The following is a 45,833-nucleotide window of genomic DNA, read 5'->3' as shown; positions in this document are numbered from 1 at the left end:
AACGTTTGCATTCGAACCGCCTGTCAGGTCTGACAGGCGGTTCTTCTGTTGCTGGGTTGTCGTTGAGATGCTGGCGTCTGAGCTGTGCCGTTAGGTTTTGACAGGTTGTGGCAGGTCCGGATCGGCCCGGTTGCGAGGCGCAGATCGTCCCCAACGACTGGGCAGTCGGCAACCGCACCCATTCCGGTCCGCTCTCCGCCATCGAAGACGGTCGACGTTGTGCTATCACTCAGGCGAGGGACTCCGAGAGCCATCGTCTGGTGCGACCCTGTCGGGAGAGTCTTAGGGCAGGAGTTGGCGGAGATGGCGAACCGGCGGCGCGTGGCGGCCAATATCAAAGTCCGGCCGCCCGAGGTCGTCCCGATCAGTCCTGAGGATCACCAGCAGGCCGTCGCCGCGCTGACCGAGATGATCGAGCAGTGCTCGGTGAGCCGTACAGCAAGCATCTGCAGGGCGCGGTCCGCGAGCTGCGCTTCCACCTGGGGAGGGCCGCATGGCGGATCACCTACTGGCTTGCTCCGCAACGGCGGATCGTGCTGCTGACGGTGTTTCGCAAGACCCGTGACAGGGAGACAAGCGAGGTCGAGCGCGCCGTCGCCGCCCAGAAATTGTGCGAAGCCGAGCACCGGCCGGCGACCCACCTCTACGACCGTGAAGGGGAATAAAGCCTATCAAGGCACACTCATCGTCCGTGGTAGGCATTCTCACTCGTATAGCTCAGGAAGACGGCCACCGAGGTACCAGCGCTCGTTGGCGGCGCGGCGAGGAACTCCGCGGCCCGGTGGACTCGACGCCGGGGAACAGACCGGGGCCTGGGTTGGCCGTCATGATCCACGAGTTGGAGCCCCGGCCCGTCAGAACCGCAGCGCTGGTGCTGATGGTGATCGGATCAGCCCCTGGCGGCGCTATGGCGGCTGGGTGGTGAGCCGGTCAGGCTGTGCGTCGGCGTACCGCCGGAAACATCACAACCGGCCCCTGAACTGCGGGAACGCGGTTCGGATTCTGCCACGTATGGTCCACCAAAGTCTTAGCAGGTCAGCGGCCCGTCACCGAAATATCGGTGACGGGCCGCTGCTGTTTTGCTGCTCACTGTGGGAGCAGAATGGGAGCGCTGCGGCGGGCGAGGATCGCGCGCCCTCAACGCGACGGGCAGCAGCCACGCGACCTGTGCTGCCTGCGCAAGTCCCCGGTACCCCGCCGTGAGCGCACCCGATCCGGACCGGCGGCCATCGGTACGACCTCGTCGACCTGGAGATCCTCGAACAGCGCGACCGGGGACGTCTACGCCACCTCAGCCCGCGCGGCACTTCGCGGTCGCTCCCGGTGGTCGCCGCCGTGACCGAGCACAGCCTCAGTCGAGTGGTCCGCCGGCGACGTACATGACCTGGCCGGACACGAATCCGGCGGCCTCGCTGGTGAAGAAGGCGATGGCGTTGGCGATGTCATCGGGCGTCCCGACGCGCCGGACCGGGATCTGGGCGGCGTACTCGGCCTGGTAGGCCTGGAAGCTCATGCCGACACGGCCGGCGGTTGCCTTGGTCATGTCGGTGACGATGAAGCCGGGGGCGACGGTGTTGGCGGTGACGCCGAACGGGCCGAGTTCTATGGCGAGAGTCTTGGTGAATCCTTGCAGGCCGGCTTTGGCCGCGGCGTAGTTGGCCTGGCCGCGGTTGCCGAGGGCGGAGGATGACGACAGGTTCACGATCCGGCCGAACCCGGCGTCCACCATGTGCTTCTGGACCGCTCGGGTCATCAGGAACGCGCCGCGCAGGTGCACGCTCATGACGGTGTCCCAGTCGAGGGCGCTCATCTTGAACACCAGGTTGTCGCGGATCACCCCGGCGTTGTTGACCAGGATGGTGGGGGAGCCGAGCACCTCAGCCGTGCGTGCGACGGCGGTGTTCACCTGCGCTTCGTCGCCGACGTCGCAGCTCACGGCGATGGCTGTGCCGCCGCTGGCGGTGATCTTCTCGACGGTGCCGGCGCAGGCGGACTCGTCCAGGTCGATGACCGCGACGGCGTGGCCTTGCCCGGACAACCGGATCGCGGTGGCGGCGCCGATGCCGCGGGCGGCCCCGGTGACGATGGCCACGCGCTGTTCGGTGGTTGATGTGCTCATGTCTCCTCCGTCCCGGGGCGTCGCCCGGTGTCGTCGTGCTGGTTGTGCCCGTGTCCCTGTCGCCGGGACGCGGCGGCCGGCGTTCCCGTGGGCGCGGCGCCGGTGTCCTGTCGGGTGTCAGCTGAGCCGTTCGATGATCATGGCCATGCCCTGGCCGCCGCCTACGCACATGGTTTCCAGGCCGAATTGCTTGTCGTGGTACTGCAGGCTGTTGATGAGGGTGGCGGTGAGGCGTGCTCCGGTCATGCCGTAGGGGTGGCCTACGGCGATGGCGCCACCGTTGATGTTCAGCTTGTCCAGGTCGATGCCCAGGTCCCGGTATGAGGGGATGACCTGCGCGGCGAACGCCTCGTTGATCTCGACCAGGTCGATGTCGCCGATGGTCAGCCCGGCGCGGGACAGCGCCTGCCGGGACGCCTCGACCGGCCCGAGGCCCATGATCTCGGGGGAGAGGCCGGTGACGCCGGTGGAGACGATGCGCGCCAGCGGGGTCAGGCCGAGTTGGCGCGCCTTGGTGTCGCTCATGATCACGAGGGCGGCCGCGCCGTCATTCAGGGGGCAGCAGTTCCCGGCCGTGATCATGCCGTCGGGGCGGAAGGCCGGCTTCAGGCCGGCGACGTCATCGAGGGTGACGCCGCTGCGCGGGCCGTCGTCGTGTGTCACCACCGTGCCGTCGGGCAGCGTGACCGGGGTGATTTCGCGCTGCCAGAAGCCCTTGGCGAGGGCTTGCTCGGCGAGGTTCTGCGAGCGTACGCCGAACTCGTCCATGTCGCGGCGGGTCACGCCTTTGAACCGGGCCAGGTTCTCGGCGGTCTGCCCCATCGCGATGTAGGCGTCCGGGATCAGGCCGTCCGCACGCGGGTCGTGCCAGCCCGCGCCGTCGGCGGCGGCGGTTTTCCGGGTACGCGCCTGCGCTGGCGCGAACAGCGGGTTGTGGGTGCCGGGCAGGTCGTCGGAGGAACCTTTGCCGAAGCGGGAAACCGTCTCGACGCCGGCGGAGACGAACACCTCGCCCTCGCCGGCCTTGATGGCGTGCAGGGCCATGCGGGACGTCTGCAGGGACGAGGAACAGTAGCGAGTGATCGTGCAGCCGGGCAGGTGGTCCATGCCCATCTGCACGGCCACGATCCTGGCCAGGTTGTGGCCCTGTTCGCCGCCGGGCAGGCCGCAACCGAGCATGAGGTCGTCGATGTCCCTCGGGTCCAGCTCGGGAATCTTGGCCAGGGCCGCCTGGATGATCGTGGCGGTCAGGTCGTCCGGGCGCAGGTCTTTCAGCGATCCCTTGACGGCGCGGCCGATCGGTGAGCGGGCAGTGGAGACGATCACGGCGTCGGGCATGAGAGCTCCTGGGGAGTGGACGGGGTCGAACGAGGACGGCGACGCTGCTGCGGGAGTAGGGGCGCGGCGCGGCTTCATGCCGTGTGCAGCGACTCCCGCAGGGTCTGCTTGGACAGCTTGCCCGTCCCGGTCAGGGGAAGGGTGTCGAGCAGGATGAAGTCGTCCGGCATCCACCAGGAGGCGATCCGGCGGGACAGGTGCTCACGCAGCTCATCGACCGCCGTGTCCGAGCCGGCGCGCAGGACGACGAACGCGACCGGGCGCTCTACCCAGGTGGGATGGTCCCGGGCCACGACGGCGACCTGTTCGACGTCCGGGTGGGTGGCGATGGCCGCCTCCAGCTCGACCGAGGAGATCCACTCGCCGCCCGACTTGATCAGGTCCTTGATCCGGTCGACAAGCCGCAGGTAGCCTTGCTCGTCGATGCTGGCCAGGTCGCCGGTGCGCAGCCAGCCGTCAGCGGTGAAGCTGTCGGCCCCCGCGTCTTTGAAGTAGCCGGCCGCCACCCACGGTCCGGCGACCTGCAACTCACCGACCGCCCGCCCGTCGTGCGGCCGGGGCTCGCCGGTGTCGACGTCGATGATGCGTACGCTCACCAGCGGTGCAGGCTGGCCCTGCGCCGACGCGACAAGCTTGCGCGCGTCGGGGTCGAGGTCGTCGTGCTGACTGCGCAGACCGCCGATCGCGCCCACGGGGCTGACCTCTGTCATTCCCCACGAGTGGGTGATGGGAACTCCGACGGCCGCCTCGTAGGCCGCCGACAGTTGCGGGGTGACCACCGACCCGCCGCCGAGCAGGAGGCGCAGCGAGGAGCAGTCCCGGTTTTCCAGCGCGGGCAGCAGGCCGGTCCAGACGGTGGGAACGGCGGCCGCCACGGTGACCCGGTGCGCCTGGATCAGGCCGGCCAGGTGCGCGGGGTCGGCCGAGGGGCCGGGCAGCACGAGATCCGCGCCTGCCATGAGCGCGCCGTAGGGCAGCCCCCACGCGTTCGCGTGGAACATGGGTACGACCGGCAGGACCACATCGCGTTCGCTGATGCCGATCAGCCCTGCCGCCAGAGTGCCCAGGCAGTGCAGGACCGTCGACCGGTGGCTGTACAGCACGCCCTTGGGACGCCCGGTCGTTCCGGAGGTGTAGCACAGCCCCGCCGCCAGGTTCTCCTCCGCGCCGCTGAAGGCGGCCTCGAACGAGCCCTCGACGGGTGGGGCCGCGGCAAGCAGATCGTCGTAGTGGTGGAAGCGCGCGTCGCCGGGCAGCGCGTGGTCGGTGCCGTCGGGAAAGATCACCCAGTGCCGTACGCCGGGCAACCGGTCCAGGCACGCCTCGATCAGCGGCAGGTGCCGCCGGTCGAGGAAGACCACGTCGTCACCGGCGTGCTCGATGATGTAGACGAGGTGCTCGGCCGGCAGCCGGATGTTGAGCGTGTGCAGGACGCGTTTGCTGATCGGGACCGCGGCGTACACCTCCAGGTGCCGCCGGTGGTTGGCCGCCAGCGTGGCGACCCGGGCTCCCGGCGCGACCTGCAGCGCGGTGAGCGCGGAGGTCAGGCGGCGTACCCGGCGAGCCCACGCGCGGTAGGGGGTCCGGGTCCCATCGGCGTCGACGACGTGCTTGTGCCCGAACAACGTCTCGGCCCGCTCGAACAGGTGCGCGATCGTCAACGGTCGCGGCTGCATGAGCCCGTCCATGTCCAGCTCTCCTCCCCATCGCCGCGGGAGCGCGGGCGACATCCCGGCCACGGACCGGCCAGCAAGTGGTCGGCCAACCGTAAGAGCGCGGATCGGCACACAGGGAGGTACGCTCCGCCCCCATCTACGGCGTCGCAGGTGGATGAATCATCCACCGGCCCGCCGGTAGCATCGGCCGTCCGAGCCGCCCCTCGACGAAACGATGCCGATCATGAGCGAACGACCAGACGCCGGATCCCGGCCCAGCCGCGAGCGGGAGCTGGCCTCGCTGTACGCCACGGCGAGGTCCCTGACCGCGCTGGGCGACGTCGAGGACGTGCTGGAATCGATCGTCCGGCACGCCCACGACCTGATCGGCACGGACTTCACCTACCTGTCGCTGCTCGGCGACGACGGCACGCTGAGCATCACGGCCAGCGAGGGCACCATCTCGGCGGCCTTCCGGTCGGCGCGCATCCCGCCGCACACCGGGCTGGGCAGCAAGGTGGTCGACACACGCGCCGCTCACTGGGTCGAGCACTACTTCGAGGGCGGGCACCTGCGGCACGATCCCGGCTTCGACGCGGTGGTCGACAGCGAAGGGCTGGTGGCGCTGCTCGGCGTACCCCTGCTGGCACGAGACCGGGTGATCGGTGCCCTGTTCGCCGCCCACCGCAGCCGGCGCCGGTTCCGCACCGACGAGATCGCCCTGCTCAGCGCCTTCGCCGACCACGCCGCGATCGCCCTGGACAACGCGCGGCTGTACGAGCAGAGCCGCGGCGCGCTGGCTGAGCTGCGATCCGCCTACCGGACCATCGAGGAACAGATGGCGGTGATGCAGCGGGCCCAGGCCGTGCACGAGGCGCTGACCGGCGTTGTCCTGGCAGGCGGCGGCCCGCTCGTGGTGGCCAGCGAACTCGCCGGGCAGATGGGCGGCCAGGTCGAGATTCTGGACCGCGACGGCGCCCTGCTGGCCCGCGGCGGCGCCGAAGACCCCGCGAGCCGCGAGCCGGGCAGCGACGAGGTGATCGCCGGCGTCATCGAGCAGGCCCGCCGTACCGGGCGTGCGGCCACCGTGCCCGGACCGGACGGCCGGCGCCACAGCGCGGCGACGGTTCGGGCCGGGGACAGCCTGCTGGGCACGGTGGTGTGGAGCCACAGCCAGCAACCGTCGGCCGTGGACGCCCGCAGCCTGGAACTGGCGACCCACGTCGTCGGGTTGCTGATCCTCAAGGACAACGCGGTGGCCGACGCGGCCGAACGGCTCAGCGGCGAGTTGCTCACCGAACTCATCGTTGCCGGCCCCCAGGTCAGCGCCACGCAGCGTACGCGCGCCCGCTCCCGCGGGGTCGACCTCGACGCTCTGAATGTGGTGGTCATCGCCAGTGCCGACGGTGCCTCCGCCGCCAGCCTGGTACGCCACCTGCACCCCATCGCCCGGCAGGAGGCGGGCCTCGCCGGCGAGCACCTCGGCCGAGCGGTGCTGATCGCCGCGGCCGGGCCGGCCGAAGCGTTCGCCCGGGCCGTCCACCAGCGGCTGCGCGCCGCATCAGGCCAGCCCGTCACGGTCGTCTGCGAACGTGTCACCGGGCACGACTGGGCGCGGGCGGTCTCGCGCGCGGCCGGGTGCACGGCCGTGGTCCGGCATCTGGGGGCGCGGGATCTGGGAACCACCACTGACCGGTTCGCGCTCTACGCGCTGGCTTTCGACGCCGACCGCCGCGACGAGCTCGACCGTTTTCTCGCCGACGCGATCGGCCCGCTGCTGGACTACGACACCAAGCGATCCACCGATCTCGTGGTCACGCTGGACGCCTACTTCGGCAACGACGGCAACCTGCGCCGAACCGCCCAGGCCCTGCAGGTCCATCTCAACACTCTGCTCAAACGGCTCGACCGGGCCGCCGACGTCCTGGGCCACGACTGGCGGGCCGCTGACGACCTTCCGCTGCGCCTGGCCATCCGGCTGGAATGCCTGCGGCGCGCCGTCCTGCGGTAGTTCTTCTTTCCACCACTCCGCTGACAACTGTGGATGGATTTCACCTCTGACGCGGATGGGCCGCTCCTTACAGTGATGGCGACCACATGGGGGATGCGGAGAACCGCTTGACAGAGGAGATCATGTGAGGAATAGAGGAGCCCTCCGCCGCATGCGGTGCGGCAGCCTTCGGGCCGGCAGCACCGGAGACGCGTCGTGACCCGGCCGCAGGCCTCGCCCGACGACCCTGACCAGCTCCACGCCAGCGCCAGCCGCAAGGCGGCGTTGCGCCTGCTGCCAATCCTGTGCCTGGTCTACTTCATGGCCTTCGTCGACCGCACCAACGTCGGCCTCTCCAAGACCGCCCTCGGCGCCGACGTGGGGATCAGCGTCGCCGCCTTCGGCGCCGGCGCCGGCATCTTCTTCCTGAGCTACGCGCTGCTGGAGGTGCCCAGCAACCTGATCATGTACCGGGTCGGGCCGCGCCGCTGGATCACCCGCATCGCGCTCACCTGGGGCACGATCTGCGCTTGCATGATGTTCGTGCAGGGCGAGATGTCGTTCTACATCCTGCGGTTCCTCCTGGGAGCGGCCGAGGCCGGTCTGTACCCCGCCCTGATGTACGTCGTCACCCTCTGGTTCTCCCAGAAGCAGCGGGTGAGCGTGGTCGGGATCCTGTACCTGGCCGTGTGCGCCGGCCTCGGGCTCGGAGCCCCGCTGGGCGGGGCCATCATGGAACTGCACGGCGCCGGCGGGATGTACGGCTGGCAGTGGATGTTCCTCATCGAGGGCCTGATCACCCTCGTGGTCGCCGGCATCTTCTGGCGCATGGTGCCCGACCGGCCTTCGGACGCGAAATGGCTGTCAGCGCGGGAAGCCGCGGTACTCGACGAGCGGGCCGCGGCGGTCGGCGCGTCGGCGCACACCACCTTGAGGGGCAACCTCATGGTGGCGTTCGGACGGCCCTTCATCCTCGCGCTTGCGGTGATCTACTTCGCCAACCAGATCAACAGCGTGGCGATCCAGTACAACTTCCCCTCTATCGTGCAGAGCCTCGGTGTCCGGGGCTCGTTCAACATCGGCGTGGTCAGCGGCAGCATCGGCATCGGCGCTCTCATCGGCGTGCTGGTGATTCCCTGGCTGCACCGCCGGGCCACCGGCGAGCTCACCGTCCTCACCGGCGTCACCGTGGCCACCGCCGTCGTGGCCGCCATCTACACCGTCACCGACGGTGCCGTCGCCCGCATCCTGCTGATCGACGTCGCGATGATGCTGCTCATCGGGGTCCTGCCGCTGTACTGGTCGGTGGCCATGGCACGGATGTCCGGGCTCATGGCAGCCGCGGGACTGGCGTTCATCAACACCGTCGGCCTGCTCGGCGGCTTCACCGGCCCCTACCTGTACGGCTACGCCGAGGGCCTGGGCAGCGAGGCGGGCGGCCACGCCGTACTCCTGGGCGCCGCCGGGCTCGGCATGCTGCTGCTTCCGCTGCTGGCGCTCGCGATCCGCGCCGAGGGCCGCAAGCTCACCGCCACCCCCCTGATGGAGGACGCACGATGATGATCAGACGTGTCCTCACCGGATTCGTCGGCCTGACCCTCGCGGCCGTGTCGATCGCCCCGGCAGCGGCCGCAAGCCGCGACAGCGCCGTGCTGCGGCACACCGACCTCGGCACGATCAAGGGCAACGACCAGAGCCGGTCGACCGGAACCTACACGTGGCTGGGCATTCCCTACGCGGAACCACCCGTCGGCCCGCTGCGTTGGCACGCACCGCTCACGCACCAGCCGTGGAGCGGCGTGCGCCACACCACCGCCTACGGCAACGGCTGTATCCAGCAGGGCCGGCTTTTCAGCCCGGCACCCAGCGGCCCCCATTACGGGCTCGACATCCGCGACGGTCTGGGCCAGCCCGTCGGCGCCGAGGACTGCCTCACCCTCAACGTCTACCGCCCCGCCACCAGGCAGAAGAAGCTCCCGGTCATCGTGTTCGTCCACGGCGGCAGCAACGTGGTGGGCTACTCCGCCGACCCGATGTACGACGGCAATGCCCTCGCGCGCACCGCCAACGCCGTGGTCGTCACCATCAACTACCGGCTCGGCTCCTTCGGATGGCTCGACCTGCCCCAGCTCAAGACCGGCGACCCGGCCAACGACTCGGGCAACTTCGCAACACTGGACCAGATCGAGGCCCTGCGCTTCGTGCACCGCAACATCGCGGCCTTCGGCGGCGACGCCGCCAACGTGACCGCCATGGGCGAGTCGGCCGGTGCCGTCAACGTCTGGGCGCTGCTGGTGTCGCCGCTGGCCAAGGGCCTGATCGACAAGGTGATCCCGCTCAGCGGTGGCCTGCTGTTCGCCACCCCCGCCCAGGCCCGCACCTACGCCGACGCTCTGGTTACCGCGGCGGTCGGAAGCTCCGGGAACCGTGACGAGGACGTTCGCCGCCTACGGCAGCTGCCCGCCGCCGACGTCATCCGCGCCCAGATCGCCCGCGGCGCCGTCGTCGGCGACCCGCCGGCGGTGATCGCCGACGGCACGGTCCTGCCAACCGACTACCACGCCGCCATCACGACGGGAGCCTTCGCCGGCATCCCCGTCCTGGCCGGCAACACCCTCGAGGAAGGCAAGCTGTTCGGAGCCGTCCTGGGCGCCTACCGGCCGAGCGACTACGAACGCTTCACCCGCCAATACTTCTTCAACCCCAACAAACCCTCACCGTACGCGGTGCGCGACTTCATCAACGACCGCTACCTTCCGGTCGACGCCCCCGACGGCTGGAACGCGGCGTCGAAACAGCTGGGCGATGCCATCTTCGCCGGTATCGTCCGCGACTCGATGAACGCCATGCAGGCCGCCGGGAACAAGAACCTGTACTACTACCAGTTCGGCTGGAACCAGCAGCCGGCGCCGTTCGACGCCGTCTACGGCGCCAGCCACGCCATCGACCTGCCGTTCGTCTTCGGCACCTTCGACCGGGGCGTGTTCGCGTTCGCGTTCAGCCGTCGCAACGCCCCCGGCCGGCTGCAGCTGTCCGGGCTGATGATGGACAGCATCGCCGCGTTCGTGCGCACCGGACGACCACACCAGAACGTCCTCGGCACACGGTGGGAACAGTGGCCGCGCAGCCTCGTCCTCGACGCCGGAGACCGGGCCGCGACCGCCGCACCGGGATCGGTCGGCTGACTCGTTCGGGCCGGCCGCCGTGCCGTGCCGGCGTCTCGACCGCGGGTGGCGCCGCAGCCGAGACGCCGGCCACGCGAGGTCGACGGTTTCGAGCATTCGGTCGATGCCGTCACGTACCGAGATGACCTGCCCAGCGCTGCTTTGTTTGGGCAGGTAGAAGGGACACCGGGCGCAGGTCGGGCAGCCTCGGTCGGCGGGCCCCGATCGCGACGGAGCGCAGGTCTGCCGCATCGGCGCGGTCTGGCAACATGGGCTGCATGATCGACTCCCTGAGACTGATCAAGTCCGTACCGGAAGCGTCGTGGCTTCCCTCGGGGAGCACCGCTGAGGTCTGGGTCGGTGCCGACATCGAGGTTCCCGAGCCCGCCGTGATCGTGCGTCTTCTTGTGCAGCGCAAAACCGGAGCCGGGCGGGAGTTGTTCTGCATCCGAACGCCCAAGGGCTTCGACATCCCCACGGTGTTTCTCGGCGGTGAGGACGGCTGGCGTCCGGCGTCGAAGGGGGTCGCCGAACTGACATCGCAATACCTGGTCGGCGGCGCTTCTACTCAGTGTGTCGGTTTTGTTCGGAATGTCGTGCCGGTCCCGGATGAGACGTATCGTTTGCCGGCACCGTTCGCGCACGTGCCCGTCTTCGCGCCACGGGATTCGACAGTGGTCCCGCCGGAGGGTGCCGGAACGTGGATCGGCGCTCCCGACGCTCCCTCCTTTCTGGCAGAACGCCATTGGTGGCCCATCGCATGCGAGGTGTTGGGCTGGTCGCAACGGTAGGGAGCGCTGATCGGGCGAGTTTCGTGTGCTCCCACGGCTTGTCGACTGCGGCGCCGGCCGGCGGCATCGTGCGAGCTGGACCGTGACCTCGATGGCTTTATCCCCCGTTGAGGTGGAACGGCAGGAACGCTGCGGTCGTGACCGCAAAGCGACTGGCGAACAGCGCCGGTGTAACCACGTATACAAACGTGTCCTTGTTAAAGCGATCGTTTGTGTTAAGGTGGGCGTCATGCCTGCCGCCACCACGACTCCAGTCGTGGACCTCGACGCCGCCTTCGCCGCGCTCGGCGACCCGGTCCGCCGCGCTCTGGTCAGTCGACTCGCTCACGGTGATGCGACCGTCGGGGAACTCGCTGAACCCTTCGACCTGACCCAGCAGGCGATCTCGCACCACATCGGTGTCCTCCGGCGGTGCGGCCTGGTAGAGCAACGACGAGAGGGCACCAGGCGGCCCTGCCGGCTGAGAACCGCCCAACTCGCACAGCTGAGCACGTGGATCGACGAGCAACGCCGAGCCTGGCACGACCGGCTCGACGCCCTGGAGCAACATCTGTCCGACGAGGCGGCCCGATGATGCGGGCGCAACTCACCGGCGACGAACTGATCGCCCGACGCCGTCTCGCCACCGAACCCGAACGGATCTGGACCGCTTTCACCACACCGGCAAGCATCGCCGCCTTCTGGGGCGGGTCACATGCGCGGGTACCGCCCGAATCCGTAACAGTTGATCTGCGACCCGGCGGCGAGTTCGCCCTCGACACCTGTGCACCCACCGGCGCCACCCGACGACTTCGATTCGTATACGTGAGCATCACCGCTCCACGTGAACTGGTGTTCGACGAGCCTGTCACCGGACTCCGCACAACCGTGACCATCACTCGCGCCGCCGAGGGCACGGACCTGACGATTCACCAGCGCCGGCTTCCCCCGGAACTGCGGACGGCACAAGCAGCCGACGGGCTCACCTCGATCCTCGACGCGCTGGCCGCGTACCTGCGGCACTGACACACCAGAATGGAGACCGCCATGGCAGCAACCACCCAGCGCGAACTCGTCGAGGAATACTTCGCCGGGTTCCGCGACAGCGATCACTCACGGATCCTGGCGACCCTCACCGACGACGTGGAATGGATCATCCACGGCCACCGAAGCACTCGAGGCAAAGCCGAGTTCGACGGCGAGATCGAGAACCCGGCCTTCGTCGGCAGCCCCGAACTCGAGGTACAGCGGGTCTTCGAGGACGGCCCGGTCGTCGTCACGACCGGCGAGGGCCGCGGTGCCAGCGTTGAGCACGGCCCCTTCCGCTTCGCCTTCAACGACCTGTTCACCTTCCGCAACGGGCTCATCACCCGCGTTGACTCCTACGTCGTCCCGCTGTCCTGAGCTTCACCCGTGAAACCACGGCGTCTCGGATCGCCGTCGACGTGTGAACCGCGCCCACCCGCCGAGCGCCCCCGCACCCCGGACCGCCGGCCGAAACCCGCCGGACGGCCGCCAGGGGTGTCTCGGGCGCGTTGAGGAACCTCTGGCTGGCAGCCAGGGGTGTCTCGGGGGCCGGCGGCGGGGTGCCGGATGTCGTGGGTCAGCGGTAGGCGGCGTGGCCGGTCAGGGCCTGGCCGATCACCAGGGTGTGGATCTCCGAGGTGCCCTCGTAGGTGAGGACCGACTCCAGGTTGTTGGCGTGCCGCAGCGGCGGGTACTCCAGCGTGATCCCGCTGCCGCCCAGGACGGTCCGGCACTCCCGGGCGATGGCCAGCGCCTTGCGGACGTTGTTCAGCTTGCCGACGCTGACCTGGTGCGGCTTGATCGTGCCGGCGTCCTTCAACCGGCCCAGGTGGACGGCGAGCAGCGCGGCCGTGTTCAGATCGACAGCCATGTTCGCCAGCTTCTCCTGGGTGAGCTGGAAGGCGGCGATCGGCCGGTCGAACTGCACTCGGGTGTTCGCGTAGTCCAGCGCCGTCCGCAGGCAGTCCCGGGCCGCGCCGGCGGCGCCGAAGATGATCCCGAACCGGGCCTCGTTCAGGCAGCTCAGCGGGGCGCCGAGACCGTGCGCGCCGGGCAGCCGGGCGGAGTCGGGCAGCCGCACCTCGTCCAGGACCAGCTCGCCGGTGATCGAGGCGCGCAGGGAGAGCTTCTGCTTGATGGTGCGCGTGGTGAATCCGGGCGTCCCGCGCGGGACCAGGAAGCCGCGGATGCCGTCCTCGGTCTGCGCCCAGACGGTGGCGACGTCCGCGATGCTGCCGTTGGTGATCCACATCTTGGTGCCGGTGAGGATCCAGTCGGATCCGTCCCGGACGGCCCGGGTGCGCATGTTGGCCGGGTCGCTGCCGAAGTCCGGCTCGGTCAGGCCGAAGCAGCCGATCGCCTCGCCCGCCGCCATCCGGGGCAGCCACTCCTGCTTCTGCTCCTCCGAGCCGTACCTCCGGATGGAGAACATCGCGAGGGATCCCTGCACGGACACGAAGCTGCGCAGGCCGGAGTCGCCGGCCTCCAGCTCCAGACACGCCAGGCCGTAGGCGACCGCGCTGGTCCCGGCACAGCCGTAACCCTCCAGATGCATCCCGAGCACGCCGAGTTTGCCCAGTTCCGGAGCCAGCTCGCGGGGGAACGTGCCGGCCTCGAACCACTGGGCCACGTGGGGCCGGACGTGCTCGGCGACGAACCGCGCCACGGTCTCCTGGATCTGCCGCTCCTCGTCGCTCAACAGGCCGGCGATGTCGAGCAGCTCGAGCGGGTCGGTGAGGGCCATGCGTCCTCCAGAGGTATGCGGCGCACCGGATTCAGCGATGGTACGGGCGTGCCGGCGTCGCTACGGCGAGGCCCGGCAAACCCGCAGCACCCGGGCGACACGATGGCCGACAGCAGCGTGCTCGACCGGCTGGCCCCGGGTGGTCACGCCGCCGGCCGGCCTCTCGGACCGGCAGGCGTTGCGCGCGATGGTGGAGGAGACCGGGCCGGGTCCGGCGCCGCTCACCCCGGACGTCAACGAGCTGCGCTTCGCCGACTCGGGGCGGCCCCGGATCCCGCCGGCCCCCGCCGCGGACGGGCGGCGGAGGCCGGAGGCGATCGGGGCTGCAGGTTGCGCCGGCCGCTGTCGTTGCGCTGGACGGGTCCGCCGGGCCGCCTGCGCCTGGACCGACCGGCTACTTCTCGGTCAGGTTCGTCAGCGGCGTCGGCTGGCTGATGTTCGGCGGCGCGTTCCACTTCTGCAGCTCGGACGTGTTGCACACGGCCACCTTGACCTTGCTGGTGCCGTCGCCGTGGAAGTCGCTCGCGACGCCGCTGCCCTGGGCGGTCGGCGTCAGGCAGTAGCCCTTGTAGTCCAGGATCCGGTAGCTCGTGCCGTAGTCGCCGGTGTCGTGATAGACGGTCCACTGCAACTCGGGCGCGGCCTGGGCGGCGGTGGTCTTGCAGGACACCACTGTCACATAGATGGTCGCCGAGGTGCTGCCGGGCGACTTCAGGCAGTAGTTGTTGTCCGGGTTGCCGTTGACGCTGTTGCTGCTGCCGTTCGTGTTGTTGACGATGATCGGGCCGGTCGCCGTGACCGCGGGCAGCACCGGTGTCGGGTGCACCCACTGCTGGTTGAAGTCGACGACGCCGTTCGGCGCCTGCTTGCAGAACCAGGCGATCATGTACGTCGAGCCGGTCGACTTGTTGGTCACGTCGAGGCACCGGCTGAACTGCGCGTAGTTGACCAGCTGGTTGGTCCTGTCCCCGGCCATGCCCGCACCCACCCCGGTGGCCGAGCGCCAGATGGTCTTGTTGGCGGTCGCCGAGCAGCTGCCCAGGGTGACACCCTTCTTGATCGAGTCGCCCGGGTAGGTGACGCTCATGCAGAGCGACTCGACGGCCTTCGACGAGTTGGTGGAGTGGAACAGGCTGCTGCCGTCCAGGCTCCACTGGAACGCTGTCTGGATCGGCGACGACGTCGGGCAGGGCCGGAAGACCACCGGGTTGCCACTGGCGTGCGTGGCCCCCGAGTGCAGGCACATGCCCGAGGTCGCGCTGGAGGTCTCCGAGTTGATCAGCTTGAGGTAGAGCTCGGGGGTGTAGCCGAACTGCTGGCGGCTGCTGCCGTCGCACTTGGCCATGACGACGGTGGCGCCGGCCGGCGGCGTCTTGCTCGACCCCGAGTCCAGGCACTGGTTGCCCAGAGTGGACGTGTCGATCTTGATCTGGCCGCCCGGGATGTTGGTGTTGCTGGTGGAGAACACGTACGTCGCGGTCAGGGTGCGGGTGATGCCGTCGCTGACGCCGGTCGCGGTGACGCTCGCGGTGGTGGGCACGTCGTTGGTGGGACAGTCGAGCGCCTTGCCGTCCTCGTCGAAGTACTCGACCTTCACGGTGTACGGCAGGCCCCCGCCGGTCGAGCTCACCCCGGCGTCACCAGTGAGGGCGGTGCAGGGCGGCAGGCTCTCCAGGAAGCCGCTCAGGCTGTCGGGGTCCGCCGCGGCGCGGACCCGGGCCATCATCTGGTCCATGCCCGCCTGGGCGGCGTCGAGCGCGACGTTGCGCGCGCTGTAGTTCTGGGTGGCCTTGATCTGGCGCAGTGTGATCGGCACCAGGAGGGCCGACAACGACATCACCACCGTGATGACGAGCATCGCCATCGGCAGCGAGCCCTCGTCGTCGGAGTTGCGAAGCCGCGTCATCATCCTCATCAGGACGGCCTTCCCTTACTGCACTCGTTGTCGACCAGGATGCCTTTGGCGCTGTCCGCGAACACGGTGTTGCGGTTGGTGTTCTGCGCCGTGAAGAGCACGTCCAGGGGCAGGCTCGTGGTGCCCACCCGGCCGGTGAACCGGAGCCGGATCTGGGTGCGCTCCACCACGTAGCTCTTGCCGACGCCGCTCGTGTTCGGGCTGGCCGTGGCGTACGGGGTGGCGCCGGGCAGGTAGATCGTGAACGGCGGAACGGTTCCGGTCCGGACCAGGTCGGTGGCGATCGTGGTGGGTGTCCCGGGCGAGCCGGGAGTCGTCCAGACCGCCCGGGTCAGCATGCCGTCCTTGAAGGCGAGCTGCCGGCAGTCGGTGCCGGTGGCGTACTCCAGGTACCAGGCGTCGTCCACCTGTCCCACAGGCGATACCCAGGTGGCGTAGCGCAGTTCCTTGTCCAGCCGCCGGAAGCTGTTCCCGATCTGGTCACGGGTGGTGACCAGGCCGTCGGAGCGGTTCACTGTGGAGTAGATCTGCATGAGCGCACCCAGGGTGACGACCATGACCACGGACATCAGCCCCATGCCGACCAGCAGCTCGATCAGGGTGAAGCCGCGATCGTCGGAGGAGTCGTCGAGTTCGTCGCGGTGGCTCATGTGATCTTCCAGACGAAGGTCAGGACACTGCTGCGCGGTGGCGTGGCAGCGGTCGCCGTGGCGGTCACCGTGTAGGCGCCAGCGGTGGTGGGCGTTCCGGAGATCACGCCGGTCACCGCGTTCAGGCTCAGGCCGGGCGGCAGGCCGGTGACCGTCAGCACGGGGGACAGCTTGAGCAGCGACCCGTTCGTGCGCAGGGTCAGCGACGTCGCGGTGCCCTTGACCGTCGTCTGGTCGGGTGAGGTCAGCGTGGGCGCTGTGAAGACCAGTGACGTGTCGGTGTTGACGATCACCACGATCTGCTGGCCGGCGGTCCCGCCGCTGCCGTCGGTGACGGTGATCGTGGGCAGGAACCGGCCGGAGGCGGTCGGCTTGCCGGAGATGGCGCCGCTGCCCTTGTTGATCGTGACACCCGGCGGCAGGCCTGTCGCGCTGTAGGAGTACTTGCCGTCGCCGCCCGAACCGGCCGCGGTGAGGTCGAGCCTCGAGCCCAGGTCGATCGTCTGGCCGGGCAGCGGAGCCAGGGTGAGGGCCGGGCTCACGACGTGCGTGTAGGTGCCCGTGCCGGCGACGTTGTTGGCGTCGGTCACGGTGATCGTCACGGGGTAGGTGCCGGGCGTGGTCGGACTGCCGGTGATCACGCCGGTGTCCGGGTCGATCGACAGGCCGGGTGGCAGGGTCGCCGACGAGGCGCTGACGGTCAGCTTGTCGGTGAAGGAGTACGGAGCCTTCCCGCCGGCGGCGGTGACCGGCAGGCGCACCACGTCGCCGACGCGGCTGGAGGTGGTGGCGGGCATGGTCGGACTGGGCGGCAGGAGCACCTCGAACGTGACCGGCTCCTTGTCGGTGCGCTTCAGGCTGTCGGACACCGTCACGTCGACCGAGGTGCTGCCGACCACTGTCGGAGTTCCGCTGACCACCCCGTTCGAGGTCATCGAGAGCCCCTTGGGCAGCGTGCCCGGCGTGACGCTCCACGAGTTGGGGAGCTGACCGCCGCGGGCCTCGAGCTGGTAGCTGGAGGTCTTGTCCTTGTAGAAGGTGACCAGCTTGGTGAGGACCGTCGGCAGCGGCCGGTGGAAGTCGAAGCTCGGCTCGGAGGCGCTCGAGACCAGCGACGACGTGATGTAGTTGCACACGCCGGCCGGGCAGGTGTTGCCCGGCCAGGTGATCAGCACGACCACCCGGAAGAACTTGAGGATCTTGGTGGTGTCGGACGGGGCCTTGTTCTGGGCCAGCGGGTAGACGCACTCGCCGGTCTTGGTCAGGTAGATTTCGCACCTCCCGACGTAGATGTTCTCCGTGTACGTGGTGCCCTCCACGGTCACGGCCTGCGCCGCGGTGGAGATCGCCGCGTCCGCGCCCGCTGTCGAGTTGACGTCGGTGATCCCCGGGTCCCCGGCGACCTGCATGGTCGCCAGGTACGGCTTGACCACGGCCGGCGCGCCGGCGAACTGCGCCTGGGTGGCCTTGAGGCTGCGGCCGGACAGCAGCGAGCTGCCCTTGAGGCCACGCACCTGCTCCATGGCCGTGTCGGCGAGCTGCACCGCGGCTTGCGCGGTGCGCTGCTTGTTGATGTTGGTGAGGCTGTTCACGAAGAACGGGCCGCTGGCCAGCATGGTGATCGAGAGCAGCGCCAGCGCCATCAGGATCTCCAGAAGGCCGAAGCCTTCATCGCCGGATCTCGGCTCTTCTTCGCTGCTCAACGCGCTCCCCCGGATGCTTGGTGTCGACGAGCCGGCCCGACGCGGGCCGGACGCCGGAGCCCGGCGTCCGGATTTCGCTCGTGCAGCTCATCGGCAGGGGGACAGGGGCGTTTAGCAGTTCGGCGCGGCGTTGCGGGCCGCCGGCCGGGTCCGAACCGGTCAGGAAAGAAGAAGCACGCGGTCCGGCCCGGCACTAGCCTTTCGGCCATGGGAAACCAGCACGTAGCCGACAGTCACGACCTCATCCGCGTGCACGGCGCGCGCGTCAACAATCTCAAGGACGTCAGCGTCGAGATCCCGAAACGCCGCCTCACCGTGTTCACCGGGGTGTCCGGCTCGGGCAAGAGCTCGCTGGTCTTCGGCACGATCGCCGCCGAGTCGCAGCGGATGATCAACGAGACGTACAGCGCCTTCGTGCAGGGTTTCCTGCCGGCGCTGGCGCGTCCCGAGGTGGACGTGCTGGAAGGCCTGACCACGGCGATCCTGGTGGATCAGGAGCGGATGGGCGCCGATCCGCGCTCGACGGTCGGCACCGCCACCGACGCGAACGCGATGCTGCGGATCCTGTTCAGCCGGCTCGGCGACCCGCACATCGGCTCCCCGCAGGCGTACTCCTTCAACGTCGCCTCGATCTCCGGCGCCGGCGCGGTGACCATGGACAAGGGCGGCGTCACCACCAGGGAGCGGCGCAGCTTCAGCGTCACCGGCGGGATGTGCCCGCGGTGCGAGGGCCGCGGCTCGGTCACTGATTTCGATCTTTCCGCGTTGTACGACGACGGCAAGTCGCTCAACGAGGGCGCGCTCACCGTCCCGGGCTACAGCATGGACGGCTGGTACGGCCGGATCTTCCGCGGCTGCGGGTATTTCGACCCGGACAAGCCGATCAACAAGTACACCAAGCGGGAGCTGGCCGATCTGCTCCACCGGGAGCCTACCAAGATCAAGATCGACGGCATCAACCTGACGTACAGCGGGATCATCCCGTCGATCCAGAAGTCCTTCCTGTCCAAGGACAAGGAGGCGATGCAGCCGCACATCCGCGCCTTCGTGGAGCGCGCGATCACGTTCACCACCTGCCCGCAGTGCGACGGCACCCGGCTCAACGAGGGCGCCCGCTCGTCGCGGATCCGTGGCGTCAACATCGCCGACGCGTGCCGGATGCAGATCAGCGACCTGGCCGAGTGGGTGCGCGGGCTGGACGAGCCGTCGGTCGCGCCGCTGCTCGCGAAGCTGCAGCACACCCTGGACTCGTTCATCGAGATCGGCCTCGGCTACCTGTCCCTGGACCGGCCGGCCGGCACGCTCTCCGGCGGTGAGGCGCAGCGCACCAAGATGATCCGGCACCTGGGGTCGTCGCTGACCGATGTGACATACGTCTTCGACGAGCCCACGATCGGGCTGCACCCGCACGACATCCAGCGGATGAACGAGCTGCTCCTGCAGTTGCGGGACAAGGGCAACACGGTGCTCGTGGTGGAGCACAAGCCGGAGGCCATCGCGATCGCCGACCACGTCGTCGACCTCGGTCCGGGCGCCGGGGCGGCCGGCGGGGAGGTGGTCTTCGAGGGCACGCTGGACGGGCTGCGCGCCAGCGGCACGCTGACCGGGTTGCACCTGGACGACCGGGCGGCGCTCAAGGCCGACGTGCGGAAACCTTCGGGACGTCTGGAGGTACGCGGCGCCGACTCGCACAATCTGCGCGACGTCGACGTCGACATCCCGCTCGGCGTGCTGGTGGTGGTGACCGGCGTGGCCGGGTCCGGCAAGAGCTCCCTGATCCACGGCTCGGTCGCCGGCCGGGAGGGCGTCGTGGCGGTCGACCAGGGGGCGATCAGGGGGTCGCGGCGGAGCAACCCGGCGACGTACACCGGCCTGCTGGAGCCGATCCGCAAGCAGTTCGCCAAGGTCAACGGCGTGAAGCCGGCTCTGTTCAGCGCGAACTCGGAGGGTGCCTGCCCGAACTGCAACGGCAACGGCGTGATCTACACCGACCTGGGGATGATGGCCGGCGTGGCGACCACCTGCGAGGTGTGCGAGGGCCGGCGTTTCGACGCGTCGGTGCTGGAGTACCGGGTGGGCGGCAAGGACATCAGCGAGGTGCTGGCCATGCCGGTCGCCGAGGCGGTCACGTTCTTCGGCGCCGGTGAGGGCCGGAACCCGGCGGCGCACCGGATCCTGGAGCGGCTCAACGACGTCGGCCTGGGCTATCTGACCCTGGGTCAGCCGCTGACCACGCTCTCCGGCGGCGAACGGCAGCGCGTCAAGCTCGCCGTGCACATGGCGGAGAAGGGCAGCGTGATCATCCTCGACGAGCCGACCACCGGCCTGCACCTGGCCGACGTCGAGCAGTTGCTCGGCCTGCTGGACCGCCTGGTCGACGCCGGTCGCTCGGTCATCGTCATCGAGCACCACCAAGCCGTGATGGCGCACGCCGACTGGATCATCGACCTGGGCCCGGGCGCGGGTCACGACGGTGGCCGGATCGTGTTCGAGGGCACCCCGTCCGACCTGGTGTCCGCCCGTTCCACGCTGACCGGCGAGCACCTGGCTCAATACGTGAAGTCCTGATCCGCCCGCCGGCCCCGCCGCCGGCTGCGGTCGCCGCGACGACCGCGGGTCCCGCACGACGACCGGGCCGGTCGGCCCGAAGGCCACCCGGTCCTCTCCGGCGCCGGCACTGACCAAGGGCCGACGCGAAGTGATCGGCCCGGCTCACGGCGTACCACATCAAGCTCTTGATCTTGAAGTGCGGAACGACGGGCCGGTGCTCAGTCCTCGCGGGGGACCGTGACCGGGCCGACCCGCCAGATGCGGGCGGCGTAGTCGGCGACCGTGCGGTCCGACGAGAAGAAGCCGCTGTGCGCGGTGTTCAGGATCGACATGCGGGTCCACCGGGCCGGGTCGCGCCAGGCCCGCTCCACCTCCTCCTGGGCGTCCAGGTAGGACCGGTAGTCCGCCAGCGTCAGGTATTCGTCCCAGCCCAGCAGTGAGTCGGCCACCTCCCGCCCCACGCCGCCGAACTCCCCGGCGGCGATCGCGTCCAGCGCCGCCCTCAGCTCGGCGTCCCGCTCGTAGTGCGCGCGCGGGTGGTACCCGCCGATCCGCATCTCGGCCGCCTGGAACGCGTCCAGCCCGAACAGGAAGAAGTTCTCCTCGCCGACCCGGGCGCGGATCTCGATGTTGGCGCCGTCCAGCGTGCCGATCGTGATCGCGCCGTTGAGCGCCAGCTTCATGTTGCCGGTGCCGCTGGCCTCCTTGCCGGCCAGCGAGATCTGCTCGCTGAGGTCGGCGGCCGGGACGATCCGCTCGGCCAGGGTCACGTTGTAATTCTCCGCGAAGACGATTTTGAGGTACGGCGACACGACCGGATCCGCCTCGATCGTCGCACCCACCGCGTTGATCAGCCGGATGATGTTTTTCGCGGCGTGGTAGGCCGGGGCGGCCTTGCCGGCGAAGAGCACCGTCCGGGGCACCCAGTCCCCGGCCGGGTTCTCCCGGATCCGGTGGTACATGGTGATCACGTGGAGCAGCTTGAGCTGCTGCCGCTTGTACTCGTGGAACCGCTTGATCATCACGTCGGTGAGCGAGTCCGGGTCGCCGGCGCCCAGGTCCACCTTGTTCGCCCGCTTCACCGCCCGCCAGCGCTCGGCGAACGCGGCGTCGCCGGCCAGCGGCTCCAGGCCGGCGAGGTGTTCCAGGTCGGTGAGCCAGCTGTCGTCGCCCAGCCCCTCGGTGATCAGATCGGACAGCCGCGGGTTGGCCAGCTTGACGAACCGGCGGGGCGAGACCCCGTTGGTGACGTTCTGGAACTTGGCCGGCCAGAGATCGGCGAAGTCCTGCAGCACGGTCTCCCGCAGCAGCTTGGAGTGCAGCTCGGCGACCCCGTTGACGGCCTCGGTGCCGACCACCGCGAGGTGCGCCATCCGGACCCGGCGCTCGTCGCCCTCGCCGATGATCGACATCCGGCGGACCCGTTCGGCGTCGCCCGGGAAGCGGGCCTCCACCTCCTGCAGGAACAGCATGTTGATCAGGTAGATGATCTCCAGGTGCCGGGGGAGCAGCCGCTCGAACAGGTGCACCGGCCAGGTCTCCAGCGCCTCCGGCAGCAGCGTGTGGCAGGTGTACGCGAACGTGCGCCGGGTGATCGACCAGGCCCGGTCCCAGCCCAGCCCGTACTCGTCGACGAGCAGCCGCATCAGCTCCGGGATGGCGATCGTCGGATGCGTGTCGTTGAGCTGGACGACCGTCTTCTCGGCGAAGTCGTCCCAGTCCTGGTTGCGCAGCCGGAACCGGCGGATGATGTCGCGCAGCGAGCAGGAGCAGAGGAAGTACTGCTGCTTGAGCCGCAGCTCCCGGCCGAGTTCGGTGCTGTCGTCCGGGTAGAGGACCTTGCTGATGTTCTCGGCGCGGACCGCCTCCTGGACCGCCTCGGCGTACTGCCCGGCGGAGAACCGGGACAGGTCGAACGAGGCCTCGCTGCCCCGGGCCCGCCACAGCCGGACGATGTTGACGGTCTCGGTGCCGTATCCGGGCACGAGCATGTGGCTCGGCTCGCCGAGCACGATCTCGCCGGGCACCCAGTGCCTGCGGATCTCCGAGCCGGCGACCGGCTCGGTGTGGCCGTAGAAGCCGACGGTCTGCCGGTCGTCGGCGGCGGTGAACTCCCACGGGTTGCCCTGGAACGCCCAGTCGTCCGGGCGCTCGGCCTGACCACCGTCCTCCACGGACTGCTTGAAGATGCCGAAGTCGTAGCGGATGCCGTAGCCGACCGCCGGGATGTCGCGGGTGGCCATCGAGTCGACCAGACACGCGGCGAGCCGGCCCAGGCCACCGTTGCCCAGGCCCGGCTCCACGTCGAGCTCCTCGATCTCCTCCAGCGACCGGCCGAAGGCCTTGACCGCCTCGGCGGCCACCTCGCCGGTGCCGGAGTAGAGGAGATTCTGCTCCAGCTGCGCGCCGAGCAGGTACTCCGCCGAGAGGTAGTAGACCCACCGTGGGTTGCTGGCGTAGTGCGCGGCCGCCGTGCGAGCCCGGCGGTCGGCGAGGCGGTCGCGGACGGTGAGGGCGAGCGCCTCGTACGCGTCCCGGGCGCTCGCCGACTCGACAGTCGTGCCTCTGCGGTAGTAGAGGCTGCTCAGCAGATCCTGTTGGAACTCGTCCGCGGTGGTGCCCAGTCGTCGCAGACCGATGCCTTGGCGAAGATCCATGCGGCCCATTCTGCCGCCACGACGTTTCCGGCGGCTGACGTTCCCCATTCCGCCCGGACGAGAAGCGCCACGGTCAGTTGACGTCGACGTAGTCGGAGGCGCCGCTCACCCCGGTCGACGCCGCGTCACCGGCGTAGACGAAGCGGAACGAGCCGTCGGCGGACGCCGTGGTGGTGGCTTTGAGTTTGCCGGCCGAGTCGGTCCTGACGCTCACCACCTTGGTCCAGGTGGTGCCCTTCAGCTTGATCCACTGCAGGTTCACCGTCTGACCGGCGTACGGCCGGTAGGTCCAGGTCTCCCAGTCGGCCCGGGTCAGCGTGCCGGTGACGGTGATCGTCCTGCCCTTGGCGACCGGCTCCGGGGTTCCGTCGGCGGCCGTCAGCACGCCGGCCTTCTTGAGCGAGATGGTGGCGGCGCTGCGCAGGTCTGTGGTGAGGGTGCCGTCCGCCGAGGTCGCGAACACCGCGGCGTGCCACTCGCCGGCCAGGGCGTTGCTGTTCAGCACGTACCGGATGTCGAAGTCCCAGAGCCAGGCCGTGCAGCTCCACTTGGCCGGCCGGATCTGCTCGCAGTTGGTGGACGTGGGCAGGATGCCGTCCGGCGTGAGGTCGGAGCCGTGCCACAGCTCCAGGCCGGCGTCGGCGATGCCGGTCGGACCGATCACCATGAACGTCGCGGTCAGGTCGATCCGGCCCTCGGTGCCCAGCGTGACGCTGGTGCCGCCGTTGAGCTTGACGTCGGTGACGGTGATCCGCTCCGCCTGGGTGGCCGGCGCCGGCTGGCCGGTCCGGGTGATCACCTCGTCGCCGGGGGCCACCGGGCCGGCCAGCGCGCGCAGCACCGTCCGGGTCAGCTTGCCGCCCTCGCTGTTGGTGGCGGTGATCCGCAGCGACACGAAGGTGGCGGTGGCCGGCACCCGCAGGGCGGCCGTGTAGTCGCCGCCCGAGGCGGTCAGCGGCAGCTCGGTCCAGGTCGCGCCGTCGTCCGCGGACCACTCCAACGTGCCGGCCGTGGTCGCCGCGCCGGTCTGCCGGGTGGTGGGCGTGATCGTCAGGCCGACCGGGCCCGAGCCGGCCCGGTTGCGGGCGTCCAACCCGGTCGAGCGGACGCCCAGGTCGATCAGCGGCAGAGCGGTGTAGTTGGAGGTGTTGCCCGAGCTGAACGTCCACCGGCTCTGCACCTTCGTGCTGAGCAGCGACTGCGCCAGCTTCCGGGTGGTGGTCTGCTCCAGCTCGTACGTCCTGGCGGCGGCGGCCACGTCCACGGACAGGCTGCTCGAACTCGCCGTCTTGAGCACCTTGCCGCCGGTGCTGAGCGTGGTCGTGGAGTGCGCGTGGTAGTCGTAACCCCGGTTGCCCTCGGCGTCGCCGAACTGCTGGTTCTCGGTCAGCAGCAGCTTGTCCCGGTACCGCTGGGAGTTGCCGGACAGGCCGCGGCCGGCCGGCATGACGGGCCCGGTGCCCACGGTGTCGCCGTCCGAGGCGCCGGCCGGCAGGTTGTGGTCGGCGAGCGTGACCTGCTGGCTGCCCCACTCGACCAGCCGGGAGAAGGTCACCCCGGGCGTCACGTACTCCGTGAAGGTGCCCGGCACCCGCACCGACGTGGAGGTGAACGCCCCGGACCGGTCGCCGGCCATCGGCACGGACAGGTAGGCCCCGAGGGTGTCGCGGCCCTGCGCCTTGATCGTGACCGGCTTCTTGGCCAGCGACGACGTCTTGACCGTGAGGATCGGGGAGGACGGCAGCGGGTGCTCCCAGGCGTGGTAGAGGTCGTAGCGGTACGGGCTGGGCTTCTGCGCCGACGATCCGCTCTTCACCAGGATCTGGTGCACCTTGAGCACCGGGCCGGGGACCGAGACGGTGGTGGCGAACGTCCGTACGCCGTAACCACCGGCGAAACCGACCATGTCACCGTTGGGCAGCGCCATCCAGACCGCGCTGCCGTCGTTGCGGGCGGTGCTGTCGTCCGCCTTGATCGCGACCTCCTTGGCCGAGCTCTCGGCCAGGGTGACGGTCTGCGCCTTGCTGGTGACGGTGAACGCCTTGGTGAGCAGGTAGCTGTCGACGGCGTAGATGCCGTACATCGAGGCGGCGTAGTAGTTGCCGGGCGGCAGGCTGACAGTGGCGCTCAGCGAGTTCGCCGGGTTGTCGACAGGCACGTACGTCCAGGTGTCCCGGTTCCACAGCGCGATGGTCTTGTTCCAGGCCGTCCAGTTCTCGCTGGCGACCGTGATGGTGGTGGGATACGTCGCGGCGGCCCGGGCGGCGGCCCGCGGCGCCGGCGCCGCGGCGCCGGTCCGCGCGGAGACGACGGGCGCTGCCTTGCCGAGCTGACGCGCCTCGACCTGGCCGCCGGTGGAGACGAACGAATACGGCGCGCGGCGGTCTCCCGACGCGGGCTGGAAGCGGAACGCCGAGTGGCCGCCGGACGTCTCGGTCACCGCGATCCGGTCGCCGGCCGCTCGTGCCCGCAGCAGCGACTCCTCACCCGCGAACGACATCGCCGGCACGGCGACCAGCGAGGCGCCGAGCACCGCGATCGCACCGATACCGAGTGTGCGCAGCCTCGACCGAGACCACCGAGCCATGGATGTGTTCCTCCCCGTGAATTGTCGGGAGCACTGTACGGCCTGTTCCACAAGTGACGGAAGTAATGGATTGCGATCGCGATCAACCGTTATCCGATAGCGGTGGAACCTTCGACTCAGAGGCACACGGCCGTGACGATCAGGCCACCGTCGACGAGGAACCGGCCCGGCATCTCCTTCAGCGGCGCCTCGATCAGGATCCGGCCGGTGAAGGTCCCCGCCTCCGGGTCGATGTCCAGCGACGCGTCCTCGAAACCCAGCCACCGTCCGGTCACCGGGAACCACGCCTTGTAGATCGACTCCTTGGCGCTGAACAGCAGCCGGTCCCAGCAGACGTCCGGGTGCGAGGTCGCCAGCCCGGCCAGCAGGTCCTGGTCGGCCGGGGTGGCGACGGCGCCGAGCACGCGGGGCGGGAGCGGCGCGTGCGGCTCGGCGTCGATGCCCAGGCCGGCGATGTCAGTGGTGTGCGCGACAGCGGCCGCGCGGAACCCGGTGCAGTGCGTGATGCTGCCGGTGACACCGGCCGGCCAGACCGGCTCGCGGCGCGGGCCGCGCGGGATCGCGGCCGGAGCATGACCCAGAGCGGACAGCGCCTCCCGGGCGCAGCGCCGGGCCGTCAGGGTCTCCCGGCGGCGGCCCGGCGCGGCCTTCGCGACCAGGTGCTCCTCGCCCGGGTAGCACGCCTCGTCCGGATCGTCGGTGAACGCCTCGGACGAGCGCGCGGATGGCGGGAGCAGCCTGTTCAGCATGGACAGGAGTTTCCCACCCGTCGTACGCCGGCAGCGCCGCCACCTGGTCCGCTTCCGCGCTTCGCGCCGGGCGTCTCCCGGGCGCGCACCGCAACGGATACCGCCGAATCCTGGCCAGGCGTCCCATGGGACCGTGCCAACCATGATTCGTGCCGTGATCGTGGACGTCGACGACACCCTGTGCCTGACCGAGGCGGCGTCGTTCGAGCTGGAGAACGACGTGCTCGCCAAGCTGGGGCGCCCGCCGATGTCGCGCGAGGTGCACCGCGCCACCTGGGGCGAGACGCTGCTCGACGCCATGCCGCACCGTTCGCCGGGTGTGGATCTGGACCGGTTCGCCCAGCTGTTCCCCGCGGAACACCAGCGCTATCTGGCCGACGGCCGGCTCGACGTGATCCCGCCGGAGAACCTGGAGGCGCTGGACCGGCTGGTCGCGGAGGGCCGGACGGTCCTGTTGCTGACGTCCCGTACCGAGCGCGAGGTGCGCCACCTGCTGGAGCCCGATCACGTGCTGGCCGGCCGGGTCACCGGGGCGTACCACCAGGGGAACACGCGGTTCCGCAAGCCGGACCCGCGGGTGTTCGACGAGCTGCTCGCGGAGACCGGTCTTGATCCGGCGGATTGTGTGTACGTGGGGGATTCGCCGGGGGACGCGGTGGCGGCCGGGGGCGCCGGGATGCGGTTCGTCGCCTGCCTGCAGAGCGGGGTGCGGCGGCTGGAGGAGTTCGATCCGCGCCACGTGACGGCAGCGGTCGACGCCTTCCCGGAGATCCCCTCCGTGATCGCACGTCTCTGAGGCCGGTCCGCGCCGGCCGGGTCCGAACACTTCGGACACCTCTCCCCCGCTCGCCGTGCCGGGAGCTGCTCCTCGCCGCAGCGCGCGCAAGGTCCCGGCTGGTGCTCAGGGGTGCATCGCCTCGGATGGCGCAGAGGCGTGGAGCAGCCTGGCGGCCCGGCACATCCAACCGGAGTTGGGTTCCGAGCCGGAAAAGACAGCTCCGGTGTGGATCGCCGGTGCCGTCACCCTGCTGCGTGACCCACGATGGCTCGATCCGGGCACTGCCCATCGCGCCGTGCTCACCTCTTTCCCGATCATCCCGGAGAGCAAGCTCGCCGACCCGGGTGTCGCCGCCGTGAACCAGACGACCGCCGACCAGATCGGCTGGCCGGAAACATGCGGCCAAGGGCTTCGCCGGCCACCGAGCCCAGGGGGTGGGTCAGTGCTTGGAGAACGTGGGCCGGCGCCTGGTGGATCGACCTCTGGAGAGTGTGGGTCGGCGGGCTGTGGCAGCGGATCCTCGGCCGCGGCGCCCACCGACAACAATCCGTACGCCTCGCGGATCGCGACGCTGGTCTATATCTGGCGGTCGCGGCCGGCGAAGAAGCCCGCGATGATCTGCGGGACCATCAGCCCCATCATGACCGCCAGCGGTGCTTTCCAACCGTCGGTCGCATCGTGCAGCGCTCCGATCAGGATCGGTCCCGGGATGGCGATCAGGTAACCCACGCCCTGCGCGAAGGCGGACAGCCGCACCACTACGGCGGGAGTGCGGCCGCGCAACGCGATCATGGTCAGGACCAGCGGGAATGCGGTGTTGACGATGCCCAGGAGGATCGCACAGACCCATGGTGCCGATGCGGGGTCCATCCACAGGCCGAAATAACCGGCAACGCCGAAAAGGCCGAGTCCCACCGCAATGCCGCTCTGCGCGCGAACCCGCCCGGCCAGCGCCGAGAGGGCCATCCCGAGCGGCACCCCGAGCAGCGAGGTGGTGGCGAACAACACTCCGGCCAGTTCCGCCGACAGCCCGGCGTCCCGGTAGATCTGCGGGAGCCAGCCGATGATCACGTACGCCGAGGTGGACTGCATCCCGAAGTACACCGCGAGCGCCCAGGCGATCGGCTGCCGGCTGACCCGGATCGGCGCCGCGTCGGTCGACTGGCCGGGCGTGGCCGGCCGTTCCCGGGCCATCAGCAACCACGGCGGCAACGCGACGAGCGCCGCCACCGCCCAGCACGCCAGCCCGAGCCGCCAGTCCCCGAAACCGCCGGTGACCGGCACGGTCGCGGCGGCCGCCGTGGTGGCGCCGAGGTTCAGCGCCACCGTGTACAGCCCGGTCACCGAACCAACCTGGTCCGGGAAGTGGTCCTTCACGATCGACGGCAGCAGCACGTTCACCAGCGCGATCCCGGCCAGGGCGACAGCGCTGAACAGCACGAACAGCGCCGAGCCCGGCGCGAACGGCCGCGCCGCCAAGCCGACCGTGAGCAGCGCCAGGCCCCCGGCGATCACCGGCGCCGCGCCGAGCCGCCTGGCGGCCCGCGGAGCCAGCAGGCCGACGGAGGCGAAACAGAACACCGGCACCGAGGTGAGCAGCCCCGCCGCGGTCGCGCTCATGTGCAGACCGTCGCGGATCTCGGTGAGCACCGGCCCCACGCTGGTCACCGCGAGCCGCAGGTTCACCGCCGCGAGCACCAGCGCGACGAGGGTGAAGATCCGGCCGCGACGCGGACGTGTCACTTGTTCTTCCAGCACTGCCACGGCACCATCATTGCCTCGGCGAGTCGTCACGGCGAATCGGGGTGGATCCCTGTGAGCTGCGCAAAAGCCGGATAAGACATATGCCCCATCCGGCTTTCGGTCGTTACCGCGACAACAGCCCGGGGGAAGCGACACGGTCAGGGTTGAGCGACGCGGCGGGGGGTTGAGCGACGCGGCGGGGGTTGAGGGACACGGCGCGAGGGAAGCGACACGGCCCGGGAAGCGACACAACCGGAGGGCAAGCGATCCCGCGAAGGCCGACCCGAGGGAAGGATCAGGCGGGCGTGCCGGCCTGCTCCCGCTCCACCTGCGCGTTCCACTCCCGCTTGCTCGACTGCCAGCCGTCCTCGTTCATCCCGGTCCGCCAGTACCCCGAGATCGACAGCTGGTCCGTGCTCAGCCCCCGCTCCAGCCGCAGATATCCGCGCAGATCCCGGACGAACCCGGCCTCCCCGTGCACGAACGCCTGGACCCGGCCAGCCGGGAACTCCAGCGCCCGCACCGCCTCGACCAGCGCGGATCCCACCGGGCGACCGGCCCGGTGCACCCAGACGATCTCGGCGTCCGCGGGCGCGCCGAGCTTCTGCTCCTCGTCCGGCGACTCGATCTCGATGAACGCCCGGACCGGCGCGCCCTCCGGCATCCCGGCGAGCGCGGCGCCGATCGCCGGCAGCGCGCTCTCGTCGCCGGCCAGCAGGTGCCAGTCCGTCTCGGGGCTGGGCGAATAGCCCCCGCCCGGCCCCATGAACCGGAACACGTCGCCCGGCTTCGCCCGGGCCGCCCACGGCCCCGCGACGCCGGCGTCGCCGTGCACCACGAAGTCGACCCACATCTCCGGGATCTCCGGCAGCCAGTTGCGGATCGTGTACGTCCGCACCACCGGCCACGTCTCGCGCGGCATGGTCTCCCGGATCGTCCCCATGTCGAAGGGCTCCGGGTACGTTACGCCGGCCTGCGGGAAGAGCACCTTGATGTAGTGGTCGGTGAAGCGTCCCGCGTCGATCCGGGCGATCGCCTCGCCTCCGACCACCACCCGGACCATGTGCGGAGTGAGCTGCTCCACCCGCGTGACCACACCCTCGTGCGCGGGGCGCGCCGGTCGGTTCGCCATGTCTGCACCTCACTGCCGCTGGAAGAATCTCCGGCCGGTAAGGCTACCCTTATTCTGGCCGGACATCCCGTCCTGCCCAGTGACCTTTCGTCCTGCACAGTGACCTTCCGTCCTGCACAGTGACCTTTCTTCTTCCTAGCTGTCCGCCAGAAGCGCGCCCGTGACGCCGTGTTGCCGCCGTCGAAGCTGGTCAGAGGCTCTGCGATGGATGCGGCAAGAGGAACATCTCGCACGTCCGGGCCGCCGGTGGCCGAGCCGATCGATCCGGGGGTACGACGGAAGCGGCGCCCGGCGACACGAGAACTCCGTGTCGTCGGGCGCCGCCCGTGCGTGCCGTGGTCAGGACGAGGTGCTCAGTAACGCCGCGGCCGGCTCCGGGAGTAAGCGAACCCGATGATGCCCACCAGGATCACCACGGCGCCGCCCCCGAAGATCGCCGGGTGCTCGCTCAGCAGTGTGAACGGCCCACCGCTCGACGGGTCCCCGGCCGGCGGTTCGGCGAGCTGCTGACCGGAGGTGCTGGTCGGCGCCGGGTCGTCGGGCGCGCCGACGTCGATGCCGTAGTCGGCCGCGGATCCGGTGTCCACGCTCTCGGTCGTCTGCGGCTGCGGCTTCTCGGTCTTCTCCGGCGTGGCCTTGTCGTCGGAGGTCGTGCCGGCCGAGTTGTCGTCGGAGGAGGACGAGCCGGACGTGGTCGACCTGGTGGCCGGCTTCGTGGTCGGCTTCGTGGTCGGTTCGGCGGTCGCCGGCTTGGTCGTGCTCTTGGTGGTCGCCGGCGTCTCCTCCGCGGTGTCCTTCGTGGTGTCGCCCTTGGTGGCGGGCGCGGTCGGCTTCACCGTGGTCTTGGGCGTGGCCGTCACGGTCCCGGCGTCGTTGTTGTTCCCGGTGTTGCCGCCCTGGTTCCCGCCGGTGTTGTTGTTCCCGCCCTGGTTCCCGCCGTTGTTGTTGTTGCCACCCTGGTTCCCGCCGTTGTTGTTGTTGCCACCCTGGTTCCCGCCGGCGTTGTTGTTCCCGCCGTTGTTGTTCCCACCGGCGTTGTTGCCACCGCCCTGGTTGCCACCGTTGTTGTCCTGGTTGCCGCCACCGCCGCCGTTGTTGTCGCCGCCCTGGTCGCCGCCGCCGGCGCCGGCGCGGACGGTGATGCGCACGGCGTCGATGGCAGGCGTCTGGTTGGCCCGCTCCATCATCGGCGTCCGGTGCGAGCCGTCACCGGCCCACGACGCGCACTGCGCGGTGCCTTCGGTCGGCAGGCCCGGGACCTGGATGGTCACGGTGTCCGGCGTCCTGCCGCCCTTGCTGTCCTCGGTGGCCACGAAGAACGCCGGCACCGGCGCGGGATCCGGCGCCACCCTGGTGCTGGCGAGCATCCGGCACGCGGTGTGGAAGTGCCCGCGGACGATGCCGTTCCGCAGCACGCTGGACTCCACGTAGTACCCGCCCTGGCCGGCCGCGAGGAAGCGGTCCCGGATCAGGTTGCGGGTGCTGACCTTGAGCGTGAACGGCGTGTTCGGCGCGACCGTGACCGGCGCCTGGGTGATCAGCAGGGCGGCGTCGTTGGCGGCCGAGGCCACCTCACCGAACTCGGTGGAGACGCACCGGTCGCCCTTCTGGAAACCGTCGTGCCGGGACAGCTTGCTGTCGATGCAGGTGTCGGTGAGGATGGTCTGCCCGTTGACGACCTTGCCGGCCCCGCTCTGGCCGGCTGCCTTCGTCTGCGGGGTCTCGTCGGCGTGCGACAGCTGGGCGAACCCGATCGCGCCGCCGACGGCGACGATCACGGCCCCGGCGGCGAGCAGCCGGCCGCGCCCCGACCCGACGGCTCCGAGTCCGGAGCGGCGGTGACCCGTGCTTCCCATGACGTGCCTTTCGACTTCTGCGTTCGCCATTGTGTGGCGCCGACGCCCAGACGTTAGGAGCAGGTCTCACAGAAAGCAATTCCGAGACCATATTTAAGGATCTCGCGACCGAAACTTAAAGAAAAAATATGCGAGGTACGCCGACCCGCGGGCATCCTCCGAACGGCTGATGTCCCGGGTTCAACGGGATCCGCAGAAATTGCGCCGACCTGCCCTAACTCAACCACAGCCCACGCGCAGAGTAAACGTCCCGCAACACGTCGACACGATCGGTCATGATCCCGTCCACGCCCATGTCGAGCAACCTGCCCATTTCCGCGGGATCGTCGATCGTCCACACATGCACTTCCCGGCCCATTCCGCGGACGTATTCCAGAAATCGCGTGGTCAGCACCGGGATCGGCCCGGACCGCACCGGGATCTGCACCGCGGCGACCGATTCCGGCAGCCGCAGCGGCATCCTGGTGGCCGATCCCAGCAGCAGCCGGGCCACGCCCCGCATCCCGACCGAGGTGGCCAGCCGTGGCCCGGCCAGCGCGCGCACCCGGGCGAGCCGGGTGTCGCTGAACGACGCGACAAGCACCCGGTCCTCGGCGCGCGCCCGCCGGACGGCCTCGACGGCGGGTTCGGCCACCGCGTCCGACTTGACGTCCACGTTGAACCGGACGTGCGGCCAGGCGTCGAGCACCTCGTCGAGCCGGGGCACCACTGCCGCGCCGCCGACCCGGACCTTGGACAGGTCCGCCCAGGTCAGGCCGGCGACCGACCCCGGGTGCCCGGCCACCCGGTCCAGCCGGTCGTCGTGGATGACGACCGGGACGCCGTCGGCCGTGGCGTGCACGTCTGTCTCGACGTACCGGAATCCGGTCCGGATCGCGCGCTCGAAGGCGGCGGCGGTGTTCTCATCGCCCTCCGCGGCCCCGCCGCGGTGGGCGAAGGCCCGGGGCCGCGGTCCGTCCAGGAAGGCGAAGGAGCGCTGGTGATCCACCTGGAGAGTATGCGGGGATGCTCCAGGGGGCCGTACGAGAGGTGGAGGAGTCGCGTAGCCGCGCGCGCTCGGCGAAGGCGAACGGCGATCACGCAAGGTGCGTGAGACGCCCGCCTTCCGGAAGCGCGAAAGACGATGATCCACGATCGGGTGAATGATCGCGATTTCGTCACGAACGGCCACTTCTGGCCGGGAATGTCGTCCCGAGCATATGCGGATGGCGGGGTGCCGGTTCCGAGCGGACACCGGATCGCGGGTCCTCATCGGTGAGCCCACGATCGGCTCGAAGGGAAGAAATAACTACAACTCGGTCACACGGGTCCAAAGATTGACCTACCTTTGGCCAGGTCTAGTCGGGCAAATAGATTGAAATGGAGCATGTCGTGCGTCTCTCTCGTACGTCGAGACCGGCGCGGGGTGGCCTGCCGGCCTCCACCGTGCTGTCCATACCCGACCCGGTGCGCGCGGCCGCCGTGCCCCGGACCCAGGCCGGCCGGGATCGCTGGGCCGGTGTCCGGGACGGCCGGCTCGGGCGCGCCGGGGCCACCGGTGACCGGTCCGCACGCCGGGACATCTACGACTGGACGGTCGACGCGCCCCACGCGTGACCGCCCGCCGGCGTCGCGCCGCGACGCCGGTCGCCTCTCTCCGGGCAGGCCCCACGGCCGGCCCGATTCGCGAATCCGCACCCATGCGCCCGGCCCGCCGAGGCCGCCCCCACCCTGTTCGATCGGAGACAAATAAATGCCCACGGTCGACCGTGTGCTCCCCGCCGAGACCGCCATCGAACTGACCGCCGTCGAGCCGCCGGCCCGACCCGACCCGGAGCCCCACATCGAACCCGAGCCGATCGTGAGCGTCGTCGTGCCGGCGTTGAACGAGGCCCGCAACCTGCCGCACGTCTTCGCCCGGCTGCCCCAGGTGGACGAGGTCATCCTGGTCGACGGGGGCTCCACCGACGACACCGTGGCGGTGGCCCGGCAACTGCGCCCGGACATCCGCGTCGTCGTGCAGAACCGCAAGGGCAAGGGCAACGCCCTGGCCTGTGGTTTCGCCGCGTGCACCGGCGACATCATCGTGATGATCGACGCCGACGGGTCGACCGACCCGGGCGAGATCCCGAGCTTCGTCGCGGCGCTGCGCGGCGGCGCCGACTTCGCCAAGGGCTCACGGTTCCGGGCCGGCGGCGGCAGCGCGGACATCACCCGGTTGCGCCGGGCCGGCAACAAGGTGCTCAGCGTCCTGGTCAACGTCATGTTCGGCACCGGGTACAGCGACCTCTGCTACGGCTACAACGCGTTCTGGGCGTGCCACCTCGAGGTTTTCGGCCTGGACAGCACCTCGCCCGCGCCGCTCGGCGGGGACGGGCGGCTGTGGGGTGACGGCTTCGAGATCGAGACCCTGCTGACCCTGCGTGCCGCCCGTGCCCGGCTGGCCATCGAGGAGGTGCCCAGCTTCGAGCACAACCGGATTCACGGCGTGAGCAACCTGAACGCGTTCACCGACGGCATCCGGGTGCTGCGCACCATCGCCCGGGAGTGGCCGCGAGGCTTCCGGCGCGCGTCCCGGCAGCTCGCCGGGCGGTCGGCGCGATGAGGGTCGGCGTCGTCTCGAACGCCTACCATCCCGACATCGGCGGGGTGGAGACGCACGTGCGGCGCCTGTGCGCCGGGCTGGCCGCGGCCGGCGACGACGTCGAGGTGCTCACCCAGCACGCCGCCCGGTCCACCGAGACCGTGGACGGCGTGCTGGTCCGGCGTTTCCCGTTGACCGTGCCGGTCCGCGACTACCGTGTCTCGCTGCCGCTCTGGCGGTGGATCCGCGAGCACGCCGACGAGTACGACGTCCTGCACACGCACAGCTACCACGCCCTGGTGTCGTTCGGCGCCGCGCTCGGGCGGCACCGGACCCCGCTCGTCTTCACGCCGCACTATCACGGAACCGGGCATACCCGGATAAGGGCGGCACTGCACCCGATCTACCGGCCGCTCGGCCGCCGGATCGTGAGCCGGGCGGGCCGGCTCATCTGTGTCACCGGCGCCGAGCGTGACCTGGTGCTGCGCGATTTCCCGGAGGCTGCCGGCCGGGTGGTGGTGGTGCCGAACGGGACCGACCCGCGCCCGGTGGTGCCCGGCAGGCGGCCCGGCGTGCGGGTGATCCTCTGTGTCGGCCGGCTCGAACACTACAAACGGGTGGACCGGGTGATCCGGGCGATGGCGCCGCTCGGCCCGGCGTACCGGCTGGACGTCGTCGGCGACGGCCCGGCCGCCTCGGCGCTGCGGCAGATCGCCGGCCGCCTCGGGGTGGCCGGGCGGGTGATCTTCCACGGCCGGCTCGACGACGCCGCGTTCGCCGGCTGCCTGGCCCGCGCCTCGGTGGCGGTCTCCGCGTCGGCGCACGAGGCGTTCGGGATGACCGTGGCCGACGCGCTGGCGGCCGGCATCCCCACGGTGGCCTCGCCGATCCCGGCCCACCGGGAGCTGGCCGCGCTGGCCGGTAACACGGCGTGGATCCGGCTGGCCGACCCGGAGGACGAGGCGGCGCTGGCCGACGCGCTGCGCGCCGCCGCCGCAGCCGGCCGGTCGGCCACCCCGGCGCCGTTGCCGACCTGGGACGACGTGGTCGCGGCGACCCGCGAGGTGTACTCGGCGATCACCGGGCTGCCGGTGTCGTCCACCGGCGTTGGAGCGGGAGGCCGGTGAGCGCGGTCACCGCCCGGCCGGCGCCGGGACTCATCGGGCCGCGCTACGGCGGCCTCCGCTCCCGGACCGCCGACGCGGTCTGGTGCGCGGCGACCCTGACCGTCGCGGGAGCGGGCGGGGCGGCGGCGATCGTGATCGCGTACCGCCGGGCCGAGTTCGGCAGCGGCGGCCAGTTCGGCTGGTTCTGGGCCGGCATGCTGCTGTTCACGCTGCCGGTCTGCTGGTGGGCGGTGCGCCGGGGCAGCTCGGCACGGCTGCGGATGGCCGTGCTGATCGGCTACGGCCTCTTCACCTACCTGCCCAAGGTGCTGCGCCACCCGGGCGGCCCGCTCTACCACGACGAGTACGCCCACTGGGGCCAGGCGCACAGCATCCTGACCGACGGCCGGCTCTTCGAGACGAACCCGATCGTCCGGGTGATCGGCGACTACCCGGGACTGCACGCCTGCGTCGCGGCGCTGGCCGCGCTCACCGGGTTGAGCATCTGGCAGTCCGCGCTGTTCGTGCTGACCACCGCGCACGTGCTGCTCACCCTCGGTGTCGCGGTACTCGCCGGCCAGCTGCGCCCGGACCCCCGGATCGCCGCGGCGGCCGCCATCGGCTACAGCCTGAACAGCTCGTTCCTGTTCTTCGACACCCAGCTCGGGTACGAGTCACTGGCCATCGCCGTGCTGGTCTGGGCGCTGGTCACGGCGGTTCGCGCGCTGCGCGCCACCGCGGCGCCGGCCCGGCTCGGCTGGTCCGCGCTCACGCTGCTGCTGGCCGTCGCGATCACCGCCACCCACCACCTCACCGCCCTCTGGATGACAGGTGTGCTCGGCCTGTTCGCGCTGGTGTGCACGATCCACTCGATCACCGCCCGGCCGCTGATCACCCCGGCCCGGACCGCCTGGGCGCTCACCGTGGGAACCGCGCTGATCGTGGCCACCTGGCTCGGCGCCGTCGCCCCGGACACCGGCCGCTACCTGGACCCGTACCTGGGCCGGGCGCTTACCCAGTTCGGCGGGCTGGCCGGCGGCGACGAGGGCGGCCGCGAGTTGTTCAGCGAGTCGGTGCTGCCCTGGTGGGAGCAGACCACGGCGTACATCGCCCCACCGGTCGCGACGCTGGCGCTGGCCGGCGCGGTCGTCCTGTGGTGGCGCCGCCGCCACACCGACGAGCCGCTCACCCACGCCGGCACCACCGCCATGCTGCTGGTCGGCGCGCTCTACGTCCCGGCCACCCTGCTGATCCTCACCCCGGCCGGGGCCGAGGGCGCCCGCCGCTCCTGGGCGTTCAGCTATCTGGGCCTGGCCATCGTGGTGGCGCCGATGATCGTGGCGCTGCTGGACCGGGCTACCCGGCTGCCCGGCCGGTTCGCCGCAACCGGCCCGATCGCGGCCGGCGCCGGCCTCTCGGCGACCTGCGCGCTGATGCTGGTGGGCAACAACGCGGCCGGGATGAACCCGTCCTACCGGTTCCCCGGGCCGCCGGTCTACGGCTCCGACACCCGCGCCGCCACCCCCGAGGTGCTGGCCGCCGCGCACTGGCTGCTGGAGACCCAGGGCCGGGGGAGCCGCCTGGTCGCCGACCGCTACTCCGGGCTGATCCTGGGCTCCTACGGCGAGCAGCGGCCGACCACCGGCTCGAACACCTTCCCGGCGTACGACCTCTACCGCGCGCGGCCGGGCCGCCCGATCTCCCCGGCGCTGCTGGCCCAGCTGCGCGACTGGCGGTACCAGTACCTGGTGGTGGACCGGCGGATGGCCGAACAGGTGCCGGACATCAACATCTACTTCGAGACGAACGAGCCGCTGCGTCACGACGGCGTGCCCGCCTTCGACCGGGCACAGCTGACCAAGTTCGACGCCATGCCGTGGCTGATCAAAATCTACGACGGCCCGCACCTGGCGATCTACCGCTTCGACTTCGACAGTCTGGGCGCGTCCATGCCGAGCGGCCCGATCAGCGGGGGACACCGATGAAGAACATTCTCCGGCCACTCGTCACCGCGTACGCCAGTCTCCCGGTCCTGCTCCCGGCAGCCGGCCTGCCGTGGCCGGCGCTGCTGCCGGCCTGTCTCCTGGCCTTTCTCGCCATCGGCGAGCTCTGGATCCGGGCGGTCACCGGCCGCTCGGCCGAGGTCGGCCCGCCCGCGGTCCGGGCCGGTCTGGTCGTGCTGGCCGGCCTGCTCACGCTGCCCGCGGTGGCGCTCCTGCTGCACCCGTTCGGAGCGCCGGTCGCGCCGGTCCCGCTGATCGCCGCGTCCGCGCTGCTGGCCACCGTGCTCGCCGTCGCCGGCCTGCTCCGGCTGCGCTTGCGCCGCCGCGACGGCGACGCGGGGCTGGACGACGGCGCCGGCGTCCCGGCCCAGCGCCGCAACGACGAGATCCGGGAACAAACCGGTTCGCGTACGCGGTACGCCGCTCGCACCGCCGTCGCCGTCCTGGCGCCGATCGTGCTGGGCGTGGCGGTGGGCGGAATCGCGATCCGGGCCGTGGAAAGCGGCTCCCGCCCGGTCCTGCCCGGTTATCTCACCGTGGCGCTGAACGGGTGGGCGGCGGGCATCACCCACCCGGTCGCCGTGCCGTCCCACGGGCTCACCGTCCAGGTCCGGGTCACCAACTCCGGGCTGCCGACCAGCACCCAGTGGCTGCGCCTGCGGATCGGCGGCACGGTCGTCGCGTCCCGGCAGGTGACCGTGGCCAGCGGACGGGTCTACGCGCTCAACGTCCTGGTCCCGGCGCTGCCGGCGGACGGATGCCTGCGCCCGGTGGGGATCAGCGTGGGCACGGCGAGCACTGTCTTCTACGCCAAGGCCGCGGCCAAGGACTTCGAGTCCGCGCCCGCGAGATCCGTGCGGTCGTCGACCAGCCGGGGGCGGGACGCGTGCTGATCACCGCGACCCGGCGGGTGGTGAACGACTCGCTGGCCCGCAACAGCCTGCTGATAATGGCGACCACCGTGGTCAACGGCGGTCTGGGCTACGTCTACTGGATGCTGGCCGCCCGCGCGGTCGCGCAGCCGCAGGTCGGCACGGCCACCGCGCTGATCTCGGCGGCCACCGCGATCAGCATGGTCGCCAACCTGGGCGCCGGGCACATGTTCATCCAGCGGCTGCCGGGCAGCGCCACGGACGCGTGGTCCCGGATCGTCGGCGGCGGGCTGCTCGCCGGCTGCACGGTCACCGCGGTGCTGGCCGGCGCCGGGGCGGTGCTGGTCCCGATGGCCGCGGCGAACTTCGGCTTCCTCGACCGGCCGGCCGGCGCGGCTGCGCTGGTCTGCGCGGCGACCGCGATCACCGCCACCACGCTGCTCGACAACGTGTACGTGGCGCACCGCTCGGGACACGGAATGTTCGTACGCAATCTGGTCCTCGCCCTCGGAAAGATCATCGCGCTGGCCGCGCTGCTCGGGGCGGGGCCGCACTCGGCCGGCGTGGTGGTGCTCTCCTGGACCCTGCCGACGATCCTGGTCAGCGCCGCCACCGTGGGTCTCGGGCTGCGCCGGCTCCGGTCCGGCGCCCGGCTCCGGCTCACCGGTCTCGGCGCGGAGCTCCCGCACCTGCGGGCGGCGCTGACCGGCCACCACCTGATCAACCTGACCCAGGCCGGCCCGGCCGCGCTGCTGCCGGTGCTGGTCACCGCGCGGCTCGGCCCGGCCGCCAACGCGCACTTCTACCTGGCCTGGATGACCGCGTCGATGCTGTTCATGGTCTCCCCGGCGGTCGCCTCGGCGCTCTACGCGGAACGCACCAACGCGGTCCGGGTGAGCCTGGCCCGCGCGGCGGCCGTCGTGCTGTCCATGGTCGGCGCCCCGGCCACGCTGCTGCTGCTCGTCGGCGACCGGATCCTCGCCCTGTTCAGCGCCGGGTACGCGGCCGAGGGCGGGACGCTGCTGCGGATCCTGGTGCTCGCCGCGATCCCGGACGCGGTCACCAACCTGGCAGTGGCGCACTGGCGGTCCCGGGGCGAGTTCCGGCTCTGCCGGCGGCTCAACGGGGTCCGCGCCGTCACCTGCCTGAGCCTGACCTGGCTGCTGCTGCCCGGCGCCGGGGTGACCGGCGCGGGCATCGCCTGGCTGACCGGGCAGGCGATGTCGGCGCTGCTGGTCGGCGCTGTCGCGTTCGCACTCGTCTCCCGGCAGAAGGCCTCGGTGCTATGAGAATCCTGCAACTGTCGAACCTGTACGCCCCGATCATCGGCGGGCTGGAGCGCAGCGTCGCGACCAGCAGCGAGGAACTGGTCCGGCGCGGCCACGAGGTCACCGTGCTCACCCTCGCGGCGCGCGGGCTGGCGACCGCGGAGGTGCGCAACGGGGTCCGCGTGCACCGGGTCCGCAGCGTCGCCAACACCGTGGTCGCGGGGCTGAACGAGGACCCGGGCAAGCCGTTCCACCCGACCGTGCCGGACCCGCTGACCACCGCCGACATCGCCCGGTTGCTGCGGACCGAGCACTTCGACGTGGTGCACAGCCACGACTGGCTGATGTACAGCTACCTGCCGCTGCGCCGGGCCCGGTTCGGCCGGCCGCACGTGCACACCGCGCACGACTTCGGGCTCACCTGCGTCCGCAAGATCTTCGCCCGCAACGGCCGGCAGTGCTCCGGACCCAGCCTGCCCCGGTGCGTGAGCTGCGCCTCCATCCAGTACGGCGGGTGCCGCTCGCTGGTCCTGACGGCCGGCCTGCACGCGCACCGGCACCGCGGCATCGACGCGCTCACCGCGATCTCGACCTCGGTGGCCAAGGCGCTGACCCAGGCGAACCTGCCCGGCGACCTGCCGGTTCAGGTGATCTCCAGCCTGGTCCCGGACGGGCTGGACGCGCTGGCCCGGGACACGCCGCGGCCGGACTGGCTGCCGGACGGCGACTACCTGCTCTTCGTCGGCGCGCTCGGCCCGCACAAGGGCATCGGGGTGCTCTTCGACGCGTACCGGCGGCTGACCGCCGGCTGGCCCGGCCCCGGACCGGCGCCCACCCTGGTCTGCCTCGGCACCCGCCGCGACGACACCCCGCCGCCCCCGCCCGGCACGGTGATCCGCCACGATGTGCCGCACGCGCAGGTGATGGCGGCCTGGCGGGGCGCCGCCGCCGGGGCGGTGCCGTCGCTGAGCGAGGGCATGGGCCAGGTCGCGGTGGAGGCGATGCTGGCCGGCGCGCCGCTGGTCTCGTCCACCGCCGGCGGCCTGGTGGACGTGGTCCGGGACGGCGAGAGCGGCCTGCTGGTGCCGCCCGGCGACGCGGAGGCGCTGCACGCCGCGCTGCTGCGGGTGCTCACCGACCGGCCGCTCGCCGCGCGGCTGGCCGACGGGGGCCGGCGGCGCGGCCTGGACTTCACCGCGGCGCGTGTCGTTCCCCGGATCGAGGAGGTCTACCGTGCATGCATCGCAGCCCACTGAGCGCCGGAAGGTGATGGTGGCCGGTTCGGGGTGGCACTTCCTCTCCGGGATCAGCTACTACACCTGCCGGCTCAGCAACGCGCTCCAGGAGCGGTACGACGTGAGCGCGATCCTGATGCGGCGGCTGCTGCCGGCCCGGCTCTACCCCGGGCGGGAACGGGTCGGGCAGCGACTCAGCGACCTGCGGTACGCCGACGGCGTACGGGTCTTCGACGGCGTGGACTGGTGGGGGGTGCCGAGCCTGGCGCGGGCCGTCGCGTTCCTGCGCGCCGAGCGGCCCGACGTGCTGGTGCTGCAGTGGTGGACCGGGGTGGTGCTGCACTCGTACCTGGTGCTGGCGATCGCCGCCCGGCGGCTCGGGATCCCCGTGGTGATCGAGTTCCACGAGGTGCAGGACACCGCGGAGCTGCGGCGCCGGTGGGCGGCCCGGTACGTGCGGGGGGCCATCCGGCCGTTGCTGCGGCGCACCCGGGGGGTGGTGGTGCACTCGGCGTTCGACGCCGACGCGCTCGCCTCGGCGTACGACCTGGGCGGGGTGCCGTCGGAGATCGCGCTGCACGGGCCGTTCGACCACCACGCGGGCGTCGTGCCGCGGACCGCCGCGCCGGCGCCGGGCGTGCGCCGGCTGCTGTACTTCGGGACGATCCGGCCGTACAAGGGGCTGGAGGATCTGGTCGAGGCCTTCGCGGCGCTCGGCCCGGAATACCGCCTGACGGTGGTGGGGGAGACCTGGGAGGGCTGGACCCGGCCGGCCGAGCTGATCGCGGCGTCGCCGGCGCGGGACCGGATCACGTTCGTCAACCGGTACGTGCCGGACGCCGAGGTGAACGGGTACTTCGCGGCGGCCGACGCGGTGGTGCTGCCGTACCGGCGCAGCTCGGCGAGCGGACCGCTGCACATCGCCATGAGCCACGGGCTGCCGGTGGTGGTCACCTCGGTGGGTGGACTGGTGGAGGCGGCCGGGCCGTACTCCGGAACGGTCTTCGTCCCGCCGGGCGACCCGGCCCGGCTCGCCGCCGGAATCAGCGAGGCCGCCGGCCTGATCGGCCGGCGGCACGCTGATCCGTCCTCCTGGGAGCGGACGGTGGACGCCTACGCCCGTCTGTTCGAGCGGATCGGCATCGGTCAGGACAGCACCACGTCGTCGAACCAGACGGTGCCCGTGTTGTCGCCGGACTTGAGGTGAACCTGGAGGCTGGCGGCGCCGGCCGGCGCCGTCGCGTCCACGGTCAGCTTGGTCCAGCCACTGGTGCCGGAGGCCACCGCCTTCGACTGGGCCTGGCCCAGCCACTTGTCGTTGGCGTCGAACCAGCTCAGCGCGAGCTGGTTGGTGCCGGTCACGTTCTGGCCCTTGGCCCACACCTCGGCGTGCCGCTGCTGGCCGGGCTGCACCGGGTCGACCGGCGCGGTGCGCAGCGAGGGCAGGCCGGCGGCCGAGCGGCCGGTACCGGAGAACCGGACCGAACCGGAACCGGAGTGGGCGGCGCCGGCGACGCGCACCGCGGCGCCCAGGTCCTCCAGGAACGGCCGCCACGGCGAGCTGTCCGCCACCGCCTCGAAGCCCAGGTCCAGCACCGAGTTGCCGACCTGCTGACCGGACCAGTAGGTCTTCACCACGGCCGCCGCCGGCTTCGCCGAGCCGTCCGCGCGGTACAGGCCGAACTTGTACTGCGCCGGCAGCTTGGAGACCGCCGAGTTGGACGGGATCGCGCCGGTGGCGAAGTCGGAGAGCGTCCACGGGGCCACCGAGCCGACCCCCGCGACCTTGGCCGCCGCGAACACCCGGGCCAGGTACGCGGCCTGGTCACCCTCGCTGGTGGTGGCGGTGCTCAGGCCGGTCTCGCCGATCACCAGCGGGAACGTGCCGGCCGCGGCCTGCGCCCTGCGGATGTCGGCGAGCGCCCGCTCCGAGTTGCCGTAGAAGTGGTAGTCCAGGTAGTCCAGCGGGGTGGCGGCGAGCGCGGTGCGGATCAGGGTCAGTCCGTTGTAGCCGGTGCCGCCGGAGACCGACAGGGTCAGCGGCATCGTCGGGACGGCCGCGCGCACCGCCGGGACGATCTTCTTGACCCAGGCGACGGCGCTCGCGTTGGCCGGGTCGAACTCGTTCTGCACCTCGACCGAGAGCACCCGCGGGTCGTCCGCGTACGGCGCGAGTACCGCCTTCGCCCAGGCCGCGCTGCCGGCGACGTCGCTGTAGCCGGACCACCAGTCGAACAGGGTCAGCTTCACGGTCAGGCCCCGGGCGTCCGCGATGCTGATGAACTTGGCGAGCTTGACGGCGTAGTCGGTCTTCGGCGCCGGGTAGCCGAACGTGCTCGGGAAGACGATCACGCGCACGTTGTCGGCGCCCAAGGCCTTCGCCTTGGTCAGGTCCGCCTCGATCTTCATGGCGTCGAAGTTGGTCCACATCGCCGACCAGCCGGCGTTCGACGGGTAGTAGTTGATCGTCTTGGCGGCCCGCACCGCGGCCAGGCGCCCGGCCAGCGTCGGCAGGTCGGTCTTGCTGACCGTGCCGGCGGCGAGCTTCTTGGCCGTGGTGACGGCGGTGGTGGCGGCCTTCTTGACCGGGGCGGGGGCGGGCTTGGTCACCGCCGAGGCGGCACTGACCTGGGCGAGGAGGGAGAGGAGCAGCGACGAGGCGACGATGGCGGTACGGCGGCGGCTGGCGGAAGACATATCTGCGGAGGGGCCTTTCAGAGGTTTCTTTTCAGTGGCCCCTCCATTCGGCGTCCCGGCAGGCTGCCGTCAGGCAACGCGTCGATGCAGTGCGGTTGCCCTCCGTTGCGGTTCGGGAGCGTACGGTTCATTTCCCGCCGGCGGGTCGATGGTCGGCCACCGGGTAGTGCCGCGGCGTGTACACCACGGTCCGACCATTTCCCCTGGCCACTGCCTTCGTCTGGGACGACCCGACGATCAGCAGGCAGCGCATGTCGACGGTGCCCGGGTCGAGCTCGCCCAGAGTGGTGACCAGAACCGACTCCTCCGGGCCGCCGACGTCCCGGCCGACCACCACCGGGGTGTCCGGCGCGCGGTGCTCCAGCAGCACCTCACGTGCCCGGACCAGCTGCTCCTTGCGGGTCTGCGACGCCGGGTTGTAGATCGCGATCACCAGGTCGGCGGCGGCCGCGCCGGCCAGCCGGGTCTCGATGATCGACCACGGCTTGAGCCGGTCGGAGAGCGACATGATGCAGAAGTCGTGGCCCAGCGGCGCGCCGGCCCGGCTGGCGACCGCCTGGGCGGCGGTCAGGCCCGGCAGGATCCGCACCGGGACGTCGGTCCACTGCGGGTCCTCGGCGACCTCCAGGACCGCGGCGGCCATCGCGAACACGCCCGGGTCGCCGGAGGAGACGACCGCGACCCGGCGGCCCCGCTTGGCCAGGTCCAGCGCGAAGGCGGCGCGCTCGGCCTCGACCTTGTTGTCGGAGGCGTGCCGCACCTGACGGGGATCGGCCGGCACGCGGTCCACATAGGTCTGGTAGCCGACCAGATCGTCGGCTTCGGCCAACGCCTGCCGCGCCTCGGGGGTGAGCCATCCGGCCGCGCCGGGGCCCAGCCCCACGACGGTCACACCGCCACGCCGGCCCGCCGCGCCGTCCGTGTCGGCTGTGCCGCTTCCGCCGGCCGTGCCGTGCCCGCCCGCCGCGCCGTTCGTATCCGTTGTGCCGCTTCCGCCGGCCGTGCCGTCCCCGCCGGCCGCGCTTGCGGTGCCGTTCTCGCCCGCCGGGTCGCTTCCCGCATGCGTGGCCCCGGTCTCCGCGGTGTGCCCTCTCTCCGACTTCTCCGATTCGTCCGGCGCGGCGCCCTCGACGAAGGCCCGCGCCGCCGGGCTCGGCAGCAGAGCGAGCGAGAAGTACGGCACGGTTTCCGGATCAATCTCGGTCAACCGGCCCACCCGCTCCGCGGCCATCGTCGCCCGTTCCACATAGAACGCGTCCGCCGCCCGCCCCGCCTGCTCCAGCGCCGACCGCACCCCGTCGAAGGTCCGCCCCAGCTTCATCACGGCGGCCGAGTCGGTGGCGGCGAGACGCCGCGCCAGTTCGTCGGGCGGCAGCGTCCCGGGCAGCACGGTGAGCACCTCGTCGCGCTCCATCAGCGGCCGGCCGAGCACCGCCGAGGCCGCGCTCACCGAGGTCACCCCGGGCACGACTGCCGTCCGGTAGCGGTGCGCGAGCCGCTTGTGCATGTGCATGTAGGACCCGTAGAAGAACGGATCCCCCTCGGCCAGCACCACCACGTCACGCCCGGCGTCCAGGTGCGCGGCGAGCCGGGCGGCGGCCTGCTCGTAGAACTCGTCGATCGCCCCCTGGTAGCCGCCGGGGTGGTCGGTGGTCCCGGTGGTCACCGGGTAGATCAGCGCCTCCTCGATCTGCCCGGCCCGCAGGTACCCGGCCGCGATCGCCCGCGCGTTGCTCCGCCCGTGCCGCGCCGCGTGGTACGCCACCACGTCGGCCGCCGCGATCAGCTTGGCCGCCTTGACCGTGACCAGTTCCGGATCGCCGGGCCCGAGCCCGACCCCGTAGAGCCGCCCGGCAACCACGTCGTTAGTCATCGTCCGTTTTCCGCTTCGTCTCGCCGTCCGGCCGCCGGTTCGCCGCCGGGCTTCATTCGATCTCCGAGGCCAGCGCGTTCACCGCGGCCG

35 protein-coding genes (1 of these 35 only partly in view) are annotated in these 45,833 nt (G+C 70.9%); 18 read left to right on the top strand and 17 right to left on the bottom strand.

Translation table 11 applies throughout. The annotated features are described in order from the left end of the window. Positions 1-419 precede the first annotated feature (419 nt). On the top strand, positions 420-665 hold the full coding sequence (locus Asi03nite_RS25525) for a type II toxin-antitoxin system RelE/ParE family toxin (RefSeq protein WP_203682994.1): 246 nt from the start codon (positions 420-422) through the stop codon (positions 663-665). Between the two features lie 686 nt (positions 666-1,351). On the opposite strand, the gene fabG is transcribed toward Asi03nite_RS25525, so the two are convergent. The 3 genes from fabG to Asi03nite_RS25510 form a co-directional block, all read right to left on the bottom strand. Beyond that, positions 1,352-2,119, bottom strand: a complete 768-nt coding sequence (gene fabG, locus Asi03nite_RS25520) for a 3-oxoacyl-ACP reductase FabG (RefSeq protein WP_203682993.1) — start codon at positions 2,117-2,119, stop codon at positions 1,352-1,354. A gap of 117 nt (positions 2,120-2,236) precedes the next feature. Continuing rightward, a complete protein-coding gene (locus Asi03nite_RS25515) occupies positions 2,237-3,457 on the bottom strand; it encodes an acetyl-CoA C-acetyltransferase (RefSeq protein WP_203682992.1) in 1,221 nt (406 codons plus the stop codon). Positions 3,458-3,531: 74 nt separating this feature from the next. Further along, complete coding sequence (locus Asi03nite_RS25510) at positions 3,532-5,145, bottom strand: long-chain fatty acid--CoA ligase (protein WP_203682991.1); 1,614 nt, start codon at positions 5,143-5,145, stop codon at positions 3,532-3,534. Positions 5,146-5,356: 211 nt separating this feature from the next. Here Asi03nite_RS25510 and Asi03nite_RS25505 point away from each other — a divergent pair, with 211 nt between their 5' ends. From Asi03nite_RS25505 to Asi03nite_RS25475, 7 genes are all read left to right on the top strand, one after another. Beyond that, complete coding sequence (locus Asi03nite_RS25505; RefSeq protein ID WP_203682990.1) at positions 5,357-7,123, top strand: helix-turn-helix domain-containing protein; 1,767 nt, start codon at positions 5,357-5,359, stop codon at positions 7,121-7,123. Between the two features lie 195 nt (positions 7,124-7,318). Continuing rightward, positions 7,319-8,662 carry an MFS transporter gene (locus Asi03nite_RS25500; protein WP_203682989.1) on the top strand — a complete coding sequence of 448 codons (1,344 nt, stop codon included), beginning with the start codon at positions 7,319-7,321 and terminating at the stop codon, positions 8,660-8,662. Continuing rightward, positions 8,659-10,287: a carboxylesterase/lipase family protein gene (locus Asi03nite_RS25495; RefSeq protein ID WP_203682988.1), complete on the top strand. Its 1,629-nt coding sequence runs from the start codon at positions 8,659-8,661 to the stop codon at positions 10,285-10,287. Before Asi03nite_RS25500 ends, Asi03nite_RS25495 begins: the two co-directional genes overlap by 4 nt. A 257-nt stretch (positions 10,288-10,544) precedes the next feature. Continuing rightward, positions 10,545-11,057 (top strand): hypothetical protein, encoded by a 513-nt coding sequence (locus Asi03nite_RS25490; protein ID WP_203682987.1) that lies wholly within the window; start codon positions 10,545-10,547, stop codon positions 11,055-11,057. Between the two features lie 91 nt (positions 11,058-11,148). Next, a complete protein-coding gene (locus tag Asi03nite_RS25485) occupies positions 11,149-11,631 on the top strand; it encodes an ArsR/SmtB family transcription factor (protein ID WP_307834027.1) in 483 nt (160 codons plus the stop codon). Then, positions 11,631-12,062 (top strand): SRPBCC family protein, encoded by a 432-nt coding sequence (locus tag Asi03nite_RS25480; RefSeq protein ID WP_203682985.1) that lies wholly within the window; start codon positions 11,631-11,633, stop codon positions 12,060-12,062. The genes Asi03nite_RS25485 and Asi03nite_RS25480 overlap by 1 nt, the downstream gene beginning before the upstream one ends. A gap of 9 nt (positions 12,063-12,071) precedes the next feature. Continuing rightward, on the top strand, positions 12,072-12,440 hold the full coding sequence (locus tag Asi03nite_RS25475; protein ID WP_239102916.1) for a nuclear transport factor 2 family protein: 369 nt from the start codon (positions 12,072-12,074) through the stop codon (positions 12,438-12,440). Positions 12,441-12,639: 199 nt separating this feature from the next. On the opposite strand, the gene Asi03nite_RS25470 is transcribed toward Asi03nite_RS25475, so the two are convergent. The 4 genes from Asi03nite_RS25470 to Asi03nite_RS25455 form a co-directional block, all read right to left on the bottom strand. Next, complete coding sequence (locus Asi03nite_RS25470; protein WP_203682984.1) at positions 12,640-13,806, bottom strand: acyl-CoA dehydrogenase family protein; 1,167 nt, start codon at positions 13,804-13,806, stop codon at positions 12,640-12,642. A 394-nt stretch (positions 13,807-14,200) separates the two neighbouring features. Continuing rightward, complete coding sequence (locus tag Asi03nite_RS25465) at positions 14,201-15,721, bottom strand: ricin-type beta-trefoil lectin domain protein (protein WP_203682983.1); 1,521 nt, start codon at positions 15,719-15,721, stop codon at positions 14,201-14,203. Next, positions 15,721-16,371, bottom strand: coding sequence for a prepilin-type N-terminal cleavage/methylation domain-containing protein (locus Asi03nite_RS25460; RefSeq protein WP_203682982.1), 651 nt, complete (start codon positions 16,369-16,371; stop codon positions 15,721-15,723). The genes Asi03nite_RS25465 and Asi03nite_RS25460 overlap by 1 nt, the downstream gene beginning before the upstream one ends. Beyond that, positions 16,368-18,074 carry a putative Ig domain-containing protein gene (locus Asi03nite_RS25455; RefSeq protein WP_203682981.1) on the bottom strand — a complete coding sequence of 569 codons (1,707 nt, stop codon included), beginning with the start codon at positions 18,072-18,074 and terminating at the stop codon, positions 16,368-16,370. The genes Asi03nite_RS25460 and Asi03nite_RS25455 overlap by 4 nt, the downstream gene beginning before the upstream one ends. Positions 18,075-18,281: 207 nt before the next feature. Here Asi03nite_RS25455 and Asi03nite_RS25450 point away from each other — a divergent pair, with 207 nt between their 5' ends. Then, complete coding sequence (locus Asi03nite_RS25450; RefSeq protein WP_203682980.1) at positions 18,282-20,642, top strand: ATP-binding cassette domain-containing protein; 2,361 nt, start codon at positions 18,282-18,284, stop codon at positions 20,640-20,642. Between the two features lie 200 nt (positions 20,643-20,842). On the opposite strand, the gene Asi03nite_RS25445 is transcribed toward Asi03nite_RS25450, so the two are convergent. The 3 genes from Asi03nite_RS25445 to Asi03nite_RS25435 form a co-directional block, all read right to left on the bottom strand. After that, the gene (locus tag Asi03nite_RS25445; RefSeq protein WP_203682979.1) at positions 20,843-23,281 is read right to left on the bottom strand and encodes a glycogen/starch/alpha-glucan phosphorylase; all 2,439 of its coding nucleotides are present in this window, start codon (positions 23,279-23,281) and stop codon (positions 20,843-20,845) included. A gap of 73 nt (positions 23,282-23,354) precedes the next feature. Then, the gene (locus Asi03nite_RS25440; protein WP_203682978.1) at positions 23,355-25,868 is read right to left on the bottom strand and encodes a hypothetical protein; all 2,514 of its coding nucleotides are present in this window, start codon (positions 25,866-25,868) and stop codon (positions 23,355-23,357) included. Positions 25,869-25,984: 116 nt separating this feature from the next. Beyond that, entirely contained in the window at positions 25,985-26,617 is a 633-nt protein-coding gene (locus tag Asi03nite_RS25435; protein ID WP_203682977.1) for a 4'-phosphopantetheinyl transferase family protein, read from the bottom strand. Between the two features lie 142 nt (positions 26,618-26,759). Here Asi03nite_RS25435 and Asi03nite_RS25430 point away from each other — a divergent pair, with 142 nt between their 5' ends. After that, on the top strand, positions 26,760-27,413 hold the full coding sequence (locus Asi03nite_RS25430; protein WP_203682976.1) for an HAD family hydrolase: 654 nt from the start codon (positions 26,760-26,762) through the stop codon (positions 27,411-27,413). Positions 27,414-27,971: 558 nt separating this feature from the next. Here the strand turns inward: Asi03nite_RS25430 and Asi03nite_RS25425 are convergent. The 4 genes from Asi03nite_RS25425 to Asi03nite_RS25410 form a co-directional block, all read right to left on the bottom strand. After that, a complete protein-coding gene (locus Asi03nite_RS25425; protein WP_239102915.1) occupies positions 27,972-29,138 on the bottom strand; it encodes a CynX/NimT family MFS transporter in 1,167 nt (388 codons plus the stop codon). A gap of 295 nt (positions 29,139-29,433) precedes the next feature. Then, the gene (locus Asi03nite_RS25420) at positions 29,434-30,270 is read right to left on the bottom strand and encodes a siderophore-interacting protein (protein WP_203682974.1); all 837 of its coding nucleotides are present in this window, start codon (positions 30,268-30,270) and stop codon (positions 29,434-29,436) included. Positions 30,271-30,623: 353 nt separating this feature from the next. Further along, on the bottom strand, positions 30,624-32,126 hold the full coding sequence (locus Asi03nite_RS38965) for a hypothetical protein (RefSeq protein ID WP_373872162.1): 1,503 nt from the start codon (positions 32,124-32,126) through the stop codon (positions 30,624-30,626). A 214-nt stretch (positions 32,127-32,340) separates the two neighbouring features. Beyond that, entirely contained in the window at positions 32,341-33,114 is a 774-nt protein-coding gene (locus tag Asi03nite_RS25410; protein WP_239102914.1) for a glycerophosphodiester phosphodiesterase family protein, read from the bottom strand. 383 nt (positions 33,115-33,497) lie between these two features. On the opposite strand from Asi03nite_RS25410, the gene Asi03nite_RS25405 reads away from it, so the two are divergent. From Asi03nite_RS25405 to Asi03nite_RS25370, 8 genes are all read left to right on the top strand, one after another. Further along, the gene (locus Asi03nite_RS25405; protein WP_203682971.1) at positions 33,498-33,722 is read left to right on the top strand and encodes a hypothetical protein; all 225 of its coding nucleotides are present in this window, start codon (positions 33,498-33,500) and stop codon (positions 33,720-33,722) included. Positions 33,723-33,858: 136 nt separating this feature from the next. Next, positions 33,859-34,710 (top strand): glycosyltransferase family 2 protein, encoded by an 852-nt coding sequence (locus Asi03nite_RS25400; protein WP_203682970.1) that lies wholly within the window; start codon positions 33,859-33,861, stop codon positions 34,708-34,710. Next, positions 34,707-35,816 carry a glycosyltransferase family 4 protein gene (locus Asi03nite_RS25395; RefSeq protein WP_203682969.1) on the top strand — a complete coding sequence of 370 codons (1,110 nt, stop codon included), beginning with the start codon at positions 34,707-34,709 and terminating at the stop codon, positions 35,814-35,816. The genes Asi03nite_RS25400 and Asi03nite_RS25395 overlap by 4 nt, the downstream gene beginning before the upstream one ends. Continuing rightward, positions 35,813-37,780, top strand: a complete 1,968-nt coding sequence (locus Asi03nite_RS25390; RefSeq protein WP_203682968.1) for a hypothetical protein — start codon at positions 35,813-35,815, stop codon at positions 37,778-37,780. Before Asi03nite_RS25395 ends, Asi03nite_RS25390 begins: the two co-directional genes overlap by 4 nt. Continuing rightward, positions 37,777-38,691 carry a hypothetical protein gene (locus Asi03nite_RS25385; RefSeq protein ID WP_203682967.1) on the top strand — a complete coding sequence of 305 codons (915 nt, stop codon included), beginning with the start codon at positions 37,777-37,779 and terminating at the stop codon, positions 38,689-38,691. Before Asi03nite_RS25390 ends, Asi03nite_RS25385 begins: the two co-directional genes overlap by 4 nt. Further along, positions 38,685-39,959 carry a lipopolysaccharide biosynthesis protein gene (locus Asi03nite_RS25380; RefSeq protein WP_203682966.1) on the top strand — a complete coding sequence of 425 codons (1,275 nt, stop codon included), beginning with the start codon at positions 38,685-38,687 and terminating at the stop codon, positions 39,957-39,959. Before Asi03nite_RS25385 ends, Asi03nite_RS25380 begins: the two co-directional genes overlap by 7 nt. Continuing rightward, positions 39,956-41,194: a glycosyltransferase family 4 protein gene (locus Asi03nite_RS25375; RefSeq protein ID WP_203682965.1), complete on the top strand. Its 1,239-nt coding sequence runs from the start codon at positions 39,956-39,958 to the stop codon at positions 41,192-41,194. Before Asi03nite_RS25380 ends, Asi03nite_RS25375 begins: the two co-directional genes overlap by 4 nt. Continuing rightward, positions 41,172-42,380 (top strand): glycosyltransferase, encoded by a 1,209-nt coding sequence (locus Asi03nite_RS25370; protein ID WP_239102913.1) that lies wholly within the window; start codon positions 41,172-41,174, stop codon positions 42,378-42,380. Before Asi03nite_RS25375 ends, Asi03nite_RS25370 begins: the two co-directional genes overlap by 23 nt. Here the strand turns inward: Asi03nite_RS25370 and Asi03nite_RS25365 are convergent. From Asi03nite_RS25365 to Asi03nite_RS25355, 3 genes are all read right to left on the bottom strand, one after another. Continuing rightward, positions 42,320-43,870 (bottom strand): cellulase family glycosylhydrolase, encoded by a 1,551-nt coding sequence (locus Asi03nite_RS25365; RefSeq protein ID WP_203682964.1) that lies wholly within the window; start codon positions 43,868-43,870, stop codon positions 42,320-42,322. The genes Asi03nite_RS25370 and Asi03nite_RS25365 overlap by 61 nt on opposite strands. Before the next feature lie 127 nt (positions 43,871-43,997). Then, on the bottom strand, positions 43,998-45,743 hold the full coding sequence (locus Asi03nite_RS25360) for a precorrin-2 C(20)-methyltransferase (protein ID WP_203682963.1): 1,746 nt from the start codon (positions 45,741-45,743) through the stop codon (positions 43,998-44,000). Positions 45,744-45,795: 52 nt separating this feature from the next. Then, on the bottom strand, positions 45,796-45,833 hold the 3' end of the coding sequence (locus Asi03nite_RS25355; RefSeq protein ID WP_239102912.1) for a precorrin-8X methylmutase. Its footprint extends 580 nt past the window's final position; 38 of the gene's 618 nt are visible here — the last part of the coding sequence; the start codon falls outside the window, past its right edge; its stop codon occupies positions 45,796-45,798.

The sequence above is a fragment of the Actinoplanes siamensis genome (assembly GCF_016862395.1).
GTDB classification, from domain to species: Bacteria; Actinomycetota; Actinomycetes; order Mycobacteriales; family Micromonosporaceae; genus Actinoplanes; species Actinoplanes siamensis.
The sequence above is the reverse complement of the archived record's forward strand: the minus strand, read 5'-3'. Positions and strand labels throughout refer to the sequence as shown.

Bases quoted from the DNA above. Each gene is read 5' to 3' on its own strand.
- Asi03nite_RS25485 (WP_307834027.1), top strand. From the start codon at position 11,149: ATGGCTTTATCCCCCGTTGAGGTGGAACGGCAGGAACGCTGCGGTCGT.
- Asi03nite_RS38965 (WP_373872162.1), bottom strand. From the start codon at position 32,126: ATGGGAAGCACGGGTCACCGCCGCTCCGGACTCGGAGCCGTCGGGTCG.
- Asi03nite_RS25465 (WP_203682983.1), bottom strand. From the start codon at position 15,721: ATGAGGATGATGACGCGGCTTCGCAACTCCGACGACGAGGGCTCGCTG.
- fabG (WP_203682993.1), bottom strand. From the start codon at position 2,119: ATGAGCACATCAACCACCGAACAGCGCGTGGCCATCGTCACCGGGGCC.
- Asi03nite_RS25430 (WP_203682976.1), top strand. From the start codon at position 26,760: ATGATTCGTGCCGTGATCGTGGACGTCGACGACACCCTGTGCCTGACC.
- Asi03nite_RS25365 (WP_203682964.1), bottom strand. From the start codon at position 43,870: ATGTCTTCCGCCAGCCGCCGCCGTACCGCCATCGTCGCCTCGTCGCTG.
- Asi03nite_RS25375 (WP_203682965.1), top strand. From the start codon at position 39,956: ATGAGAATCCTGCAACTGTCGAACCTGTACGCCCCGATCATCGGCGGG.
- Asi03nite_RS25420 (WP_203682974.1), bottom strand. From the start codon at position 30,270: ATGGCGAACCGACCGGCGCGCCCCGCGCACGAGGGTGTGGTCACGCGG.
- Asi03nite_RS25480 (WP_203682985.1), top strand. From the start codon at position 11,631: ATGCGGGCGCAACTCACCGGCGACGAACTGATCGCCCGACGCCGTCTC.
- Asi03nite_RS25400 (WP_203682970.1), top strand. From the start codon at position 33,859: ATGCCCACGGTCGACCGTGTGCTCCCCGCCGAGACCGCCATCGAACTG.
- Asi03nite_RS25395 (WP_203682969.1), top strand. From the start codon at position 34,707: ATGAGGGTCGGCGTCGTCTCGAACGCCTACCATCCCGACATCGGCGGG.
- Asi03nite_RS25450 (WP_203682980.1), top strand. From the start codon at position 18,282: ATGGGAAACCAGCACGTAGCCGACAGTCACGACCTCATCCGCGTGCAC.
- Asi03nite_RS25490 (WP_203682987.1), top strand. From the start codon at position 10,545: ATGATCGACTCCCTGAGACTGATCAAGTCCGTACCGGAAGCGTCGTGG.
- Asi03nite_RS25470 (WP_203682984.1), bottom strand. From the start codon at position 13,806: ATGGCCCTCACCGACCCGCTCGAGCTGCTCGACATCGCCGGCCTGTTG.
- Asi03nite_RS25510 (WP_203682991.1), bottom strand. From the start codon at position 5,145: ATGGACGGGCTCATGCAGCCGCGACCGTTGACGATCGCGCACCTGTTC.
- Asi03nite_RS25385 (WP_203682967.1), top strand. From the start codon at position 37,777: ATGAAGAACATTCTCCGGCCACTCGTCACCGCGTACGCCAGTCTCCCG.
- Asi03nite_RS25360 (WP_203682963.1), bottom strand. From the start codon at position 45,743: ATGACTAACGACGTGGTTGCCGGGCGGCTCTACGGGGTCGGGCTCGGG.
- Asi03nite_RS25495 (WP_203682988.1), top strand. From the start codon at position 8,659: ATGATGATCAGACGTGTCCTCACCGGATTCGTCGGCCTGACCCTCGCG.
- Asi03nite_RS25475 (WP_239102916.1), top strand. From the start codon at position 12,072: ATGGAGACCGCCATGGCAGCAACCACCCAGCGCGAACTCGTCGAGGAA.
- Asi03nite_RS25515 (WP_203682992.1), bottom strand. From the start codon at position 3,457: ATGCCCGACGCCGTGATCGTCTCCACTGCCCGCTCACCGATCGGCCGC.
- Asi03nite_RS25440 (WP_203682978.1), bottom strand. From the start codon at position 25,868: ATGGCTCGGTGGTCTCGGTCGAGGCTGCGCACACTCGGTATCGGTGCG.
- Asi03nite_RS25445 (WP_203682979.1), bottom strand. From the start codon at position 23,281: ATGGATCTTCGCCAAGGCATCGGTCTGCGACGACTGGGCACCACCGCG.
- Asi03nite_RS25435 (WP_203682977.1), bottom strand. From the start codon at position 26,617: ATGCTGAACAGGCTGCTCCCGCCATCCGCGCGCTCGTCCGAGGCGTTC.
- Asi03nite_RS25460 (WP_203682982.1), bottom strand. From the start codon at position 16,371: ATGAGCCACCGCGACGAACTCGACGACTCCTCCGACGATCGCGGCTTC.
- Asi03nite_RS25505 (WP_203682990.1), top strand. From the start codon at position 5,357: ATGAGCGAACGACCAGACGCCGGATCCCGGCCCAGCCGCGAGCGGGAG.